This is a genomic window from Mycobacterium sp. IEC1808, assembly GCF_002101935.1.
In the GTDB taxonomy this organism is placed as follows: Bacteria; Actinomycetota; Actinomycetes; order Mycobacteriales; family Mycobacteriaceae; genus Mycobacterium.
The window spans coordinates 54,192-110,189 of record NZ_LQPV01000006.1; the positions used below are offsets into that span (position 1 = coordinate 54,192).

The window sequence follows — 55,998 nt, forward strand, 5'->3', positions numbered from 1 at the left end:
GACCGTCGCCGCATGCGGATAGACCTCGATGGCGCGCCGAGTGGCCGACGACCGCGGGTCCAGGTCGAGGCCCAGCGCCGCGGCGAGCCGTGCGGCGCGGGGTGCCTCGGCGAACTCCGGTCTGCCGGTGTTGCACGGGTGCGCGCCGGCCTCAAACCTGCGGAAATCGCGGTTGAGCGCCGCCTCGGCGGGCCGTTGGCCTCTTGCGTTGGTCACCACCAGCGGCGCGTCGAACGCCACCAGGCAATCACCCCGGGTGTGGGGCGCCAATGCGGCGAGCACGTCGGCGTCGTCGCGCGCGGCGCCGAGCTGCACGAGATGGCCGTCGGCGTCGACCACCGCGACGCCGGTCGGCTTGCGACCGCCCCAGGCCAGGTCGACGCCGGCGAAGTACATCCGCTTAGGGTATTGCCGCGCACACGAACCGTAAGCTGTGTGCTTGTGAGCATTCCGAACGTGCTGGCCACCCGGTACGCCAGCGCCGAGATGGTCGCGATCTGGTCGCCGGAGGCCAAGGTCGTCGCCGAGCGGCGGCTGTGGCTGGCCGTGCTGCGGGCCCAGGCCGAGCTCGGAGTCGACGTTCCGCCGGAGGCGATCGCCGACTACGAGCGGGTGCTCGACGACGTCGACCTGGCCTCGATCGCCAACCGCGAACGCGCGCTGCGCCACGACGTGAAGGCCCGCATCGAGGAATTCAACGCGCTGGCCGGCCACGAGCACGTACACAAGGGGATGACCAGCCGCGACCTCACCGAGAACGTCGAGCAGCTACAGATCCGGCGGTCACTGGAATTGGTTTTTTCCCATGGGGTTGCGGTTGCGGCGCGGCTCGCCGAGCGGGCGGTGACCTACCGCGACCTGGTGATGGCCGGACGCAGCCACAACGTCGCCGCGCAGGCCACCACGTTGGGCAAGCGGTTCGCCTCGGCGGCCCAGGAGACGCTGATCGCGTTGGGCCGGCTGGGGGAGCTGATCGACCGTTACCCGCTGCGCGGCATCAAGGGCCCGATGGGCACCGCGCAGGACATGCTCGACCTGCTCGGCGGGGACGCGGCCAAGCTGACCGAACTCGAGGGGCGCATCGCCGACTTTCTCGGCTTCGCAACGGTATTGACCAGCGTCGGGCAAATCTACCCGCGGTCACTGGACCACGACGTGCTCTCCGCGCTGGTGCAGCTCGGCGCCGGACCATCGTCGATGGCGCACACCATCCGGCTGATGGCCGGGCACGAACTCGTCACCGAGGGGTTCGTCGAAGGGCAGGTCGGCTCGTCGGCGATGCCGCACAAGATGAACACCCGCAGTTGCGAACGGGTCAACGGGTTGCAGGTGGTGCTGCGCGGCTACGCCTCGATGGCTGCCGAGCTGGCCGGCGCGCAGTGGAACGAGGGCGACGTGTTCTGCTCGGTGGTCCGCCGAGTTGCCTTGCCGGACAGCTTCTTTGCGATCGACGGGCAGATCGAGACATTCCTGACCGTGCTCGACGAGTTCGGCGCCTACCCGGCGGTGATCGCCCACGAGCTGGATCGCTACCTGCCGTTCCTGGCCACCACCAAGGTGCTCATGGCCGCGGTGCGCGCCGGCATGGGTCGCGAGGCGGCCCACCACGTGATCGGGGAACACGCGGTCGCGACGGCGCTGGCCATGCGGGAACGCGGCGCCGAGCCCGACCTACTGGACCGCTTGGCCGCCGACGAGCGGCTGCCCCTGGACCGCGCGGCGCTGGACGCCGCGCTGGCCGACAAGAAGGCGTTCACCGGTGCCGCCGGTGACCAGGTGGACGAGGTGGTCGCGGCGGTGGACGCGTTGGTCAGTCGCTACCCGGACGCGGCCAAATACACCCCGGGCGCAATCCTGTGACGCTCGCGGGCGCGCTCTCGGGGATCGACTTCACCGACCTCGACAACTTCGCCAGTGGGTTCCCGCACGAGCTGTTCGCCGTGCATCGGCGAGAGGCGCCGGTCTATTGGCACGAGCCGACCGACAACACCCCCGACGGCGAGGGCTTCTGGTCCGTCGCCACGTACGCGGAAACCCTTGAGGTGCTGAAGGACCCGGCCACGTACTCGTCGGTCACCGGTGGGCAACGGCCGTACGGGGGCACGCTGCTGCAGGACCTGGCCATCGCAGGCCAGGTGCTCAACATGATGGACGATCCGCGGCACACCCAGATCCGGCGGCTCGTCAGCTCCGGGCTGACGCCGCGCATGATCGGCCGCGTCGAGGACGACCTGCGCATCCGGGCGCGCCGGCTGCTCGACTCGGTGGGGCCGGGCGAACCGTTCGACTTCCTGGTCGACATCGCCGCCGAACTGCCAATGCAGATGATCTGCATCCTGCTGGGAGTGCCTGAATCCGAACGGCATTGGCTCTTTCAGGCGATCGAACCACAGTTCGACTTCGGCGGCTCGCGCAAGGCCGCCCTGTCGCAACTGTCCGAGGCGGAGGCCGGGTCACGGATGTACGCCTACGGCCAGGAGCTGATCGCGTCCAAGCGCGCCGAGCCGACCGACGACATGCTGTCGGTCGTCGCGAACGCCACCGTCGACGACGAGGACGCCCCGGCGCTTTCCGATCTCGAGCTGTACCTGTTCTTCAGCCTGCTGTTCAGCGCGGGCGCAGAGACGACACGTAACGCGGTCGCCGGCGGCCTGCTGGCGCTGGCCGAGCACCCGGAGCAATTGCGCGCGCTGCGTTCGGATTTCGGCCTGCTGCCGACGGCGGTCGAGGAGATGGTGCGGTGGACGTCGCCGTCGCCGTCGAAGCGGCGCACCGCCACCCGCGACGTCACGCTCGGCGGGCAGTACATCCGGGCGGGACAGAAGGTCCAGATCTGGGAGGGCTCGGCCAACCGCGACGCCGACGTGTTCGACCGCCCCGACGAATTTGACATCGGCCGGAAGCCGAACCCGCACTTGGGATTCGGCCAGGGGATCCATTATTGCCTGGGCGCCAATCTGGCCCGGCTGGAGCTGCGGGTCCTGTTCGAGGAACTGCTGACGCGCTTCGGCGGCGTGCGGGTCGCCCGGCCCGTCGAATGGACGCGCAGCAATCGGCACACCGGCATCCGGCACCTGGTTGTGGAGCTACGCGAGGAGCAGTGACGATCCGCCTCGCCGATGCCGAGCCGTCACCCGATGTGTTCGCCGCGGTGATGGCGACCGGGATCTTGTCGGTCGGTGCGCGCGATCACGGATACCGGTGGCCCAGCGACGCGCTCGGCGTCGTGGCCTCCGTTGTTCTGGCTGCCCTGGTTGCCCTCACGGTCGTCGCCGCCGCGCGCCGGAAGCTCCGCTGGGACCTCACGGACCCCGACGTCACCCTGAGGCTGTTCACCTTCGTGGCCGCGTGCGCGGTGATCGACGCACGGTTGTCGTCCAACGTGTGGGTGCTGCGGGTGCTCGGTGCGGTCGCGCTGTCGGCCTGGCTGGTGCTCATCGCGCTCAGCGCGCGGAACATGTTGGCGCCCAGCCGGACCGCGCTGCGTGATCACGCCCATGGCGCGTGGGAACTGGCCAGTGTCGGGACATCCGGTCTGGCGATCGTGATGGCTCAGCTGGCGCACCGCACCGGCCATCGCTGGTGGCTGACGGTTGCCCTGCCGATGTGGGCGGCGGCGATCTGCATCTACGGCCTGATGACCTGGCTGATCCTGTGGCGCACGATCGCCGAGCGCCAGGATCGTGACGGGTTCGAGCCGGACAGCTGGATCCTGATGGGCGGCTTGGCCGTCGCCACCCTGGCCGGCGACGACATCCACGCCGTGGCACCTCACGGGCTGGCCGGGCCGGTGCGGGTGGTCACCGTGGTGACATGGGTGGCCGCCACCCTGTGGATACCGCCGCTGATCTACTTCGGCCTGCGCCGGATCAACCGTCGACCCGATTCGCTGCGGTTCGCGGGTGTGTGGTGGGCGCTGGTGTTCCCGTTGGGCATGTACTCCGCCGCCAGCTACGCCATGGCAGGCGAAATCGGTCAACGTTGGCTGACCACGGTTTCGCTGGTCTTCTTCTGGGACGCGTTGGCGGCGTGGCTGATTGTGGTCCTCGCTGGGTTACTGCGCGTGTCACGGCCGGTGGGTGACCGCCCGTAAGCGCTAGATGCGGGAGTCCCTGGAAACACCCACCGCCGGACCGGCGCTCGGCGCATAGCGCGGTTAGCGGGCGCGCAGCGCGATTCCGGCCGACCGTAGTTCGAGCGCGGCCAGCGCCCGGATGGTGACCGGATCCTCGCGCCGCCATCCGCCGACCGGGTCCGCGCTGATCGCGGCCAGCTTGCGCGGCGCCCGGTTCGTCAGTGCCCGCAGCGCCAGCAGCTGTTCGCCGGCCGGGGTCGCCGCCAGGCCGCTGACGGTCCACTTGCGCCGGAAGAAGCGCAGCCGCAGTAACAGCCACGGGATGACCACGATGAGCAGCGGCACGGCGACGACGGCCAGCGCCGCCAGCACCGCGAGCCAACCCGCGGTGGTCTCCAGGCTGTGCCCGGCCGCCGCGATGTCGAGGGCGGCGGCGCTGGCCGACGCGAGTGGCTTGCTGACCGCATCGCCGAGCACCGGGATGTTGTGCGCGCCCTGGCCGGCCGACGCCAGGTTGCCCGCGACGCCGTTCGCGCCGATCTCGACCTGCCTGCCGGCCTCGGCGATGGTCGAGATGGCGTCGTAGACGGCCGTGCCGACGACCAGCCACAGCGCCGTCCACAGGAAGATGGCGAAGTCGCTGAACAGTTGGACGGCCAGCCGTCCGGGGGTGGTGGCATAGGGCAGAACCCGCGAGGGCAGCGATGTCATAGCGCAATACCAGCACAGGGCCGGGCGTTCGGCGCCCGATAGGCTGGCTCGATGCGCCCTGCACTGTCCGAGTACGAGCATCTCGCGAGCGGCAAGGTCCGCGAGATCTACCGCGTCGACGACGAGCACCTGCTGCTGGTGGCGAGCGACCGGATCTCCGCGTACGACTACGTCCTGGACAGCACGATCCCGGACAAGGGCCGCATCCTGACCGCGATGAGCGTCTTCTTCTTCGGACTCGTCGACGCACCCAACCATCTGGCCGGTCCGCCCGACGACCCGCGCATCCCCGACGAGGTGCTCGGCCGCGCGCTGGTGGTGCGACGGCTCGAGATGCTTCCGGTGGAATGCGTGGCCCGCGGGTACCTGACCGGCTCCGGGCTGCTGGACTACCAGGCGACCGGCAAGGTCTGCGGGATCGCGCTGCCGCCGGGCCTGGTGGAAGCCAGCAAGTTCGCCAACCCGCTGTTCACCCCGGCGACGAAGGCGGCGCTGGGCGACCACGACGAGAACATTTCGTTCGCCCGGGTGATCGAGCTGGTCGGTGGGGTGCGGGCCAACCAGCTGCGCGACCGCACCCTGCAGATCTACGTTCAGGCCGCCGACCACGCACTCATGAGGGGAATCATCATCGCCGACACCAAATTTGAATTCGGCACCGACGCGGGTGGCAACCTGCTGCTGGCCGACGAGATCTTCACGCCCGATTCCTCGCGGTACTGGCCGGCCCGCGATTACCGGCCCGGTGTGGTCCAGACCAGTTTCGACAAGCAGTTCGTCCGCAACTGGCTGACCGGCCCCGAGTCCGGTTGGGATCGCCACGGGTCGCAGCCCCCGCCACCGCTTCCCGACGACATCATCGACGCGACCCGAAGCCGTTACATCGAGGCTTACGAGCGCATTTCGGGTTTGAGCTTCGGCGACTGGATCGGCCCGGGCGCATGACGGGCGCCGCACTGGACGCGCTCACACCGCCCGTCGCGAAGCGGGTGGAAACCCGGCGGGAATTCCACGGTGACGTGTTCATCGATCCGTACGAGTGGTTGCGCGACAAGGCCGACCCCGAGGTCATCGGCTATCTGGAGGCCGAGAACGACTACGTCGATGCGATGACGGCTCACCTGGAACCGTTGCGGCAGAAGATCTTCGACGAGATCAAGTCGCGCACCAAGGAGACGGATCTGTCGGTGCCCACCCGGCAGGGCGACTGGTGGTACTACGCCCGGACCTTCGAGGGAAAGCAGTACCGCGTCCAATGCCGTTGCCCCGTCACCGACCCCGATGACTGGGACCCGCCGGTCCTCGACGAGAACACCGAAATCCCCGGCGAGCAGGTCCTACTCGACTCGAACGCCGAAGCCGAAGGCCATGAATTCTTCGCGTTGGGCGCCGCCACGGTCAGCCTGGACAGCAACCTGCTGGCGTACTCCGTCGATACCGTCGGCGACGAACGTTATACCCTGCGGTTCAGGGACTTACGCACGGGCGAGCAGTACCCCGACGAGATCGCCGACATCGCCGCGGGTGCCACCTGGGCGGCCGACAACCGCACGGTGTACTACCTGACCCTGGACCCGGCTCACCGCCCCGACAAGGTCTGGCGCTACCGGCTCGGCTCCGGCGAACCGTCGGAGCTGGTGTATCACGAAGCCGACGAACGGTATTGGCTGGGCGTCGGGCTCACCCGAAGCGAGAAGTACGTGTTCATCGCGGCGGGTTCGTCGATCACCTCGGAGATGCTGTATGCCGACGCCGCCGATCCGCGGGCAGCGTTCACCGTCGTGCTGCCGCGGCGCGAAGGCGTCGAGTACTCGGTCGAGCACGCGGTGGTCGGCGGGGAGGACCGGTTCCTGATCCTGCACAACGACGGTGCGGTGAACTTCACGCTCACCGAGGCGCCCGTCAGCGATCCGACACGCCAGCGCACCCTGATCCCGCACCGCGACGACGTCCGGCTCGACGGAATGGATGCCTTCGCCCGCCACCTCGTCGTCAGCTACCGCCGCGAGGCGTTGCCCCGGATTCAGTTGTGGCCCATCGGTTCCGACGGGCAATACGGTGAGCCTGAGGAAATCTCCTTCGACTCGGAGCTGATGTCGAGCGGTCTTGGCGGCAACCCCACCTGGGATTCGCCCAAGCTGCGGATCAGGGCGGGGTCGTTGATCACCCCGGCGCAGGTTTACGACATCGACCTCGCCACCGGTGAGCGCACGTTGCTGCGCGAGCAGCCCGTCCTCGGCGGCTACCGGCCCGCCGACTACGTGGAGCGGCGGGACTGGGCGCGCGCGGACGACGGGACCCGAATCCCGGTGTCGATCGTGCACCGCGCCGACGTCGAGTTTCCCGCGCCGGCACTGCTCTACGGTTACGGCGCCTACGAGATATGCACCGACCCAAGCTTTTCCATCGCCCGGCTGTCGTTGCTGGACCGGGGCATGGTGTTCGCCATCGCCCATGTCCGCGGCGGCGGTGAGATGGGCCGACTGTGGTACGAGCATGGCAAGCTGTTGGAGAAGAAGAACACCTTCACCGATTTTGTCGCGGTAGCAAGGCATTTGGTGGATTCGGGCCTGACCCGGCCGCAGCAGCTGGTCGCGCTGGGCGGTAGCGCGGGGGGCCTCTTGGTGGGTGCGGTGGCCAACCTGGCGCCGGACCTCTTCGCCGGCATCCTCGCACAGGTTCCCTTCGTCGACCCGCTCACCACCATCCTCGATCCCTCGTTGCCGCTGACCGTCACCGAATGGGACGAATGGGGAAACCCGTTGAGCGACAGCGATGTCTACGCGTACATGAAGTCGTATTCGCCCTACGAGAACGTCGAAGCCAGGCATTACCCGGCCATCCTGGCGATGACGTCGTTGAACGACACCCGGGTCTACTACGTCGAGCCCGCCAAGTGGGTCGCAGCGCTGCGGCACGCCAACACCGACGGAAATCCGATCCTGTTGAAGACCCAGATGAACGCGGGGCACGGCGGCGTCAGCGGTCGCTACAAGGCCTGGCAGGAAACCGCGTTCCAGTACGCGTGGCTGCTAGCCGCTGCCGACCGCGACCGCTACGGCGGCGGCCAGGAAAACGGCCTGGATCGCGGTGCGCAGGGGTAGCCGGGTCGTCATCGACTTGGGGGGATCGGGCATCCGGGAGGCGTAGACGTTGGCCGGGAACATGGCCAGCATCAGCACCAGGAGGCAGACGGCCGCCGCCACCCGGGTCACCGGAATGAGCAGGCCCACGGCCCCGAGCAGCTCCAGCAGTCCGGTGATGGTGACCAGGTAGCCCGGGGCGGGCAGGCGCGGCGGCACGATCGCGATGAGGTCGCGCCGCAGCGGCGGGGCGAAGTGTGAAAACCCGGTCAGCAGGAACATCGCCGCCAGCCCGACGGCGAGCGCGGCCGTCCAGCTGTTGACGTAGGGGACGCCGAGCCAGCCGATGCTCCGCGCGGCGATGGTGGCCACTAGCAGCGTGATCAACGGGGCCATTTCGATTCCAATCTAGACAATGACAAGATCCTAGCACCAGAAGGTAAACCGCTATCTAGTCACTGTCAAGTTCGATCGTTATGCTGGCCTGATGGCCCGTCCCAACTACCACCACGGCGACCTGCGCGCGGTGATCCTCGCCGAGGCCGCGCGCCAGGTGGCCGAGCGCGGCGCCGACGGGATCTCGTTGCGCGAGCTGGCTCGCGGCGCGGGCGTGTCGCACGCCGCCCCCGCGCACCACTTCACCGATCGGCGCGGGTTGTTCACCGCGCTGGCCACCGAGGGCTTCCGGCTGTTGGCCGAGACGCTGAGCCGCGCGCGGGGCCGCTTCACCGACGCCGCCCTCGCCTACGTGCGGTTCGCCCTCGAGCACCCCGGCCACTACCAGGTGATGTTCAACCGGTCGCTCCTGGACGCCGCGGACGCCGAACTGGCCGCCGCCGAGGCCGCCGCCGGGGCCGAGCTATCCCGCGGCGTCGCGACGTTGCGGGATCCCAACGCGCGGGCCGATCCCGCCGGCGCTGAGCTGGCGGCCTGGTCACTGGTGCACGGCTTTTCGACGCTGTGGCTCAACGACGCGGTCAACGCTGCCGTCAAACAGGCCGATCCGATGGACACCGTGCTGCGGATCGCAACCATGCTGTTCGACGGTTAGTCGAGGTCCTCGCCCGCCGTTACGATCGCGGGCTGCTTCGGCAGGAACATCGCCGGGATGACGGTCAGGCTCACCAGTACGACCGCGATCACGAATACCGTTGTGTACGCGTGGGAAAGGTCGTGCAGGACGCTGTCGGCGAAGCCGGGAGCGAGCGCGTTTGGGGGGATGGACGACGGGTCGACCGGTGTCCCGGTGGCGGCGGCTTTTTGTTGGAGGGCGGCGAGTTTGTTTGCCGCGGCGATATTCTCGCTGCGGTTGAACTGGTTGGTGATGATCATCGACATCAGCGCGGTTCCCATCGAGCCGCCGACCTGATGGCTGACGCTCATCAGCGTTGTGCCACGGGCGATCTGGTGCGGCGAGAGTGCCTGCACGGACGCCACCGACAACGGCATCATCGTGCAACCCATGCCCAGCCCCATGACCGCCAGGGCGACCAACAGCGTGGGCAGGTACGCCGCCTGCCGGGCCACACCGAAAGCGAAGGCCCCCAGGCCGGCGGTGATCAGCGCGATGCCGATCAGCACGATCTTGCCCGGGCCCTGCCTGTCCACCAGCGGCCCGGTCAGCCGCATGGTGAGCATGGCCCCCAGGCCCTGCGGGATCATGTGCACGCCGGCCTGCATCGGCGTCTGGTGCAACACCTGCTGGAAGTAGCTCGGGAGCAGCAGGCCCGCCCCGAAAAACGCGATGGCAAACAGCACCATCGTCACGTTCGCCTGGCTGATCACTTTGTTCTGGAACAACCGCAGGTCGATCAACGGGTGGTCGGTGCGGCGCCGCGCGTGGAGGACGAACGCGGCGATCAAAAGCAGGCCGACGGCCGCCGGTATCAGGACGCGGCGATCGGCCACCGTTCCGCAGCGCGGGACGGAGGACACCGCGAACAGGAACGTCGCCAGCCCGGGCGACAGCAGCAGTCCGCCGACGACATCGAACGTCTCCGAGCGGGTGGGGTGATCCCGGGGGAACACCAGACCCGCCAGAACCAGCGTCAAGAGCCCAATCGGCAGGTTGATCAAGAAGATCCACCTCCAGCTGGAGGTGTCGATGAGCCAGCCGCCCAGGATCGGCCCGCCGATCGGGGCGAGCAGCATGGGGATGCTCAGGATCGACATCAGGCGGCCGAGGCGAGCGGGGCCGGCCTCGCGGGTCATGATCACGAAGCCCAGCGGCATCAGCATGCCGCCGCCGATCCCCTGCACCACTCGAAACACGATGAGCTGCAGGATCGTTGACGCGACCGCGCACAGCAACGAGCCCAGCGCGAACGCCACCACCGATCCCATGAAAAGCCGTTTGGTGCCGAACCGGTCGGCGGCCCAGCCCGTCAACGGGATCACGGTCGCCAGCGCCAGCGTGTAGCCGGTCATCGTCCAGGCGACGATGGCCTGCGACGACCCGAATTGGTCGATGAAGGTGCGTTGCGCGACAGCGACGACGGTGACGTCCAGGATTGCCATCACGGTGGCCAGCAGGCACACCCCGGAGACCCGTAGCAGCCTGGCGTCCAGCTTGTCGGGGTAGACATGGGCGCCCGGATGCTGAGGCGGAGCGGTGGGCGGCGAGGTGTCGGCCGCTGCTGAACGGGCCTTGTCCATGGCGTTGCTTAGCATATCGAATCGATTGCTCCCGCCGACGGTGGGACGCGTTTGCTGTCGCGCGCCGTTCGGGCGCCCGGCCGCGCGCAGATTCGCTGTTTGCCGGCTTGCCCGGCCGAATTTCCGCCTGGGCCGATATACGCCTGCCGTCTGCGTGTCCTTCACCGTCCCGACACCTGGAATCGTCAAACTGCAGGTGTGTCTGGAAAATTGATCGTCTCGGTGTCCGGGATCGGTGAACGGACCCTGGGCGACGTCGAGGCGTTCTGCGCACAAATGGACGCCCGCAAGGTCCCGGTCTCGTTGCTGGTTGCTCCCCGGCTCAAGGGCGACTACCGGCTCGACCGCGACCCGCGCACCGTGGAGTGGCTGACCGCCCGTCGGGCCGGCGGCGACGCCATCGTGCTGCACGGCTACGACGACCCCGCAACCAAGAAGCGTCGCGGCGAATTCGCGGTTCTGCGCGCGCACGAGGCCAACCTGCGACTGATGGGCGCCGACCGGGTGCTCGAGCACCTCGGGCTGCGCACCCGCCTCTTCGCGGCACCGGGCTGGGTGGTGTCCCCGGGCGTGGTCAAGGCGTTGCCGCAGAACGGCTTTCGGCTGCTCGCCGATCTGCACGGGATCACCGACCTGGTCCGGCACAGCACGGTCCGCACCCGGGTGCTGGGCATCGGCGAGGGTTTCCTCACCGAGCCGTGGTGGTGCCGCATGGTCGTGCTGTCCGCCGAGCGCATCGCGCGCCGCGGCGGCATCGTGCGGGTCGCCGTCGCCGCGCACCAACTGCGCAAGCCGGGGCCGCTGCAGGCCATGCTGGACGCCGTTGACCTGGCCTCGATGCACGGCTGCACCCCGACCGTCTACAAGTGGCGGCCCCACAGCGCGGTCCTCGACGCCGCCTGACCGAGCGTCTGATTGGCCGTCCGCCGCGGGCATTACCCTGTTGCCACATGAGCGATTCTTCGGTCGCGGGGTTCGCTGCTGACGCGATCATCGTCGGTGCCGGTCTTTCGGGTCTGGTGGCCGCCTGCGAGTTGGTCGAGCGCGGCCTGCGAGTGCTGATCCTCGACCAAGAGAACAGCGCCAATCTGGGCGGGCAGGCCTTCTGGTCGTTCGGCGGCCTCTTTTTCGTCGACAGCCCGGAGCAGCGCCGGCTCGGCATCCGCGACAGCCACGAGTTGGCCCTCCAAGATTGGCTGGGCACAGCGGCGTTCGACCGGCCCGAGGACTACTGGCCACGCCAATGGGCGCACGCCTACGTCGATTTCGCGGCCGGGGAGAAACGCAGTTGGCTGCGCGCCCGGGGCCTCAAGATTTTTCCGTTGGTGGGTTGGGCCGAGCGCGGCGGTTACGGCGCGCAGGGACATGGCAATTCGGTTCCCCGCTTTCACATCACGTGGGGCACCGGGCCGGCGCTGGTCGAGATCTTCGCCCGCCGGTTGCGGGATCGCTCGTCGGTGCGCTTCGCGCATCGCCACCGGGTCGACGAGTTGATCGTTGAGTGTGACGCGGTGACCGGCGTCCGCGGCACCGTGCTGGAGCCCTCGGCCGAGGCGCGCGGCGTGGCGTCATCGCGAACCGCGGTGGGGCAGTTCGAGTTCCGGGCTTCAGCGGTGATCGTCACCAGCGGCGGCATCGGCGGCAACCACGAGCTGGTGCGCAAGAATTGGCCCAGGCGGATGGGCCGCGTGCCCGAGCAGTTGCTCAGCGGCGTGCCCGCGCACGTCGACGGCAGGATGATCGGCATCTCCCAGCGGGCCGGCGCGCGGGTCATCAACCCCGACCGGATGTGGCATTACACCGAGGGCATCACCAACTACGACCCGATCTGGCCGCTGCACGGCATCCGCATCATCCCGGGCCCGTCGTCGTTGTGGCTGGATGCGTCCGGCAAGCGGTTGCCGGTGCCCCTGTATCCCGGCTTCGACACCCTCGGCACGCTTGAGCACATCACCAAGTCCGGCCATGACTACACCTGGTTTGTGTTGAACGCCAAGATCATTGAGAAGGAGTTCGCGCTCTCCGGTCAGGAGCAGAACCCCGACCTGACCGGTCAGAGCGTGCGCGAGCTGGTGCGCAATCGGGCCAGCTCCGGGCCGCCGGCACCGGTGCAGGCCTTCATTGACCGGGGCGTGGACTTCGTCAGCGCGGACTCGCTTCGCGAGTTGGTGAGGGCGATGAACAAGCTGCCCGATGTGGAGCCCCTGGACTACGCCACGGTGGAGGCCGAGGTGACCGCCCGGGACCGCGAGGTGGCCAACCGGTTCAGCAAGGACGGCCAGATCACCGCGATCCGCGCGGCGCGCGGCTACCTGGGCGACCGGCTGGGCCGGGTGGTGGCGCCGCACCGGCTGACCGACCCCAAGGCCGGGCCGCTGATCGCCGTCAAGCTGCACATCCTGACCCGAAAGACGTTGGGCGGCATCGAGACCGACCTGGCCGGGCGGGTGCTGACCGCCGGCGGCACCCCGCTGAACGGTCTGTACGCGGCCGGGGAAGTGGCCGGCTTCGGCGGCGGCGGCGTGCACGGCTATCGGGCGCTGGAGGGCACGTTTCTGGGCGGCTGCATTTTCTCCGGGCGCGCCGCCGGCCGCGGCGCCGCCGACGACATCACCTAGTTCCGACTGCCGAACAGACGCAGAATCGCATCATCCGGCCTGAAATCGTGCGATTCTGCGTCTGCTCGCGGTTAGAAGGTGACCGCGCTTTCTTCGGGCAGCACCTGGAAGTCGGTGGTGGTCAGCTCGGTGAGCCGACCGTAGTAAATCCCCCGCGCGTCGGGGGCGATGATCCCCTGGTGGATCGGCACCGCTCGCGCCGGCGCCACCGCGCGCAGGTAGTCGACGGCCTCGGCGATCTTCATCCACGGGGCCGCCGCCGGAGCGGCCAGCACGTCCACCGGCTCGTCGGGCACGAACAGCGCGTCGCCGGGGTGCATCAGTCGCGCCGCGTGGCCGCCGTCGCCGATCAGAAACGAAATGTTCTCTATCACAGGGATTTCCGGGTGGATCACGGCGTGCTGGCCGCCGACGGCGCGGACGGTCAGCTCGCCGATCTGCAGCTCGTCGCCGACGTGCACCGCCCGGCAGGGCGGGCCCAGCTGCTCGGTGGTTTGCGGATCGGCGTAAAGCTCCGCGTCGGGGTTTCCCTCGAGCAGCGCGGGCAGCCGGCTGACGTCGACGTGGTCGGGGTGCTGGTGGGTGATCAGGATGGCGGACAGTCCGGTGATTCCCTCGAAGCCGTGCGCGAAGGAACCGGGATCAAAAAGCACACGCGTGTTGTCGAACTCGGCGAGTAGGCAGGAATGGCCGAAGTGCGTAAGTTGCATATCTACGATTGTGCCCTGACGGGGGTGATGCCGATGCGGGTAATCCTGGCGGCGATGCTGGCTGTCGGCGGCTTCGCGGTGGCTCTGATCGTGGTGGTACCCGCCCATGCGGAACCGGAGACCTGCCCGCCCGTGTGCGACCAGATCCCCAACGGCGCCTGGATTCAGCAGCGCGCGGTGCCGCTGGATTCGGTCTACCACTGGCCGATGCTGGCCGGTTCATCGGTTCCGTTGACGGGCACCGGCACGGCGAGGTTTCGCTTCGAGGACCTGTGTGCGTCGCCGGAGGCGCCGCAGGACGCCCGCGCCTCGGCGGTCGCGGCGCGCGCCACGATCACCCACCCGGACGGTCAATGGCAACTGCAGGCCGAAATCCTGCACTGGCGCGGCGACACCGCCCGCGGCGGCTCCATCGCGGCCGGGGTATTCAGCACCGCCGTCGCCGCCCTGCGCGGCTGCCAGCAACGTGTCCCGGCGCAGTCGCCGTCGATCACCAGCGACGAGCCGAACCGGATGGCCGCGGTGGTCAGCGGCCCGGTGATCATGCACACCTACCTGGTGGCCCACGTGGCCAGCAGCACGGTCAGCGAGCTCACGCTGTGGTCGCAGGGGCCGCCGCAGGTGTCCTGGCCAGCGATGGCGGACGACTCGGTGCTGAACTCCATGGTCGCGCCCCTGTGCGACGCCTATATCGCCTCGTGCCCGTGACCGCCCGCTAGCACCGCGCGCCGGTAGAGTTGGGTGCCGAGATGAACCCTGAGGAGGAGCGCCGGTGAGCCGGGTGGTCGTTCATGTGATGCCCAAAGCGGAGATTCTGGACCCGCAGGGTCAGGCAATTGTCGGTGCACTGGGTCGGCTCGGCCACCCGGGGATCTCGGATGTCCGGCAGGGCAAGAGATTTGAGCTCGAGGTCGACGAGTCCGTCGACGACGCCACGCTCGCCGAGATCGCCGAGTCGCTGTTGGCCAACACCGTGATCGAGGACTGGACGATCAGCCGGGAGACGCAGTGACGGCGCGGATCGGAGTCATCACCTTCCCCGGGACGCTTGACGACGTGGACGCCGCCCGGGCGGCGCGGCGCGTCGGCGCCGAGGCGATCGCGCTATGGCATGCCGACGCCGACCTGAAGGGGGTCGACGCCGTGGTGGTCCCCGGCGGCTTTTCCTATGGCGACTACTTGCGCGCCGGCGCGATCGCCAGATTCGCGCCGGTGATGGCCGAAGTGGTCGACGCCGCGGGGCGCGGGATGCCGGTGTTGGGGATCTGCAACGGTTTTCAGGTGATCTGCGAGGCCGGGCTGCTGCCGGGGGCGCTGACCCGCAACGCGGGCTTGCACTTCGTGTGCCGCGACGTGTGGCTGCGGGTGGCGTCGACCTCTACGGCGTGGACGTCGCGTTTCGAGCCCGACGCGGACCTGCTGGTGCCGCTGAAGTCGGGCGAGGGCCGCTATGTCGCCCCCTCGAACGTGCTGGACGAGTTGGAGGGCGAGGGTCGGGTGGTTTTCCGCTACCACGACAACCCCAACGGCTCGCAGCGTGACATCGCCGGCATCAGCTCCGCCAACGGTCGCGTGGTCGGGCTGATGCCGCATCCGGAGCACGCCATCGAGGCGCTGACCGGGCCCTCCGACGACGGCCTGGGCCTGTTCTATTCGGCGCTGGACGCCGTGCTGGCCGCTTAGGTGGAAATCCCTGCGGCACAGCGTAATTTGCAGAAGGCCGCGGTGAGCGCGTCGGTCGCTTCGTGTGGGTCGTCGAACGTCCGGTCGTCGGTGAGCACCGCGATGCCGAGCTGGTCGACGTAGCTCCACACGGTGATGTTGACGGGGGCGCCCGGCGACAGCACGCCGGTCGAGTAGATTTCGCTGACCGTCGCGCCCCCGAAGTGACCGCGCTCTCGCGGGCCCACGACGCTGGACACCGCGACGTTCATCATCTTGTTCGGTGCCTCGCGCTGGGCCAGCCAGCGGAACGCGGCCGGGGCCAGCGCGGTCGGTAGATAGGTCATCATCCGCCCGTAGAGTCGGGGGCCGAGGATTTCGTGGTCTTCCTTGGCGATTCGGGTCGCCAGCGCGACCAGCCGCGCCCGTTCGGCCGCGTCGGCGATGTGAACGGGCAGCGAAATGGACAGGCCACTGATCTCGTTGCCGGTGACCCGGTTCGACCTGTCGGTGGCGGTCGGCACGGACGCGATGATCGGCCGGTCGGCCGCGCCGTCGTAGGCCAACAACAGCTTCCGAAGCCCTCCGGCCGCCGTCGCCAGCACCATGTCGGTCATCGTGATGCCCAACGCCCTGGCGGTCGCCTTGACGTCGGGCAGCGGCAGCGTCGCGCTGGCGAACCGCCGCCGCGGCGACACGACGTGGTTGAGGAAGGTCGGCGGCGCGTCGAACGCGTCGGCCAGGTCGGGGTGATTCCCGCGCTCCCGGGACCGGCGGTGCACTCGCGCCAACCCCACGGCCGCGTCTTTGACCAGGCCCGGCAGCTTGGCGGCCTGGCGCGCGTGGTCGCGCGCGGCGGCCCGCAGCAGGTCGGACGTTGACGGCGTGATGCAGGCTTCGTCGTTGTCTCGCTCGTCGGTCGGCCCGTCCTCGAGGTCCATCGCGCGCGCCAGCAGGTTGACGGAGGCCACGCCGTCGGCCAGCGCGTGGTGGATCTTGCCGATCACCGCGAATCGGCCGCCGGCCAGGCCCTCGGCGAAGTGGAATTCCCACAGCGGACGGCTGCGATCCAGCGGCGTGGAGGCCACCTCGCCGATGACGCCGTCGAGCTCTCGGCGGCCGCCCGGCGCCGGCACCCGCACTCGCCGCAAGTGGTAGTCCAGGTCGACCTCGCAGTTCTCCTGCCACATGGGGTGATGCAGTTGCCACGGGATGTCGACGAGCTTGTAGCGCAACGGTTCTAGCAGATGCAGCCGGCGTCGCACGTGGCGCCGAAACGCCTCGAAGCCGAAGTCAGAATCGCAGCTGGAGGGGTCGAGGACCGCGACTTTCAGCGTGTGGGTGTGCAGGTTCGGCGTCTCGCTGTACAGCAGCATGGCGTCCATGCCGTTGAGTCTCTTCACACGCCCTGCCCCTGCCGACGCCTCAGCCGAGGATGGGGAATCGGCGTTCGGACGCCAGCCGTTTCAGCGCCGCCTCCATCACCGCGCGGACGTGAGCATCGACCTCGTCGACGTCGGGGTCGTCGCCGAAGCGCGCGGCGATGTCGATGGGTTCGAGCACCTCCGTGACGATCTTGGCCGGCAGCGGCAGGTTGGGCGGGAAGATCACGCTCAGGCCGAACGGGAAACCGAAGCTGACCGGCAATATGTTGATCCGGGCCTTGGTCAGTCGCAGCGTGCGCGCCAGCCAGTTGCCGCGGGTCAGGAACAGCTGCGTCTCCTGGGCGCCGATGGACACGGTGGGCACGATCGGCACGCCGGCTTCGATCGCCGTCCTGACGTAGCCGGTTCGGCCGTCGAAGTCGATGGTGTTCGCGCTGAAGGTGGACCGGTAGGAGTCGTAGTCCCCGCCCGGGAAGACCAGCACCACCGCACCCGAATGCAACGCCGCCGCGGCGTTTTCCCGCTTCGCCTCGATGACGCCGAGGCGGCGCAGCCAGCCGTCCAGGGGGCCCATGAACAGGCCGTAGTGCGCCAGGGTGTAGACGGGGCGGTCGTAGCCGAACTTGTCGTAGAAGGCGGGCGAGAAGATGAACACGTCCGGCGTGAACATGCCGCCCGAGTGGTTGGACACCACGAGCGCCCCACCGGTCGACGGGACGTTCTCGACGTTTCGCACCTCCGCGCGATACCACCGCTTGACCAGGGGGCCGAGGGTCTTAGCGACCTGTCGGGTGAACTCCGGGTCCCATTTCGCCGTCTCGTGATTCTGGGCCGCCGGCGGTTTGATGCCTGCCATTCGCAACGGATTGCCGATGTGACGCAGGCCCTAAACATCGGCGCGAGCGTAACGCCACCGCGAAATACCGCCCAGAATTTCGCCGTGGCGTTACGCTCGCCTCCCCTCAGCCGGCGTCACATAACAACGGAGGCGTCGTCGGCGGTAACTCGTCGACGGGCGCCAGCTGACCGAAGAGGTCGATCGCGTCCGCGATGGCGGCGTCGACGAAGGCGGCAAAGTCGTCGAAGGAGACGCCCTTGCGGATCCATTGCGACCTGCGCGCCACCACGCCGATGCGCTGCGGGTCGGACGAGCCGTGCACGACCGCGACGACGCCGCGGTCCTGCGCGTTCCACGTGTCGGCGAAGTGCACCAGCCAGGGACGCTCGGCAGCGGGAAAGAAGCACGCGGGCGTCACCCGGATGATCAGCACGTCGCCCTGCGTCGGGCAGGCCTCGAGGTGGACGTGCAGCCGCCGCGGGCGGGTGTTGGCGACATAGAAAAACTCGCCGTCGTGCCGGCCCCGGAAATACCGGCTGCCGCGGGTGCACAGGTACCGCTCGATCAGCTCTGCGCAGAGCGGTTCGTTCGTCATGAGTCGATACTGAGGCCGGTGGCTTGGCGGATCCTTTGTGCCGAGCTAGTGGGAAGCGAAGAAGTTGTTGAGAATTTGCTGAGCGACGGAATCCCGGCCGCCTACGTCGGATCCAGGTCGATCCGCACGGTCAGCAGGTCGGTGCCCAACGCGCGCACCATCCCGCTGTTGAATCGCGGCAGCGTTGCCAGGCGGGCGTGTGGGTCGTCGTCGGGCAGCAGCGTGGCGGACCCGGCCCGCCAGCGGCCACAGAGACGAATCCGAACCCTGTTGTTCGCCTTGATGTTTCGCACATAGTCGGACGCCTCGCCGTGGTCGGACACCAGCCAGAACGTGGCGCCGTCGAGTCGCCCGCCAATCGGCGTTCGTCGGGGTCGCCCGCTGTTGCGGCCGGTGGTCTCCAGCAGCACCTGGGTGGGGAGCCGCCGGGTGATGGGGTTGGCGATGCGTCGATGGAAGAAGCCGGTGCGGCGACGTTTGCGTTCGCCGGCTGGGGTGGTCATGGCGCAAGCATTGTCGAGACTAGCGGTCTCGTCAATGGGAACGCTAGCCTTCAGGCTGTGACGCCCCGACGGCCGCACACTGGTAACCGACGTAACGACGCGGCGGAGCGGGCGATCCTGCAGGCGGCGGCCGAGTTGCTTGCCGACGGCGGTGGGCCGATCAGTGTCGACGCCGTCGCCGAGCGGGCGGGCGTCGGCAAGCAGACCATCTATCGCTGGTGGCCTTCGAAGAGCGCGGTGCTGCTCGACGCGATGATCCACCAAGCGCGGCAGGTCGCGCCGGCCCCGGACAGCGGCGACCTGCACTCCGACCTACGTCTGTTTTTGCGCGCCACCTTCACCGCCGCGCCCGATAACCGCAGCCTGCTCCTCGGGGTGTTGCGGGAGGCGCTGGCCGATGACGCCACCATGGATCGGCTCGCGGCATTCACCGCGGCGAGGCGGGACGAGTTGGCGGGAATCCTCGCCCGCGCGCGAGCCCGCGGCCAGATCCCTACCGCCGAAGCGCAGGCGACCGTTGTCGATCAGGTGTTTGGATTACTCTGGTACAGAATGATTTTCGCTCACGAGGCGCTCGACGAGCGCGCCGCCGACCAGCTGGCGGCCGCGCTCGCGACGCAGCTGCGCGCGGATGAGGAGGGTTGAGGGTGGGCTTCGCGGTGGAACGCATCGACCATATCGTGTTGAACTGCAACGATATTGAGGCCACCGCGGCTTGGTATGAGCGGGTGCTGGGCATGAGGCGAGAGACGTTCGGGCCGTCGAAGCGAACCGCCTTGTCGTTCGGGAACCAGAAGATCAACCTTCGACCGGTCGGGGCGCTGGCCGACGATCCCGGCTGGGCGACCGGTACCGTCGAAGCGGCCGGCTCCGCGGACTTGTGCTTCGTCACACAGGCGACGCCGGACGATGTTCGCGCCCACCTCGCCGCCTGCGGGGTCGACATCGTCTCCGGGCCGGTGACCAAGACCGGTGCGTTGGGGCCGATGACCTCGCACTACTGCCGCGACGTCGACGGGAACCTCGTCGAAATCGCGGTCTACTGATCCTCGATCAGCGGATACAGCTCGGGCAGATTCACGACGATGGCCTCTTGGGTGCTGCGCGCGATCACAACCTCAGCGGGGGAGTCGGGGTCGGGGTTTTCCTCCCGGTGCGGAAGGTACGGCGGGATGAAGACGTAATCGCCGGGCGCGGTGCGATGCGGACCTCGTGGACGCCGTCGTGGAAGACGAACTCCGGGTTGCCGCTTCGGACGTAGATCGCGGTCTCCGATTCGCCGTGATGGTGGTTCGACGAGGCGGTCGCTGGTGACGCGTGCGTCTCACCCATCCACAGCTTCTCGGCGCCCACCGACTTGCCGGACAGGGCGGCGAACCGGCGCAGGCCCTCCGATTGTGCGGTGTCGGAACTGATGTCCGAGGCCTTGACGTGGTGCACGCGGTTGCGGGCAACCACCGCGGCCGCGTCGTCGAAGTCGGGGTGAAATCCGTCTGCAGTCGCCATGGGTCAATTATCGTCCGCGGCGTCCCGGTAGGCCTCGAGCAGCCTCAGCCACACTTCGCTGATCGTCGGGAAGCACGGCACGGCGTGCCACAACCGGTCGATGGGAACTTCGCCCGCGACGGCGATGGTCGCGGAGTGCAGCATCTCGGTGACCCCGGGTCCCACCAGCGTGACGCCGAGCAGGTGGCCGCGATCCGCATCGACCACCATCCGGGCTCGACCGGTGTAGCCGTCGGCGTAGAGCTTGGCCCCCATCACGGCGTCACCGATTTCCACGTCGACTGTCCGGGCGCGGTGTCCGGCTTCCTGGGCCTGCCGGGCGGTCAGGCCGACGGCGGCGGCTTCCGGGTCGGTGAAGAAGGCCTGCGGCACCGCGTAATGGTCGGCGGTGGTCGCGTGCACGCCCCATGGCGCGGTATCCAGCGGCCTTCCCGCCGCCCGGGCGCCGATGGCCGCACCGGCGATGCGTCCCTGGTATTTGCCTTGATGGGTTAGCAGGGCGCGGTGGTTGACGTCGCCCGCCGCGTAGAGCCAGCCGTCCTCGATGGCTCGCACCCGGCAGGTGTCGTCGACGTCGAGCCAGCTGCCCGGCGTCAGCCCCACCGTGTCCAGGCCGATGTCGCCGGTGAGCGGCGCCCGGCCGGTCGCGAAAAGCACCTCGTCGACTTCCAATTCGGATCCGTCGTCCAATTCGAGGACGACACGACCGCCATCGGGCCGGCGCAGCGCTCGGACCGACACCCCCATGCGCACGGCCACGCCCGCCTCGGCGAGTCCGCGGCCGATGAGCTCGCCCACGAAGGGCTCCATGCGCGGCAGCAGGCCCGAACCGCGAGCGAGGAGGGTCACCTGTGCGCCCAATCCCTGCCAGGCGGTGGCCATTTCGACGCCGACGCCGCCGGCGCCGACGACGGCGAGCCGCTCCGGGACATAGCTGCTGTCGGTGGCCTGACGGTTGGTCCATGGTCTGGCCTCGGCGATGCCGGGCAGGTCGGGCAACGCCGGCCGGCTGCCGGTGCAGACCACGACCGCGTGCCGCGCGGTCAGCACCGGCTGCTCGCCGGCGGGCGTACTGACGGCGACTCGTCGCGGGCCGTCCAACCGTCCATGCCCGCGTATCAGCGTGGCACCAATTCCAACCACCCAGTCGGCCTGGCCACTGTCGTCCCAGTCGCTGACGTAGCGATTGCGGCGGCCGAAGACCCCCGCGCTGCTGATCGAACCCTTGAGCGCCTCGCGTGCGCCGTCGACCCGTCGGGCGTCCGCGACGGCAATCACCGGGCGCAGCAACGCTTTACTGGGCACGCAGGCCCAATATGAACATTCGCCCCCGACGAGCTCGCGCTCGACCACCGCGACGCTGAGACCCGCCGCCCGCGCACGTTCCGCGGCGTTCTGACCGATCGGCCCGGCGCCGAGCACGATGACGTCATAGCCCTGTTCGACATCTGCTCCCATCCGTCAGCGCCTCCCCTCGATGAGTCGCTCGGCGAGCTCGCGGATGTCGCTCACGACGAGGTCCGGCTGCGGCAACCCGTCGACCGCCAGCGGTGGATTGCCGGGCCGGGTGATGAGAGCGGAGCTGTAGCCGACGCGTTGCGCGCCCAGGGTGTCCCACGCGTGCGCGGCCACCATCATGCAATCGGCGGGTGCCACCCCGAGCGTGTCGCACGCGTGCCGGTACACCGCCGGAGCGGGCTTGAAGGCGCGGCAGGCATCGACGCTCAACTGGTGCTCGAAGTACTCGGCGAGCCCCGAATTCTGCAGCGCCGTCGGCCCGTCCGGGTTGGGCGGTGAGTTGGTCAGGGTCACCAGGCGGAATCCGTTGTCGCGCAGGGCGGCGAGCCCCTCGGCCACGTCCGGGTGCGCCGGCATCGTCAGCAGGCCGGTCTTGAGGCGCTGCAGGTCGTCGTCCGTGATGGCTACGCCGTAGGCGTCGCCGAGCATGCGCAGCACGCCCTGGGCGAGGGTGGGGAAGTTCACGTAGTTCTCCGCCAGCGTGACGGTCATCGAATACATGATCAGCTGCGCGAACCACTCGCGCAGCACCCGCCCGTCGCCGAACTTCTCAGCGAAAAGCGGTGCCAGCGAATGGATATCGATGAGCGTCTCGTTCACGTCGAAGACGAGCACGGACGGCGTGGTAGTCGGCATGGCTAACCTTTGGCATCCCTCGGTGTGTGAATCTCCGGCCTCAGTCCATCACGACGACCACCTTGCCGCCAGCCTCTCCGGACTCCGCCACTCGGTGGGCCTCGTGAATCTGGTCGAACGAAAAGACGCGTGCCGGCGTTGCATCCAGTTTGCCCTCCGCCACCTGCCGTGCGATGTCACTCAGCGGCACGTCCGACACCGGGAAGCCGGGATTGCCAAAGACGGGGCTGGCGAAGAACGTGAAGTTCACACCGCTGGCCATCCGCGCGAGCGGGTTGAAATCGCCGATGGGCGCAAGTCCGCCGAGCCACCCGGCCAGACAGGCCGAACCGCCGCGGCGCAGCATGTCGAGCGAGTCCAGGATGGTGCTGTTGCCGACGAAATCGAGGACGGCGTCGATATTCTTGGCTTCGGCGATGTGGGCGGCAAGGTCGGTGCGCTCCAACTCGACGCGGACGGCTCCGATGTTCTCGAGCAAGGGAAAACGGTCGCGGCTGCGTGCGGTGGCAATGACGTTCGCACCGGTGGCCACCGCCATTTTCAGTGCCGCCTGCCCCAACGCGGACGTCGCACCGCGAATCACCAGCGTTTGTCCTGCGGTCAATTCGAGGTTACGGAATAGGCATGTCCAAGCGGTCGCGTAGGTTTCCGGGAGCGCGGCCAGCGCTGACCACGGCAGGCCGGACTCGATGAGGACGACGTTCGCCGCGCGGACGCGGGTGAACTCGGCATAGCTGCCGTTGATCGTGCGTCCCAGGCCGCCCATCAGGGCCGCCACCTTCGCGCCGACCGGGAACTCGCCTCCCGGGCACGAGTCGACGATGCCCACGCATTCGATGCCGCTGACTTCTGCGGCTTCCGCCCATTCCCCCCGGCGCATGTGGATCTCGGCGTGGTTGATGCCGAATCCCTTGACCTCGATTACCACTTCGCCGTCTCGGGGCAACGGCTTGGGGATGTCGGTGTACACGAGCCTGTCAAGGCCGCCGAATCCCGTCAGGATAATCGCCCGCATGGTGGCGCCGCCGGGCTGTTCTCGAACCACGGCGGGCGCGGTGGGCAGCTGGGGTGAAGAGATGACTGACATTGCTGCCTCTTCCTTAATCTGTTGGCGCCCTACGGATATGGCTATGCGGCGCCGAACCGAAGCGATCATCCCCGCCCGCAGCCAAGTTGAATGGGCTATCTAGCCCAATATTATGGGTTACTAGACCCAATCTGTCCAGAGGGGTCTGCGATAATCCGATCAGGATTTGGGTTTTCTGCGTGTCTTGCGGGGCGGCGGCGCGAAGGAACGCACATAGTCGATGGCGGCAAAGACGGCGGCGCGCATCGGCTCCGGATCGCCGGTGGCATAGGTCACCGTCGCACCACCCTGGTGTGCCACGACCAGCGACGTAGCCAGGTGTCGCGGGTCGGCGTCGGGGCGCAGGTCGCCGCGGCGCTGCATTGCCGTAAGCCCAGCCTGAAACAGTCCGATCCACACGTCGTAACCGGCGGCGAGGTCGTCGTGCACCTCGTCGTCGGCGTCGATCAGCTCACCGGCCAACGAGCCGTAGACGCACCCGCCGAGCCGGTAGACGGTGTCGATGTCGGCCGCGACGGCGTCGGCCCACGCCTGCAGGGCATCGAAACTGTCGAGCGCACCCAATGACGGTCGAGCGTGGAAGGCCCGCACGTCGTCGCGCCGCGCGGCGATGACGTGTCGGGTGAGGTCGCGCTTGTCGCTGAAGTAGTGCGAGATCTGCGACCCGCCCACCCCGGCGCGGCGCCGCACTTGTTCGATGCTGGTGTTGGCGACGCCGCGCTCGAACATCAGCCGCGCGGCGGCATCGATGATCCGCGCCCGGGTCGCAATTCCCTTGCGGGTCAACCGCGATGCGCTGTCGTCAGTCACGTCGCTGCCGTCCTGCGTCGGCCCCGGGCACGGCGGGCGGGCCGCGGTAGCCGTTCCGCGGCATCGGTGGCGAACGTGCGCAGATAGTTCACCGCGAAACGGACCGCGTCGGCGTGCGGCCACTCGGCCCGATAGGTGAAGGCCAGAGTGCCGCCGCCCTGATGAGCGCTGACGATGACCAGCGCTATTCGTCGAGGATCCGCATCCGCGACCAGGAGGCCGTCGTCCTTCATGTGCCGGACCGATTCCTCGAGGAGCTCGATCCACTGCCAATACCCTTCGCCCAGCGTCCCACGCGTCGCATCGTCCGACTTCGCCAGCTGTGCGGCCAGGGCGTGGTAGGTGGGCGTGCCGAAGTATCCGATGCGCCGCAGGTAGCGCATGTTGAGGTCGATCCACCGCTCGAAGTCGTCAAACGACCGCAGGCCCCCAAGCAGGGGCTGCCGGTGAAAGTCCAAAACCACGCCGATCTGGCGCTTGATGACCGCGCGGATCAGCGCGCCCTTGTCGGCAAAATAGTGCGCGAGCTGGGATCCGCTGACCGATGCCGCGCGGCGCACGTTCTCCATGCTCGCCGCGGACAGGCCCTCGGTGACGATGACGTGGGCGGCCGCTTCCACGATCCGGTCGCGGGTGGCCCGCCCTTTGGCGGTCAACCGTTGTTCATCCTGAACATCGGGATTTGCCATCGCGTCAGGCTAACCCGCGGCCGCCCCGAACTATGGGATATCCAACCCATTGCTGCGGCTATGGTGGCCGCGGGTCCGTCTAGGCGGCCAACGCCACCCTTGCCAGGAAGTTGCGGACCAGCTGCGCCACGTCGTCCAGTGCGGACTCGAGCAGGAAGTGCCCACCGTCGAGCAGGTGGATCTCGGCGTCGGGCAGGTCGTCGGCAAACGCCTCCGCGCCGGCCGGGCCGAAGATCTCATCACCTCGGCCCCATACCGCCAGCAGCGGCACCCGGGTCGCGCGGAAGTACTCGTGCAGGCGCGGATAGAGCGGCGCGTTGGTGGCGTAGTCGCGCAGCAGCTTCAGCTGCACCTCGTCGTTGCCGGGACGGGATATGAGCGCGTAATCGTGATGCCAGGATTCCGGGTCGACGAGCGTTTCGTCGGGAACGCCGGTGACGTACTGCCAGCGGGTGGCGTCCAGCGTGAGGAACTGCCGCACCGGGGCCTCGGTGTCGGGCGTGGGCTCAGTTTGATAGGCCCACAACACTTTCCAGAAGCTTTCGACGAATCCCGCGTCGTAGCCGTTGCCGTTCTGAGTGATGATCGCGGTGATGGCGGAGGGATCGCGCAGGGCCAGGCGCCAGCCGATCGGGGCCCCGTAGTCCTGCACATAGATGGCGTATCGGTCGATGCCGAGCGTGCGCAGCAGGCCCGCGGTCAGGTCGGTGAGCGAGTCAAATGTGTAGTCGAACTCCGCTACCGAGGGCGCGTCAGAGAGGCCGAAGCCCAGGTGGTCGGGCGCGATCACGTGGTAGCGATCGGCCAGCGCCGGGATCAGGCCGCGGAACATGTATGAGCTGGTGGGAAAGCCGTGCAACAAAACCAGAGCGGGAGCACCTGCATCGCCGGCCTCGCGGAAGAACAGCCGGTGACCGTCAACGGTGACGTAGCGATGATGAATAGTCACCATAGGTATTTCCTCCCGCATTTCTGGGTTATATAACCCAGTATGCACCAGAAGCGGTGGCTCGCAACAGCCTGGTCACGAGTTGCCCTGCGGGTCATGCAGGCATAGTGTGGGCCGATCATCCCAGACTGACCACGCTGCGGGCGGTGACACGGTGGGCACACTTGTTTCGGTCAATGTGGGCATGCCCAAGGACGTCCAATGGCGTGACCAAACGGTCTACACCGGCATATGGAAGGCGCCGGTCGAAGGGCCGGTCATGGTGCGCCGCCTCAACATCGACGGTGACGGTCAGGGCGACCTCGGCGGCCACGGCGGCGAGCAACGCGCGGTGATGGTTTATCAGGTTGAGTCGTATGACTTTTGGCGGACCTACCTCGGTCGTGACGACCTGGAAGCGGGTCAATTCGGGGAGAATTTCACGATCAGCGGGCTTCCCGACGACGAGGTCTGCATCGGTGATCGCTATCGCATCGGCGAGGCGGAATTCGAGGTCACCCAGCCGCGCGTCACCTGCTTCCGGGTCGGCATGCGCCTGAACCAACCGAAGATGCCCAATCTGCTTGTGTCCCAGCATCGCCCAGGCTTCTATTTCCGGGTGATCAGCGAGGGCAGGGTTTGCGCGGGCGATGCCATCGTGCGGACGCGGCGGGGCCGCCACGAGCTCAGCGTCGCCGACGTCGACGCGCTGTTGTATCTGCCCAACCGCGACATCGAGCTACTCCGGAAGGTCGTCGAGGTCCCGGCGCTCAGCCCCGGCTGGCAACAGTCCTTCCGTAAGATGCTGGCCGAGCCGGCCGGCGCGGAATCACAAGCCGCCGCCGAACCGGCGTGGGGCGGGTTTCGTCCGTTGCGGGTCAGCCAGATACGCAGGGAAAGCCCTGAGGTGCTGTCCATCCTCCTCGAGTCCGAGGACCATTCCCCGTTGCCACCTGCGTTGCCCGGCCAGTACCTGCCGGTGCGACTCGCCGGGGCGGGGGAGCCGGCGCCCCTGCGCAGCTACTCGCTTTCGGGTGATCCCGCCGAGGGCGTTTACCGGATCAGCGTCAAACGCGAAGATCATGGCCTGGTGAGCGCCTGGCTGCACACCCACATCCAGCCGGGCGCGGTGATAGACGCGGCCGCGCCACGCGGTGACTTCTATCTCATCGAGGAAGGCAATCCCGTCGTCCTCATTTCGGCGGGCATCGGTGCTACGCCCGTGCTGGCGATGCTGCATGCGCTGTCGGCCGCCGGCAGCGGCCGCGACATCTGGTGGGTCCACACCACCCGAAATCCCCAAACCCAGGCGTTCGCGGCCGAAGTCGCGGCCCTCGTTGAGTCCTTGCCCCACGCTCGGCAGCGGGTCTTCTACACCGAGACGCTGGGGCGTCTTAACCAAGACTCGATCGCTGCCCTGGGCGTCCCGTCCGATGCCACCGTTTACCTCTGCGGCCCAACGCAATTCATGGCCGACATGCGCGACCACCTCACTATCCTCGGCCTCGACCCCAACCGCGTTCACAGCGAACTGTTCGGTGCGCTACCGGCGATCAACCCCGGCGTCGTCGAGACCGGTGACCGCAGGCCGCCCCACCCGCCGGCCGGCACTCCGGGCACCGGACCGCCGGTCACGTTCTCGCGAAGCGGGCTGACCGTGAACTGGTCGCCCGATTATGCGAGCATCCTCGACCTCGCGGAAGCGTGCGACGTGCCGACCCGTTTCTCGTGCCGAAGCGGGGTGTGCCACGTGTGTGTTACCGGCATCGTCGCCGGGACCACCCGCTACGTCCAGAATCCGCTGGAGGCGCCCGGGCCCGAATCGGTGCTCATCTGCTCCGCGGTTCCCGATAGCGACGTTGTGCTCGACCTTTAGCGACGTCAACCTCAGGGCGTGCCCGTCACGGGGACCGCGCTAGGCCGGCGTCGCCTTGTCCCCGGGTGGAACCTCGACGTATGCGCACGACCGCGGGGTACGGGTCACTATGTCGGCGCAGAAACTCGTCGTGGCGTCAGCGTTGTTGGGCGCCCTGTTGTTGTTCTGCAGGGGTCCCGGGTAGACCTGGGCAACAACGAACCGGTACTGGCTTCGGCTTAGCTGTGTTTGGATTTCGGAATCAATTTGCCCGTTAGCGTCCGAGCCGATCGCAGCCCGATAGACGCGGTGGCCCGGCACCACCGGGCACACCAGCCCGCCGGCGGGCGGGCTCGCCGGTTCGCATTCACCGACCGGAGCCGGGGTCTTAACGCCGACAGCAATCACGTCGACGACGATGAAATTTCCGGGCCGCAGATTGTCGGCATCGAATTTCACTTTGGCAGTAGCGACCTCGGGGTCGGTCGCGGTGATGGTGAGCGCCAGCCTGGGTACGTCCGGGATGTCCAGCAAAACGTTGTATGACACCGCCAGTACGGCCGTTGCGAGGATCGTGGACGCCATCCCCAGCGCCACACAGGCGAGCGGGATGTGGCGGCCAAGCCATGAATCGCGTCGGCGCTCCGTGGCCAGGTACACGACCGCGGCGATGCTGCCGAACAGTAAGGCGCCAAGGATGAGGAAGATGGCCGCCTGCACCCATCCCGGATATGCCGCCGACAAACGCGGTGCCAGACCGACCAACGCCAACACGGCCGCAGGTACCGATGATCCGCCGAGAATCCAGGTCACCGTCTTCGGGATGTCGTCCATCGTGCTCCTCCGCTGCGATATGCGAGATATCAAACGACGCCGCAAAAATGGTAGGCGCATGTTGCGTCGGGGCGGTCGGAAATCTGCGCGCTCACGACCCCGGAAACGACGTCGTCCAGGCCTACGAGCCGACCCGCGACTCGATTAGCTTCGGCAACCCCTACGGGGCGAGGCAGACCGACGCTTCGGCGGTGTAGCACAAAAACGTCAGCGTCTCCTGCAGATACAGCTGCACGGTGTCGGCGTCGTGGCTGAGGTAGCCGATCGCGACGTCGGTGCCCAGCTGCAAATCGAAATCGCCGCCGCGGGTGGTCAACACAAAAGCGCCGTCGATGGCCGGTGCCCAGATGATGTCCCCGTCCACCAGACGATTCAGGTGCTCGCGGATGGGATAGCCGTGTTCGGTGGTCTCGCTGACCTTGGTGTAGACGTCGGCGGCCAGCAGCACCGAATACGGGCCGTCGACGCCGGCCAGCCGAAGCCCGGTCAACGCCTGGGAAATGGCGTCGGGCATGTCACGAGGGTCCTCGGGCAACTTCAACGTCGGGTTGGAGCTGCAGGTGCGGATGCCGTCGATCGACCCGGCCGCGTAGCCCTCGAAGATGGCGCGGTCCTCGACGAACGCCAGCTTCTTGGCCGCCTCTTTGACCGGATCCCAGTCGGAGTCGTTCGCGCCGCGCTCGACGTTGTCGATCTCATAGCGCGACAGGGTGAACGGAACGCGCAGGCGGACAAGGGGTTTGCTCTCTCGCAGGTGCGCCACCACCCCGTCGGTGGGCGCGTCGACATCGAGGAGCCGACCGGTGCTGACCGCCGCGGTGACCGGTCCGCCGGGCTCGCTGACGTCGACGACGCGCCGCCCCGCGATATGGCGCTTGAACGTGCGGGTGGCCTCCAATTCGATCTCCGCCCAGGCGACTTCAGTGACGGGTGCCAGGTCGCGGTAGAGGTTGTTCATCGAGAGGTTCCTTTCAGGCTGCCGATCGCGAGTGAACCGTCGTTGGAGGCTGGGGCGGCCGGCCGTGCCGTGGCCAGCGGTGCCGGGAGGGGCGGTGGGTCGTCGAGAAAGTCGACGGTGGGGGAGAAGAACAGCCCGCCGGTGACCGCGGTGGAGAAGTCCAGGATGCGGTCGGTGTTGCCGGGCGGGTCGCCGAGGAACATGTTTTCCAGCATCCGCTCGGTGACGGTCGGCGTCCGCGAGTACCCGATGAAGTAGGTGCCGTACTCGGCCTTGCCCAACTCGCCGAAAGGCATGTTGTGCCGGACGATCTTCAACTCGGTGCCGTCGTCGTCGGTGATCACGTTGAGGGCGATGTGGGCGTTGTCTGGCTTTTCGTCGTCGTCGAGTTCGATGTCTTCCAGCTTGGTCCGGCCGATTACCAGTTCCTGCTCGGTGACCGACAGCGAATTCCACGACGACATGTCGTGCACGTACTTCTGCACGTGCACGTAACAGGAGCCGGCGAAGTCGGGATCCTCATCGCCGATCGCGGTGGCGCTGACGGCGATTGGGCCGTCGGGATTTTCGGTGCCGTCGACGAAGCCCAGCAGGTCGCGGTTGTCGAAGTAGCGGAACCCGTGCACCTCGTCGACCACGGTGACCGCACCGGCCATCGACCGCAGGATGCGGTCGGCCAACTCGAAGCAGACGTCCAGGCTTTCGGCCCGGATGTGGAACAACAGGTCCCCGGGTGTGGCCGGGGCGGTGTGCCGCGGGCCTTTCAGAGCGATGAACGGATGCAGTTGGGCGGGACGCGGCCCGGAAAACAGGCGGTCCCACGCGTCGGAGCCGATCGAGGTGATCGCCGACAACCGTTTCGGCGGCTCACGGAAACCGATCGCGCGCACCAGCCCGGAGATTCCGGCCAGCGCGTCGTGCACCGTCGCCTCCCCGCCGGCGTCGATGGTGACCACGAGGAAGATCGCGGCCGGTGTCAGCGGCTGGAGAATGGGTTGGGGCTGAACCGGAGGCACCCTGCCGACCCTATCGTGGCGACGTAGAGGCCGACAGCCATGATGGTCACCATGCCGGCCAGCGCCGCAGGCCTCTGCGACTTCATCGACGCATCACCGTCGCCGTTTCACGCCTGCGCGACGGTGGCCGCTCGGCTGGTCGAGGCCGGCTACGCCGAACTCGGCGAAACCGACCGCTGGCCGGACCGACCGGGCCGCTACTTCGTGGTGCGGGCCGGCTCGCTCGTCGCCTGGAACTCCAGCGGACCCGATGGGCCGTTCCGGATCGTCGGCGCCCACACCGACAGCCCCAACCTGCGGGTGAAGCAGCGCCCCGACCGGCTGGTCGCCGGGTGGCGGGTGGTGGCGCTCGAGCCGTACGGCGGCGTGTGGTTGAACTCCTGGCTGGACCGGGACCTGGGCATCAGCGGGCGGCTATCGGTGCGGGACGGTGCCGGGTTCGGCCAGCGGCTGGTCCGGATCGACGACCCGATCCTGCGGGTGCCGCAGCTGGCCATCCACCTGGCCGAGGATCGCAAGTCGCTGACGCTGGACCCGCAGCGACACGTCAACGCGGTCTGGGGCGTTGGAGAGCAACGGGGTTCGTTCCTCGACTACGTCGCCGAGCGGGCCGGGGTGTCGGCGACGGATGTGCTGAGCGCCGACCTGATGACACACGACCTGACGCCGTCGACGGTGATCGGCGCCTTGGACAATGGGATTGCCAGCCTCATCAGCGCGCCCCGGCTGGACAACCAGGCCAGCTGCTACGCGGGAACGGAGGCGTTGGTCGCCGCCGAACCGAGCGACTTCGTGCCGGTGCTGGTGCTCTTCGATCACGAAGAGGTCGGATCGACCTCCGACCGCGGCGCGCAGTCCAACCTGCTCAGCACCGTCCTGGAGCGGATCGTGCTCGCGGCCGGCGGCACCCGCGACGACTTCCTGCGCCGGCTGCCCGCGTCGCTGCTGGCCTCGGCCGACATGGCCCACGCCACCCACCCCAACTACCCGGAGCGGCACGAGCCCGGTCACCTGATCGACGTCAACGCCGGACCGGTGCTCAAGGTGCACCCGAACCTGCGGTACGCCACCGACGGGCGCACCGCCGCGGCCTTCGAGCTCGCCTGCCGCCAGGCCGGGGTTCAGTTGCAGCGTTACGAGCACCGCGCCGACCTGCCGTGCGGTTCGACGATCGGGCCGCTGGCTTCCGCCCGCACCGGCATCCCGACCGTCGACGTCGGTGCCCCGCAGCTCGCGATGCACTCCGCGCGGGAATTGATGGGCGCGCACGACGTGGCGGCCTATTCGGCGGCACTGCAGGCGTTTCTGTCGCCCAGCTGACCTACGATCCGGCCATGGCGCTAAACGTGGAAATGGTGACGTTCGACTGCGGCGATCCGGCGGCGCTGGCCGGCTGGTGGGCCGAGCAGTTCGGCGGCAAGACGCACGTCATCCTCGCCGATGAGTTCACCGCGGTGACGTTCCCGGAGGGGCTGCGGCTCGGGTTTCAGAAGGTGCCCGATCCGACGCCGGGAAAGAACCGGGTGCACCTCGACCTGAGCGCGGTCGACGTCGACGGCGAAGTGGCGCGGCTGACGGCGGCCGGGGCCAGCGAGGTCGGCCAGCACCAATTCGGCGACACCTTCCGCTGGGTGGTGCTGGCCGACCCCGAGGGCAACGTCTTCTGCATCGTCAAGCAATAAGCCATTGGGTGTGCGCCCTGGGCGTTGCTTGTGAAGCCTGGGCGCAAAAATCGCCGGATTCCCGCCCAGGGTTCACACCGAAAGCCGTGAGCGCACACTCAGCCGCTCAGCCCTGGGTAAGGATCGGCGGGTCGTAGCGGATGACGTTCTCCACGACGATCCCGTCGCGAGTGCGCACCCGGTCGATCCCCCGGATCTGGAACGGCCCGTCCGGGCCGGTGCCCCGACCCACGTAGTGCAAGAACACCAGCTCCTCGCCCTCGGTGGCGCCGGGAACCGTCGCGCTGTCCACCACATCGAGCGTCAAATCCGGTGCAGCATCCAGCAATTCGCCGATCTTCGCCGTGTATGCCTCGATGCCGCGGACCGGCTCGGCGTCGCCCGGCCAGTAGCCGACGATGTCGTCGGCCAGGATGTCGAAGCCGCGCGACATGGTGGGCGCGGCCCAGTACGCGGCGAACACCTCGGCGCTGAACTTCGGGGCGGATTGGACGTCGGTCATCGTTCCTCCTTGACTCGGGCGCTCCCTGTCGAGCGCGTCATCTCAAGCCTGGGCGGGACGCGTGCGGCGGCACAATTACCTCCGAGGTCATCGCGACGGGTACGCCCGCGCGGTTACCGTGGCTTCGTGAGCCAGGCGACGGTTGGTGTGCTGTTGCGCGACTGGCGGGCGCGCCGACGGGTGAGCCAGCTCGACCTGTCGCTCAACGTGGGGGTGTCGGCGCGGCACCTGAGCTTCATCGAGACGGGACGCGCCCGGCCCAGCCCCGAGATGGTGCTCGCCCTCGCCGAGGGGCTCGACATTCCGCTGCGCGAACGCAACACGCTGCTGCTCGCCGCCGGGTTCGCCCCGCGCTACCAGTCGCGCCCGCTCGAGGACGGCGCGCTCTCCCCGGCGCGCGACGCGGTGCAGCGCCTGCTCGACGCCCACGACCCCTACCCGGGCATCGTCATCGACCGCTGCTGGAACATCGTCGGGGCCAACGCCGCGGCGTCCGCCCTGACCGCGGGTCTGCCCGACGACCTGCGCGGGCCGCCGGCCAACGTGTACCGGTTGTCCCTGCACCCCGACGGGCTGGCCGCGCGGACCCTGAACTTCCCCGAATGGGCCGGCTACCTGTTGCACCAGCTGCGGCGCACCATCGCGCTCACGGGCGACCCGGCATTACGGGCGATCGACGAGGAAGTGCGCGGATACCCGGGAGTCGCGTCGGCCGCCAGGGCGTGGAGCTCGCCCCAGGACAACGCGGCACTGCTCGTGCCGTTCGAACTCGATGCCGGTGGCGGACAACGGCTGTCGATGTTCACGACGCTGACGACCTTCGGGACCCCGCTCGACGTCACCCTCGCCGAGCTCGCCGTCGAGCTGTTCTATCCGGCCGACGCCGAAAGCGCCCGCCTGCTCCGCGGCGACTAGCTCTCTAGACTGTTCCCGTGACAACCGCGCGCACCCATGTCATCGACACCGTCGAACACGCCGCGACCACCCCTGACCAGCCGCAACCGTTTCACGAACTCGGCCTCAAAGACGACGAATATCAGCGGATCCGCGAGATCCTGGGCCGCCGGCCCACCGACACCGAGCTGGCGATGTACTCGGTGATGTGGAGCGAGCACTGCTCGTACAAATCGTCGAAGGTCCACCTGCGCTACTTCGGTGAGACCACCACCGACGAGATGCGCGCCGGCATGCTGGCCGGCATCGGCGAGAACGCCGGCGTCGTCGACATCGGCGACGGCTGGGCCGTCACCTTCAAGGTCGAGTCGCACAACCACCCGTCCTACGTGGAGCCCTACCAGGGCGCGGCCACCGGGGTGGGCGGCATCGTCCGCGACATCATGGCCATGGGCGCCCGCCCGGTCGCCGTGATGGATCAGCTCCGGTTCGGCGCCGCCGACGCGCCCGACACCCGCCGCGTGGTCGACGGCGTGGTCCGCGGCATCGGCGGCTACGGCAACTCGCTCGGCCTGCCCAACATCGGCGGCGAGACCGTGTTCGACTCGTGCTACGCGGGCAACCCGTTGGTCAACGCGATGTGCATCGGCGTACTGCGCCAGGAGGACCTGCATTTGGCGTTCGCGTCGGGGACGGGCAACAAGATCATCCTGTTCGGCGCGCGCACCGGGCTGGACGGCATCGGCGGGGTGTCGGTGCTGGCGTCGGACACGTTCGACGCCGAAAATTCGCGCAAGAAGCTGCCGTCGGTTCAGGTGGGCGACCCGTTCATGGAAAAGGTGCTCATCGAGTGTTGCCTCGAGCTATACGCGGGTGGGCTGGTGATCGGCATCCAGGACCTCGGCGGCGCCGGGTTATCCTGTGCCACCTCGGAATTGGCCTCGGCCGGGGACGGCGGGATGGCGATCCAGCTCGACAACGTCCCGCTGCGGGCCAAGGAGATGACGCCCGCCGAGATTCTGTGCAGCGAGTCGCAGGAGCGCATGTGCGCGGTGGTCGCGCCGGAGAATGTCGACGCCTTCATGGCGGTGTGCCGCAAGTGGGAGGTGCTGGCCACCGTCATCGGCGAGGTCACCGACGGCGACCGGTTGCGGATCACCTGGGGCGGTGAGACGGTCGTCGACGTGCCCCCGCGCACCGTGGCCCACGAGGGCCCGGTGTATCAGCGACCCGTCGCGCGCCCCGAATCGCAGGACGCCCTGAACGGGGACCGCTCGACGGGCCTGCCCCGGCCGGCCACCGGCGACGAGCTGCGCGCGACTTTGCTTGCGCTGCTTGGCAGTCCGCACCTGTGCAGCCGCGCGTTCATCACCGAGCAGTACGACCGTTACGTGCGCGGCAACACGGTGCTCGCCGAGCACGCCGACGGCGGCGTGCTGCGCGTCGACGAGTCGACCGGGCGGGGCATCGCGGTGTCCACCGACGCGTCGGGCCGCTACACGCTGCTGGATCCCTACGCCGGCGCCCAACTCGCGCTGGCCGAGGCGTACCGCAACGTCGCCGTCACGGGCGCGACCCCGGTGGCGGTGACGAACTGCCTGAACTTCGGTTCCCCCGAGGACCCCGGGGTGATGTGGCAGTTCTCGCAGGCCGTCCGCGGCCTCGCCGATGGCTGTGCGGCCCTTGGGATTCCGGTGACCGGCGGCAACGTCAGCTTCTACAACCAGACCGGGTCCGCGGCGATCCTGCCCACGCCCGTGGTCGGCGTGCTCGGCGTGATCGACGATGTGGCGCGGCGCATCCCGACCGGCCTGGGCGCCGAGCCCGGGGAAACCCTGCTGTTGCTGGGCGACACCCGCGACGAGTTCGACGGTTCGGTGTGGGCGCAGGTGACCGCCGACCACCTCGGTGGGTTGCCGCCCGCGGTGGACCTGGTGCGCGAGAAGCTGCTGGCCGAGGTGCTGACGTCGGCGTCGCGCGACGGGTTGGTGTCCGCGGCGCACGACCTCTCCGAAGGGGGCCTCGCCCAGGCCATCGTGGAATCCGCACTGGCCGGTGAAACCGGTTGCCGCATCGTGCTTCCCGACGACGCCGATCCGTTCGTGATGTTGTTCTCCGAATCGGCGGGCCGGGTTTTGGTCGCGGTCCCGCGCACCGAGGAAAGCCGGTTCCGGTCGATGTGCGAGGCGCGGGGCCTGCCCGCGACCCGCATCGGCGTCGTCGATCAGGCCTCGGACGCCGTCGAGGTCCAGGGCCTGTTCACGGTGTCGCTGGCGGAATTGCGGGAGACGTCCGAGGCGGTGCTGCCGCGATTCTTCGGGTAAGCCGGCTTCGGGCGCTGTCGTTGGCGGCCGCGCTAGTCGGCTGGAGCTTCGTCAGCCCGCGGCTGCCCTCGGCGTGGCGCGTCACCCTGCAGGCCGGCGTGGGTGCGTTGCTGGTGTTGGTGAGCGGTGCGCCGCTGGGCCTGCGCCCGGCGCGGCTGGGGCCGGGATTGCGGCTGGGCGCGGCCGCCGGGGCGGCGGCGGCGGGCGCGATCGCCGCGACGACCGCAGTGCCGATGGTGCGGGCCTCGATGGCGACCCGCGAACTGCCGATCTCCGCGCCGGTTTGGCTGCTGCTGAACATTCCCGTCGGCACCGTCTGGGCCGAGGAGGCCGCGTTCCGCACCGCGCTGGCCACCGTGGGCTCCCGCGCCTTCGGGCGGCGCGGCGGAAGGTTGTTGCAGGCCGGCGCTTTTGGGCTCTCACATATTCCGGACGCGCGGGCGACGGGTGCGCCGGTGGCCGCCACCGTGCTGGTGACCGGCATCGCAGGCTGGGCGTTCGGCTGGCTGGCCGACCGATCCGGCAGCCTCGCCGCGCCGATGCTGACCCACCTGGCCATCAACGAGGCCGGTGCGATCGCCGCGCTGACCGTGCGACACGCGAGCCCGGCGTCATAGCCCACGGGTCGCGAGCCAGCCGTCGATTCTCTCGGCGACCGCCGGCCAGCCAGGCTCGAGCATCATGTTGTGGCCCATGCCCGGGAAGAACTCAGCTTCGGTGCGGTACGCGCGTGCTGTCTTCCGTATTTCGTCTTGGCTGAAGCACGCGTCAAGTTCCGCTCCCAGGACAAGCAGCGGTGTGGTTACTCGCTCAGGCTTAGGGCGGCTGAGTATCAGCAAATCCAACGTTTGCCGCCCGGTGTATTCCTCGTCGAGCAGCGCCGCGTAGCGCGCAACGACTGTCTCGGGAGTGCTTGCGGAATAGAAATTTTCGCGCGCCGCGCGTGGCGTGTTTAGTGCGCACAGTGACGTGCCCGTGACTAAGGCTCGTGCGGACCGCAGCGGATGCCTTCTCATGATGCGAAATAGGGCGCGGCTAGCGCCGTTCAAGGGCATTGACGCGAGGAGGACTCCCGCCGGAGCGCTGTGCCTCTCAAGAAACTTCTGCACCAGTAGGCCTCCCATCGAGTGGCCGATGACCACTGGATCGGCGGGGAGCCCATTTGCGACCGCCGCGACATCGCTCACCCAGTCGGCGACCGAACATGTCCGGGGCTTGTGCTTGTAGCTGTTCCCGTGGTTGCGGAGGCTGAGAGCAAGCGCCCGATAGCCTTTATCGGCAAAGAAGCCCAGGAAATTCTCGTTCCAGCACCAGGCCGCGTGCCAGGATCCATGGACAAAGAGCAGCGGCACGGGATGAGATTTGCTGCCCGCCCCCTTGTTCGATCACTTCGAGCATCTAAAACCTCTTCCATCGGTTGCGACGTTCGCTGGCTCGTGTCGGACCCTCGGGAGCGGCGTAATCGGCGGATTCAATCAATTCAGCTGGTGTCATTGATGAATGAAGTGATGGCCTCGGTGATAGCCTCGCTGCGCTCCAATGTCAGCCCGTGCCCGCCGGCCATCAATTTCAGAACCGCAGTCGGAATACGTTGAGCAGCCTCCGCGGAGTGCGCCTGGTCGACGAAGTTGTCCTCGGTGCCGGCGATGAACAGCGCGGGCGCATAGATGGACGTGAGCTCGTGCTCCACGTCGATGGTGTATGCGAGCACGATCTGCTCGCGCGTGCCGGCCGCGAGATTCGACCCGAGCTGTGTGGCCAACGTGTCCAGTGCGTCGTCCGAGAGGCTCGTCAACGTCGCCTCGGTGAGGCCGAATATCAGGAGTAGTCGCCCAATGGTGGTGCTGTCGGCAGCGAGGACTGCTTCAAATACCTGCTCCCGCAGGCGAAGACTGGGGCGCGCCTTGGCGTATCCGCACACGGACACCAGATGCGTGACCCGGTCGGGATACATCGCTGCGACCTTCATCGCGATCGGAGCCCCCAACGACGCGCCGGCAACTGCGAACCGGCGAACCCCAATGCGCGACACGAGACGGACGATCTGTTCGGCTACGGTGGCCGCCTCGATCGGTGCTGCGGGTAGTGGACTTTCACCCGACCCCGGGAGGTAGGGCAGCACGACGGTGAAGGACTTCGCCAATATGTCCACACACGAGCCCCACGTGCCGCGCGGCGTACTGCTGGTTCCGTGGATCAGTACCAGGGCAGGACCCGAGCCCACGACGTCATGACAGAGATCATTCACGTTTTCGACCCTTGGCAGCTGCTCCACTGGACGCTTTCCTGGACCCGAATCCGCTGCGGCACGAACGGGTGTGATCCCGTGTCTACACTGGCGCATCAGCGATTTCCGCCAGCTTGTCGAGCGCGTGCAGGGTGTCCGTCTCGGGCAACGTCGGCAACAGGAAAGCGGCCTCGCCCACGCCCGCAGCCGCGTAGTCGACCAACACATTGCGATCTGCCGGGGCGCCGAACATGGTGATGGCAACGTCATTTCTGCCGTTGTCGGCCAGCCACCGACGCCCCTCGGCGACCTCATCGGCCGGCATCGGGGGAGCCAGCCAGCCATCGCCCAACTCGCGCAGCCGATGCAGGGCAGCCCGGCTGCCCCCGCCTATATAGATTGGCGGATGCGGCCGCTGTACTGGCTTGGGCCACGAGTGTATCGGCGCGAAATCAACGAAGGTGCCGTGAAATTCGGCGACGTCATTCATCCAGATCTGTTTCAGCGCGTGAATCTGTTCGGTCATCTTCTCGCCGCGGGTGGCGGGGTCCACGCCGCAATGCTGCATTTCCCGTCGGTTCCAGCCCACACCGACGCCCAGCCTGAAGCGGCCGCCGGATACGAGATCAAGGCTGGCCACCTCCTTCGCCGTGTAGAACACGTCGCGCTGGGCTAGCAGGATCACGCCGGTCATCAGCTTCAATGTGTGCGTAGCCGCGGCCGCGGCGGTCAGAGCGACGAAGGGGTCCAGCGTCCGGTAATACTCACGTTGGGGCGCGCTTGCCCCCGCGAACGGTTCCTCATACTCGACAGGCATATGGGAGTGTTCGGTAACGATCAAGGTGTCGAACCCTCGCTCCTCGACGGCGGCGGCGAGCGCACCGGGAGCAATGCCTTCGTCCGTGACGAAGGTCGCTATGGCATGTCTCATCTCGGGCCGAACAACCTGGTAGGCGCATCGCTTTGGTGCGATTTCTTTTGAGCCACAGAAGCTCCTATTCGTATCGGCGGGTGGCTTCTCGTCGTAAGCATTGCCGTCGGTCCTCCTGGGATGGTTGTGTGTGCGTGAGCTCTTCAGTCGCCGTGATACGGGTCGCTAGCACCTCGACGCGTCCCGAAGCCTCTCCCGCACGTTGTGCAGGAAACCAGGGGTGGGCGTGTGTCCGCAGCACACCATGCGTAGTCGGCCGCCATAGGTGATGACTCCGATTACTTGCTCGCGTTCTATCTGCGCCAAGACGATCGGGCCCCAAATGGCCCGCGGCCGGACCGGTCCGGATTCGGTGAGATGCTGGACACCCAAATTCGTGATCAGCAGTTCGAACGGCAATGTGGTGCAAAAGAACCGTTCGGCCGCGTCGCAGCCTGCGTCCGTGGGTAATCGTTGCTCAACGAGCTCAGTTCCCATGAGCACGCCGGCGTCGGATTTCGCAAAGTTCAACTGGCCGTTGACTGCACGCGCTTGTGTCCAGAAGTCGGCGCCTTCGGCCGGTGCCATCCCGGTGCATGCGCTGCCAATCCGTAAGCAGCAGTCTGGGCCCTGGCCGAGGAGCTCCCGGATGTTGATCGGACTGTAAGTACGGACATAACGCTCGCCGGATTCGAGGGCGCGGACGTGTGACGCCGCCGTCACGATCGCACCGTGAACCGTCGCGCGCTCTTCACGACAGCGCCTGATCAAGCATGTCGTATCGTCGTCGCTCATCTCGACGCTTTGCAGGTGCGGCGGGGTGGACTCGAATGGGCGAACGGATACCGGCACGGCCAGGCGCGGATCGCCCTGCTGCATTGACATCTCAACCTGAGGTGGGGAGTCGAGCGTGCGGCGCGCAAGATCTTCCTGCGACATGGGCAGCGCCAGGGGCGGCGGCGTCGCACCGTTGATCGCCGCGAGCACATCGTCGAGCACCAACACAGATGAAATGCCATCCGCGATCGAGTGATCGAAGGTCAACAGCAGCGTCGAAGAGTTGTCGTGGTCAACGAGCGTGGCACGCATCAGCGGTGCCGCCATGCGGCTGAAGCGCCGCGCAAGCTCTTCAGCCGCAATCGACTGCCAGTCCAACCCTCGGTGGACCGTCAGATCGATCGGCGCCACATGGTCGGCCTGGTAAAAGCCCAGACCCAGCTCGGGGTCGTCGTGAACGTGGGCCGACAGCAATGGGTGCCGGCGCTGTACGGCGTCGAGCGCCTTGCGCACGTGATCGGCACGAAGGGTTCTGTCAAATTCGGCGACCAGCAAGAAATGCGTGGGGTTGCGTTCGGTGTACCGCCAGAAGAAGCGTTCTAGCGGGCCGAGTGAACGCAGATACGTCACGGGCCGAGCCGGGCGGGTGCTGACTTCCATTCGGCTGTCTCCTTATTGGCGCTAGGCGCTCGGGGCAAGCGGGGACGCGATACCGGACGCCCAATGACCTGCCAGCCGATCGCACCGGATGACGGGCCTTGCGTCGCACTCGCTTCAAGGCAGCGTCGTTACTGCCATCTCGATAATTCCCGTTGGCACGCGGGGGTGGTTGCGTGCGCGCGCAGATCGGTTGACTATGCGCGAATAATGTCACGCAGTCCTGCGGCGTCTGCGCGGCGTGCGTGGCCCGCTTCGGGAGCGGCCGCTGCTATTGCGATTCGCCGGGCGATGGAGCCAGCGTGCTTGTTCGGTACTCCCGGGGAGAGAGGCCGTAGGTGGCTTTGAAAAGGTGGGAGAAATGCACCGCGTCGAATAGCCCCCAGCTTGCGGCGATTTCACGCACCGTGCGTCGCAGCAGGGCTGGGTTGGCAAGGTCGCGGCGGCAGTGCTCCAGGCGGCGAGTGCGGATCCAGCCGGTAGGCGTCTGATCCTGCAGTTCGAACAGCTTTTGCAAGGTGCGTGGAGAAATATGCTGTGCTGCAGCGATATTGGCGATACTAAGGTCGGGATCATGCAGGCGGTGCTCAATATAAGCCTTGACGCGAAGCAGGAGGCTGGTCTTTTCATCGCCGAAGTCGGTTCCGCCCGCGGCCGCCAGCTGCTCGGACAACGACGCACTCAGCAGGCTCAACATTGCGTCGGCCAAATGCCATCCGCTGCCGGGGATGCCCGTTTCGAGCTGTCTGGCAACGCCGGCCAGGTACTGCGTCAGTAAGGCCCCCAAGCCGTCACGCCCGCTCATTGGATGAGTTGTCAACTGCCGCACCTGGTTCGGGGACAGCCGCAGCATGTCGCGCGAGACCAGAAGTGTTTGCATGTGAGACGCAGGGCCGCTGCTGATCGTGTACGGACAGGTGGTGTCGTACAGCATCAGGTCGCCGGGGGCGACTGTGACCTCTCGGCCTGCCTGCGACACCATGCAGCCCCCGCGTCGCTGCACCCCGATCTTGAGGTACTCGGCCGCACTGCCCCTGGCGATGAGCTTGGTAGTACGACGGGCAACAAATGCATCGCGCGTCCACACGTCCAGTAGTTGGACGACTCCTAGCTTCGCCGAGCGCGTTCGAGACTGAAAGCTGCCGACGTCGTCGGTTGATAACTGCATCGGCACCAACTGTTCCGATATGACATGCAAAAAAGGGTCAACCTGTGCTGCGCCGGCGAAGCAGTGCACTTCCGACCTGCTGCCGATGCCGTTGCCGTCGGGGAAGTCTGATCGTTTTGGACCACCGTCGCTGAGCTCGTGTGCCCCCTTACGTTCCATGTCAGTCCGACGCTCAGCCACGCACAACCCTTCGTCCCGTACACCGTCCAACCGACATCACGATTCAACGCGCCAAGCCGTTCAGGCGTGCAACCCTGAGGTATGCCCGCCCGTCAAAGCGCAGACCCGGCCCAGGCCCGGCAGGCGGTGCTGGCCGTGCTGGACTGGCTGCGCGACGAGTCCCGCCCGGCGCCCGACCGCAACGCCCTGGCTACCGCGGTGCGTCTCACCGCACGGACTCTCGCCGCGGTGGCGCCGGGCGCCAGCGTCGAGGTCCGGATCCCGCCGTTCGCCGCGGTCCAGTGCATCGCCGGGCCGCGGCACAACCGCGGCACGCCGCCGAACGTGGTCGAGACCGATCCGCGGACCTGGCTGCGGCTGGCGACCGGCCTTTTGCCGCTGGACGAGGCGAAAGCCTCCGGGTCAGTGACGCTGTCCGGCTCGCGGGCGGGTGAAATTGGCCACTGGTTACCGCTGTTCGGTGTCAGCTGAATACAACCCTGAACTGCAGGTTTAGAGTTGTGAATCAGGAATTTCGCCGCCCAACACGCCCGTCGGATTCGTCGGGGAGCCGGTGCTGCCCGTAGACTCCTACACGTCACCAATCGTTCGCCAGGGAGCCGCCGAACCGTGACCGTCGCTGGAGTGGATGCATCCGAGCAGGACTTGAACTCCCCCCGTGAAGAGTGCGGTGTCTTCGGGGTCTGGGCCCCGGGCGAGGACGTCGCCAAACTCACCTATTACGGCCTGTACGCCCTGCAGCATCGCGGGCAGGAAGCCGCGGGGATCGCCGTCGCCGACGGATCCCAGGTGCTGGTGTTCAAGGACCTCGGCCTGGTCAGCCAGGTGTTCGACGAGCAGACGCTGGCGGCGATGCAGGGTCACGTCGCCATCGGGCACTGCCGCTACTCCACCACGGGCGACACCACGTGGGAAAACGCCCAGCCGGTTTTCCGCAACACCGCGGCCGGCACCGGGGTTGCGTTGGGGCACAACGGAAATCTGGTCAACACCGCTGAACTTGCCGCGCGCGCCCGCGACGAGGGCTTGATGGGCACCCGATACCCCGCCCCGGCGACGACGGACTCCGACATCCTGGGCGCGCTGCTGGCCCACGGCGCCGCCGACTCCACGCTGGAACAGGCGGCGCTGGAGCTGCTGCCGACCGTGCGCGGGGCGTTCTGCCTGACGTTCATGGACGAAAACACGCTGTATGCGTGCCGCGATCCCTATGGCGTGCGGCCGCTTTCGCTCGGACGCCTCGACCGCGGCTGGGTGGTGGCGTCGGAAACGGCCGCCCTCGACATCGTCGGCGCCTCGTTCGTCCGCGACATCGAGCCTGGCGAGCTGCTGGCCATCGACGCCGACGGCGTGCGCTCCACCCGGTTCGCCAACCCCGAGCCCAAGGGCTGCGTCTTCGAATACGTCTACCTCGCGCGCCCCGACAGCACGATCGCCGGCCGCTCGGTGCACGCCACCCGGGTCGACATCGGCCGCCGGCTGGCGCGCGAATGCCCGGTCGAGGCCGACCTGGTGATCGGCGTGCCGGAGTCGGGCACCCCGGCCGCCGTCGGGTACGCCCAGGAATCCGGCATTCCGTACGGACAGGGCCTGATGAAGAACGCCTACGTCGGGCGCACGTTCATCCAGCCGTCGCAGACCATCCGCCAGCTCGGCATCCGGCTGAAGCTCAACCCACTCAAAGAGGTGATCCGCGGCAAGCGGCTCATCGTCGTCGACGATTCGATCGTGCGGGGGAACACCCAGCGGGCGCTGTTGCGCATGCTGCGCGAGGCCGGCGCTCTCGAGGTGCACGTGCGCATCGCGTCGCCGCCGGTGAAGTGGCCGTGCTTCTACGGCATCGACTTCCCGTCGCCGGCCGAGTTGATCGCCAACGCCGTGCAAGACAAAGAGGAGATGCTCGAGGCGGTACGGCACGCCATCGGCGCCGACACGCTGGGCTACATCTCACTGCGAGGCCTGGTCGCGGCCTCCGAGCAGCCGGCGTCGCGGCTGTGCACCGCTTGCTTCGACGGCAAGTACCCGATCGAACTGCCCGAGGAATCCGCGCTGGGCAAAAACGTCATCGAGCACATGCTCGCCAACGCCGCGCGCGGAGCCGCGCTCGATGATCTGGCACCCGATGAAGTGCCGATCGTGCGCTGAGCCGGTGCTTCAAAGACGCTTGATTCCGGCGCGAAGCGCCGCCCGGTAGCCTTTATCGCGATGACGGATCCCGGAAAAAGTCCCGGACGAAACCCGGGCAGCCAGGGCATCACCTACGCGGCGGCCGGGGTGGACATTGAAGCCGGTGAGCGCGCCGTCGCGTTGTTCAAGCCGTTGGCCACCAAGGCCACCCGACCGGAGGTGCGCGGCGGGCTGGGCGGGTTCGCCGGGCTGTTCGCCCTACGCGGCGACTACCGCGAGCCGGTCCTGGCGGCCTCAACGGACGGCGTAGGCACCAAACTGGCGGTCGCCCAGGCGATGGACAAACACGACACCGTCGGCCTCGACCTGGTCGCCATGGTGGTCGACGATCTCGTCGTGTGCGGCGCCGAACCGCTTTTCCTGCAGGACTACATCGCCGTCGGCCGGACGGTCCCGGAACGCCTCAGCGCGATCGTCAGCGGCATCGCCGAGGGCTGCGTGCGCGCGGGCTGCGCGCTGCTGGGCGGCGAAACCGCCGAACATCCCGGCCTGATGGAACCCGACCACTACGACATCTCGGCCACCGGCATCGGAGTCGTCGAGGCCGACGACGTCCTCGGCGCCGACCGCGTCAAACCCGGCGACGTCATCATCGCGATGGGCTCCTCCGGCCTGCACTCCAACGGCTACTCGCTGGCGCGCAGCGTCCTGCTCGAGATCGACCGGATGAACCTGGCCGGCTACGTCGAGGAGTTCGGCCGCACCCTCGGTGAAGAGCTGCTGGAACCGACCCGGATCTATGCCAAAGACTGCCTGGCACTGACCGCCGAGACCCATGTCCGGACGTTCTGCCACGTCACGGGCGGCGGGCTGGCCGGCAACCTGCAACGCGTGATCCCGCCCGGGCTGGTCGCCGAGGTCGACCGCGGCACCTGGACGCCCGCGCCGGTGTTCGCGATGATCGCCCAGCGCGGCCGGGTGGCCCGCGAGGAGATGGAGAAGACGTTCAACATGGGCGTCGGCATGATCGCGGTCGTCGCTCCCGAAGACCAAGACCGGGCCCTGGCCATCCTGACCGCGCGGCATCTGAACTGCTGGGTGCTGGGCACCGTCGGCAAAGGCGGAAAAGACGGCCCGCGGGCCACACTGGTCGGGCAACACCCGCGGTTCTGAAAGAAACTGTGCCGACGCTCAGCGCATCGGCACAGTGGTGGCGAGAGGTTCAGCGACGCCAGTCGTCGGGGTCGTCCCAAGATTCGTCTTGGCCGTCGTCGCCGGGTTCCTCGGCGGTCGTGCCAGACAGCTCCTGTTGTAGCCGCTGGAAATCGGTCTGCGGAGAACTGTATTTGAGTTCTCGTGCAACCTTGGTCTGCTTTGCCTTAGCCCGGCCGCGGCCCATGGGGGAACCCCCTCGCGCAATAACGGAGCGGCCTAACGAGTAGGCGGCTCCGATCTCTTGGTGTCGTTATTGTCCTGCCGACAGTTTACCGTGCCTCACGGTCGGGTGTCGGTGACCCCTGTCCGCTGTGGCGGACCTCATCGAGGATTATCCCGCACCGCCCCGCAACCGTTCAACGGCTCGCCGTCCCGCGCCGACGTGTTCGGTGGCGGGCAGGGAATCGGCGTCGATTGCCGCGGCGACGTCGGCCTGCGGGCCGGTCGTCAGTTGCGTGTCCGCGGGCAGGCCGCGCTTGACGAGTGCCAGTGCCACCGGCCCGAGGTCGACGTGCTCGACCACGGTTCCGAGCCGTCCGACGGCGCGACCGCCGGCGAGCACCGAGTCCCCGGTGGAGGGTCGCTCCACCGAGCCGTCCAGGTGCAACAACACCAGCATCCGCGGCGGTTTGCCCAGGTTGTGCACCCGCGCGACGGTCTCCTGCCCGCGATAGCAGCCCTTGTCCAGGTGTACGGCCCCCTCGCCGGGACCGCCGATCCACCCCACCTCGTGCGGGATCGTGCGCTCGTCGGTGTCGACACCGAGGCGCGGCCGCAGTGCCGCCACCCGGTGGGCCTCGTAGGCCCATATCCCGGCCGCGCGCACGCCGGCCCGCGTCAGGCGGTCGTGCCAGTCGGCGGCATCGCCGCGCGGAACCAGCACGTCCAATTCGATCTGGCCTGCCGGGGCGCCCGGCATCCGTCGCGCGAAGCCGCCGCCGGGGAGCGGAACGGCGGTCGGCTCGTCGGGCAAGGCGTCCACGCCCAGCGCGTCGAGCACCGCCGGGTCGGCCAGCCGCGGGCCCAGCAGCGATAACACGGCCAGATTCGCGCCGCTCGGGGTGACCTCGGACCAAAACACCATCTTGCGCAGGTATTCCAGCAGCGGCTCACCCCGCCACGGTTCGGTGTCGAGGTAGGTCGTGCCGCCCAGCTCGGTCTGAATCCAGTGGTCCTCGACGCGGCCTTGGCCGTCGAGGCTGAGGTTTTGCGTGCTGGCGCCCTCGGGGAGTTCGCTGACGTGCTGGCTGGAGATGGTGTGCAGCCAGGTCTGCCGGTCTTTGCCGGTCAGGGTGAGGACCGCGCGGTGCGAGCGGTCGACCAACACCGCGTCGGCCTCGGCCGCCCGCTGCTCGCCCAGCGGATCGCCGTAATGCCAGACCGCGCCGGCGTCGGGTCCGGGATCGGGTGCGGGGACGGCATTCACCCCTCAAACTCTACGGGCCCTCGCGGCTACGCTTACCCTTCATGGCCGACCAGACGGGTGTGATCCTCACGGTGGACGGCGAGGCGCACCCGCCGGAGGCGCCGCTGCTGCACGCCGACGACCTGGCCGCGGTTCGCGGCGACGGAATCTTCGAGACGCTGCTGGTGCGCGACGGCCGTGCCTGCCTGGTGGGCTCCCATCTGCAGCGCCTGACCCAGTCCGCCAAGATGATGGACCTGCCTGAGCCGGACCTCGCCGCCTGGCGCAATGCCATCGACGAGGCGGCGCGCCGGTGGGCCGCGGGCACCTCCGACGAAGGTGCGATGCGCCTGATCTACACGCGCGGCCGCGAGGGCGGATCGGCTCCGACGGCCTACGTGATGGTCAACCCGGTCCCGGAGCGAGTGACCGCGGTTCGCCGCGACGGGCTCTCCGCGGTCACGCTGGACCGCGGGCTGCCGGCCCATGGCGCCGACGCCATGCCGTGGCTGCTGGCCGGGGCTAAAACCCTGTCGTACGCCGTCAACATGGCCGCCCTTCGCCACGCCGCCCGCCAGGACGCCGGCGACGTCATCTTCGTCAGCTCCGACGGCTACATCCTGGAGGGGCCACGCTCGACGGTCGTGATCGCCGAACCGGGAGCGGACGGGAACCCGTGCCTGCTGACACCGCCGCCCTGGTATCCGATCCTGCGCGGCACCACGCAACAGGCCCTCTTCGAGGTCGCCCGGGCCAAGGGCTACGACTGCGACTACCGCGCGCTGCGGGTCGCGGATCTGCATGCCGCCCAAGGCATTTGGCTGGTATCCAGCATGACCCTGGCGGCCCGGGTGCACACGCTCGACGGCCGGCGATTGCTCCGATCCCCGATCGCCACCCAATTCGCCGAGCTGGTCGACGCCGCGATCGTCAGCGATCGCTGAGCGCTGAATTCGGTTGTCGGCTCGCAAGATACCCGGTACGGTCGGCCGTACACAGGGAAGGAGGTGGTCCGCGAAATTGATAGCTTCATGGACATGTGAGGTGGCTACGAGTTAGCTGAATTGGCTCGGAAGAGCCGGCGCATGCTGGCGAAATCCCCGTAGCCACCCGGCCCCCGAGTTTCCGGTCTGTCCAACCAGGAACTTTGCTCGGGGGCCGCTCCATGTCCGGGTCGCGCTACTGCGCCACCCTGCTACCGATCTGCTCGGCGATCCGGCCGGCTTGACCGGTCTCGGCGTCGGGCCCGCACACCAGCACGTCGATCACCACATCGGATACGGCGCGCAGCGCATGGTGGCAGATCCTGCCGTCCGTTTTCGTTCGCCCCTGTGCGATCCGGGGCGGGGCGCCCGTGAGATCGTCGAACTTCCAGGCTTCGGTCCGCTCGTTGTAGTTCAGCGTGATCGTTTGTCCCGCGCAGGCCTTCCACTTGTCCGCGGACGCCTGCACGAACGCGCTGGCCTGACCGGGCGACGGAAATGCGACCACGGATTCGAAGACCCGGTGCGTCGGCTCGTCCGCGGCCGTGTGCACGGCCTGGCCGGCGACCGCGATGTAACCGCTTCCTCGGTAGGCGGCTTCGGCGATGGGTTCGTAGGCGCCCAGGCAGTCCGGGATGGATATGGTCCACCTCGGATTGCGCATCCCGCTGGTCTTGTCGGAGACCACCATGTTGGGGTCGGCGACGACGGCGCCCACATCGGGCGGACCCAGCAGGAAGGAGTCCACTTTTGTGGAATTCGCGGTGGCATTGGAGTTCGCCGCCGGCGCGTTGGGGGCGGCGGTGGGATTGGGATTCGCCGCCGGCTTGGCGGCCGGTTTGCTTTTGCCGCCCTGGCTGAACAGCACGACGGCCACCGCGATCACGGCGATGACGGCCACGGCCGCGCCGCCGAGGATCAGCAACCTCTTGTTCGGGCCGCCCTCCTTGGCTGCCCCGGCGTCGACAGCGGGCCGGCTGGCCGGCGCGGGCGCCGCGCTCGCCGGCGCCGTCTCGTCGACGGCCGTCGCCGCCGATGCGCCCGCGGGCGAACCGTCCCTCGCCTCGATTTCGGCCAGCACGTTGTCGATTTCGGTTCGGGTGCGGTAGGTGACATCGTGTCGCAGGCGGAGCATGCGCAGCAATTGGGCGATGTCGCCGCGCGCGCTGGGATCGTCGCCGTCCTCGTCGAACCCCTGTCGGAGTTCGACCAACAGTTGAAGCTGCTGCTGCGGGCTGAGTTCCTTTTCGGCCAGCGTGTTACCCAACCGGGTTATATAGCCGAACGGCACCGGGGGCTCTTCGGGCAGCGGGTCGGGCAACGGCTGGGGTTTGGCCTGCAGCGAGTGCACCGCGGTGACGAGCTGGATGCCGGCGTCGACGGTGGGCTCCCGATAGTCGATGATCTGCAACGCGGCGAGGGGATTCACCCGCATGCTGTCGATGTCGCCGATCCGGACGGGAAGGATCGGCCGATTGAGGGCCTGCGCGTAGCGCAGCTCGGACTGACTGGGCTTGGACTGCAGCCAGTTGTTCGACAGCGCAACGACGAATATGTCGCAGGAGCGGATCTGCTCGAGGATCTTGTTCCACCACGAGTCGCCGCCGCCCAGTTCCTGGTCGAACCAAACCTGTTGTTGGGCGCGCCTGAGGGCGGTCGTCAGGGCGTCTACCGTCGACCTGTCCTGGCTCGAATAGCTGATGAACAGCGCCATCGCTGTCTCCTACGGTAAGGCGGAGCGGACGAATTGGGCGAAAGCGTGCATGCAGCTGTTTCACATGCGCCGATACCGTATCAGTGTTGAGCCCTATCGGGATGCGCAAATATTCACTGTCATTCTTGCGCTAACGCGCGACGGCCTATCCGCGGCCGCCGCCGCCGCCGTCGTCGTCCTCGGGCGGATGGAATTCGGTATAGCGGCGCGCGAATTCGTCACCGGGGACGGGCCATTGCTCGCCGCCGGCTCCCCGCACGACCCAGTCACCCTCCGCCGCCGCGGTCAGGCCTTCCAGGGTGTTGACGGTCTCGCCCGGACGCGCGGGGCGCGCTTGGACGGTTCCCTTCCTGTGCCATCGCCCGTCGTCGGCCGGCTCATAGGTGTCGCGGAAGATGTCGTCGCGCACCGACCACACCTTGCCGTCCTCGTGCACCGCCCAATCGCCGGCGTCGGCAAGCATCGTGTGTCCCGACTCCGACGTCCAGGTCCACGGCGCGCTGCGCTGTTCGGCGGCGACCGTTCCCACCCGAGTGAAGGTCTGCCACAGCGGACGCGACCGATAGCCGAGCTGGCGCAGGCTCCACAGGGTGGCCGCCAAGCTGCGCACCGCGGCGTTGAGCAGCTCGGGTTTGGTTTCGACCACGGACCAATCGACAAGCTTGTCGTGGATCTTGCGCGAGTCGTCGCGCGTCGCACCGTACTTCCATCCATTGCGGCGGTAATAGCGACACCAGTCCTCGTGTTCGGCTTTTGCCATGCCGATCGCCGAGTGGTGGTCGAAGCCCATCAGCGCAAGTTGTTGCAGCGGCGGTGAATCGGCCATGTCGTGCCCGGACAGCTGGGCCGGCGGCGTGCCCCACGTGTTCCACGTGTGTCCCGCGATCTGTTCGACCATCCACAGCGCGTTGCGCACCTGGCGCCGGTTCGAACCGCGGTAAAAGTCGCTGAGTTCGGACCACGACATCGCCGCGGGGGAGCGCGGCCCCGCGGGATCGAGCGTGGCGACGTACCGCTCGTGAATCAGCCTGGCGGCCCGCTCCCACGCGTCCTGGACTAGGCCCTCGCGCGTGTCCAGTGCCAGGGAGTAGGACTGCAGCGAGCCGACGACCTGGATCGCGTCGTCGGCGATGCTGGTGTTGAGGTCCGAGGCGTAGACGGGCATTTCGGGGAAGCGGGCCGCCAGTCGGGTGCCGATCATCGCGGGAAGGGTGTCGACCAGAATCACCGCGGTGCCGGTGGGTTCGGCATCGCCGACCAAGCGCAGCACCGTCGGCACCGTCGGCGCCTCCGTCACCGCATCGATATTGGGTCCCTCCGAAAGGAATCCGGCTTGCTGACGGTAGAACTCGTGATCCCGCACGTACTCTTCGGCGTCTCGCTCGACGAGGGTGAGCGCGGGCAGCGGCGCGGCGTCGGGCGGGGTGTAGAAGTCGCGTTCCAGGGCGCGGCGGGTCAGGTCGGCGCACAGGGCGAGCGTCAACTGCGAAGTGCCGCAGACGAATACGCGCTTGGTCCGCCCCGTTGCGATGATGCTGTCGAGAAGCCTGCCGGCGGTCACCTCGTACTTGCCGACAACGTCGGCGGCCCAGCGGGTATCCGATCCGCCGAATTGCTGGGCGCGCCACGCCTTGGCCAGCCATGGGTCGTCGATGCGCACGATGAGGGGCAACCGCTGCTTGTGGTCCAGCTCGGCGAGCCGGCGACTGATCAGGTCCAGCCACAACAGGTTGACCGCGGGGTCGCGCCCCATCAGATAGAGCCGGCCGAGGTGCCGCCACAGCCGCAGTGATACCAGGGTCGCCGGGTTGTTGAAGTCCACCAGCACCACCCGGGCGCCCTGCCTGCGGGCCCGCTGGACGCGGTCGTCACCGGCGCCGGTAATGACCACCAACGTGCTGCGCCGGTCCAACGTGCGCGCGACGGCGCTGATCATCGATTGGCTGTCGTCGTCCACGCCCACGATGGCGGTGACGTGATCGGCGAGGTTGGCCCGCAACCGGTCCACCTGGGACCGGAAGACCCCGACCACGACGCCGCCCAGGCCGGTGAAGATCGCCGCGAGCGCCACGATCCTCGCCAGTTCCAGACCGACCGGGGTGGGGTTCGGACAGGTGCGCCCACCCACCGAAAAGTCGCTGGTGCTGCCCTTGACCAGCTGGGCCGTGGCCATCAGTGGGGTGAAGAACGCCGGATGATTGGCGTCATGGCATCCCCAATAGGAGGCCAGGCCGAGGACGGCGCCCATGGTGATGAGGGCGGCGATCACCGTGAACGAGACGCCCACCAGGCGGTGGCTGCCGCCCTTGCGGAAGATCAGCACACAGGCCGCGACCAGCACGGCGATGACGATGGCAAGCGTTGGCATCGACCCCGGGCGGCCGAACCACCCGAGCCACGGCGGCAGCGCGTCGATGATCGAGGGCACCAGCGCCAGCACCGCCAGATACCCGACCAGCAACAGGCCGATGGACGACACCACCCAGCGGGCTACCTGCCGGCGTGTACGCACGGGCCGAGGTTATCTCGGCGGCGGCGCTCCGAGGCGGCTATCCAGCGAACCGCGACAGCCGCGCCGAAAGATGGGGCACCAGGCCGCCGTCGGCGTCCACCCGCTCCTCGACGTAGGCCAGGTCGCCGCCTTCGACGATGCCGTAGAGCCGCTTGGCGCCACCGACCAGCAGTCCCGACCGGCTGCGGGCCAGCGCGTCGGTCACCAGCTCCCACGACGACTGCGTGCGGGGCCGCCCGTAGAACAACTCGATGTACCCGGCCGAATGGGCCAACAACAACTCGATCGCCTGCGACTCGGTGGGATCGTCGTCGGGATCGCTGACGAAGCGCCAGAAGCCCGTCTCGCGCAGGCCCGGTTCGCGGTACCCACCCGCCTCGTCGAGCCGCCAGGACCGGGCTTCCCAATTGAGATAGTCGCCGCCGTCGTGCGAGACCACGATCTGCTGGCCGAACCGGTAATCCCCGTCGGGCCCGCGGCCCTCGCCCTCGCCGCGCCACACCCCGACCAGCGGCAGCAGCGCCAGCAGCGCGTCGTTGAGGTTAGCCCCTTCGCGCAGGTTCGCAGTGTCGGCGGGCACCGGCAGGTCGTCGAAGCCGGGGATGTTGCGGGCCGCGGTCAGCTTGGCGCGTTCGGCGGCGGCCGCGACGGCGCGGTCGCCCGAGCCGCCGGAAACGACTGGGCCGTCAGGATCTTCGGACGTCACGACTCGTCAGTGATGAGCCGGTAGAGGGTGTACAGCGCGAACCATGAGATGACCACGACTGCGACGACCAGCATGATCTCGAAGAAGAGCACCACGGGGACGAGTCTATTCGTCCCGCGGATCCCCGGGGCCGGCCGGTCCGTCAGGCGATCTTGACGTCGACCTCGTGAATGCCGGCACCCGACGGTGCGACCACGGCGTCGCCGTTGCCGACAGGGGACAGCGCACGCAGCGTCCATGACCCCGGTGCCGCGAAGAACCGGAAGTCACCGGTGGCCGACGCGACCACCTCGGCCGTGAACTCGTCCGAGGAGTCCAGCAGTCGGACGAATGCGCCACCCACCGCCTGACCGTCGCCGTCCACGACCCGTCCGGTGATGACCGTTTCCTTCTCCAGATCGACGCTGGCGGGCAACGTCAGTCCTTGCTTCGGTCCAGAGCACATATCAGCTTCCCAACTCGATCGGGGCACCCACCAGGGAGCCGTATTCCGTCCAACTGCCGTCGTAGTTCTTGACGTTTTTATGGCCGAGTAATTCCCGCAGCACGAACCAGGTGTGCGACGAGCGTTCCCCGATTCGGCAGTACGCAATGGTTTCCTTCGTTCCATCCAGGCCGGCGTCGGCGTACAGCTTGGCCAGCTCCTCGTCGGACTTGAAGGTGCCGTCCTCGTTGGCGGCCTTGCTCCACGGGACGTTGATCGCTCCCGGGACGTGGCCCGGCCGCTGGCTTTGCTCCTGGGGCAGGTGCGCCGGCGCGAGGATCTTGCCCGAGAACTCGTCGGGGGAGCGCACGTCGACGAGGTTCTTGACGTTGATGGCCGCGATGACCTCGTCGCGGAAGGCCCGGATGGTGTTGTCCGGCGGGGCCGCGGTGTACGACGTCGCCGGCCGGTTGACCAGGTCGGTGGACAGCGGGCGCCGGTCGAGCTCCCACTTCTTGCGGCCGCCATCAAGCAGCTTGACCTTCTCGTGGCCGTAGAGCTTGAAATACCAGTAGGCGTAGGCGGCGAACCAGTTGTTGTTACCGCCGTAGAGGATCACGGTGTCGTCGTTGTCGATGCCGCGGTCGGACAGCAGCTTCGAGAATTGCTGCGCGTCGACGAAGTCACGTTTGACCGGGTCCTGCAAATCGGTGCGCCAGTCCAGCCTGACCGCTCCCGGGATGTGGCCGGTGTCGTACGCGCTGGTGTCCTCGTCCACTTCCACGAAGACGACGTTCTCGGCGTCGAGATTGCTCTGGGCCCAGTCTGCGGAGACCAGGACGTCGGAGCGTGCCATGGATGGATTCCTTTCGGTTGCTGCTGATGAATGGGGCTAGGAGGGGGTCGGTCGCAGGCGCGCGACCAGCGGGTAGAGCTGGCAGCCCAGGCAGATGCCGAAGGCGGCGTTCAGGAATGCGGCAACCAGCGCGAACGCGGTGGCTATGACCCCGACCAGGAAGGCGCCGGCGGCGAATCCCGCCGCCCCGACGACCGCGAAAATCAAGCCGACGAGCTGGGCGAACTTCAGTGGCGCGACCGGTTCGCGTTCGGTGACCGGCCCCAGCCGGGGCGCAACGACGGTGGCGAACACCCGCCCATAGGGATGCCGGCGGGGGCCGCCGACGGCGCCGATCGCAAAGACCACGGCCTGCGCCGCCAGAATGACCGCGGCCGCCAGGGGGCTGGCGGCCGAAACGGCGAGGGCGACGACCAAGACCGCGGTGGTGACCCAGGCCGCGAACCTGGGTCCGCGGACGTCCACGCGGTCCGGCTCGACGGCGGTCTTGTTGCTCGGCACGGGATTACTCCTAGAAATCTTGTTGCGCGGAAAGGGGGAGGCGCGCCTTGGGAAGCCTGGGTAGGGGGCTCCGAAGCTGCTCCGAGTGCGCGCGGGGCGCTGCTACTCAGCAGCTACAGCAACAACAACAACCCGCGATGCGGCACAGATCGGCTGTGCGACGCATGGTGAGCATGGGCTCGAGGCGGGCTGACACGTCGGCAAGCTTACCCAATGACGCCGCGCTCAAGCCAACAGCGGCTGCAGCACCGAGCGCAGGTCGGCGGCCTTCGGGACCCCGGAGGCCCGGTATCGCTGTTGCCCATTGGCGTCGAAGATCAGCGTGGTGGGCAGGGACAGCACCGAAAACCGCCGGGCCGTCGCCGGATCGGCGTCCAGGTCGATCTCGAGATGGGCCACGTCGTCCATGTCCTCGCAGAGCTGGTGCACCACGCGACGGACCCGATCGCAGGGCCCGCACCACGCGGCGCTGAAATGCACGATGGTGGGCCCGCTGCGGGAAAGGCCCAGGTCCGCGGTGTCGGGCTCGGCGCTTTGCGAGGCGACCTCACGGACGTGTCCCGAGCGGCGCGTAAGCAACCATCCGGCGAGGCTTGCCACCAGGAGGGCCGCCACGAGCGCGACGATCACGGTCATCATGACTGCTTAAACCCGTCGAGCGTCAGGGTTACTCCCTGGGTGACTCCTTCGATGATGATGTCCGAGCCGCGAGCGCCCTCCGAGGTCGGCGCCACGCCGAAGGGCAGCCGCTGATTGGGCAGCCTGGTGCTAAAGGCGCGCAGGACGGCGTCGCGCTTGGCGTCCGGAACGGATTGGTTGGCGGTGTCGGGCCCGGTGAGGACGCCGGTGGGGGCGACCACCAGCGTCGCGGGGTCGTCGGGGGCGATGGACAGGTCGACCGAGACGCTGACCCGATGATCGAAGTCGGCCGATTTGGGGGTGCCGCTGAACACCAGGCCGTGGCTGTCGGAGATGCCCGAGGCGGTGACCCCCCCGGTGGCGGTGTTGGTTTCGTTGGGCGGCGCCTCGACCATCAGGTCGGTGATGCCCATGTAGCGGCCCAGGTGGATCGAGTCGACGATGATGCGGCTCTCCAGTCTGCCCACCGGCAGCTTCGCCTCGGGCCTGATCAGCCAGGACGCATAGCTCAGGTCGACCGAATACATGGTGGCCTCGAGGGTGGCCTTGCCTACCATCGCGTGATCGATCGCGTTGGCCTTAATTTCCACCTGGCTGTAGTGCCGCCGCAGCGCCTGCGGGATGAACGGAAAAGCCACGATGGCGACGAATGGGTCGGACCCCAGATTCGCCACCTTGCGCACGCTGGTGGACAGCCGGTATTCGGCGTAGATGCTGGTTCCGTAGTCGACGCCGACTGCGCCGATCACGATTACGGCCACGGCGACGCCCGCCGCCCCGAGGCCGATCAGCACCTTGCGCATGCGCACATTGTCTCGTAATACCATGGCCGCCGTGCCGCGGACCGTCCGGTGGCGGGCCTCACAGTGGCTCACACCCTGCACCGAAATGGCAGGTGGCAAGTTATCGTTAGATGACCTGGC

At 67.9% G+C, this 55,998-nt stretch carries 57 protein-coding genes and 1 pseudogene (1 of these 58 cut by a window edge); 23 read left to right on the top strand and 35 right to left on the bottom strand.

The window, feature by feature from the left end; genetic code table 11:
• Window positions 1-396, bottom strand: the 5' portion of a protein-coding gene (locus AWB92_RS03685; RefSeq protein WP_085184122.1) for a DUF429 domain-containing protein. It extends 333 nt beyond the left edge of the window; 396 of the gene's 729 nt are visible here — the first part of the coding sequence; the start codon lies at window positions 394-396; its stop codon lies off the left edge, out of view.
• Window positions 397-441: 45 nt separating this feature from the next.
• On the opposite strand from AWB92_RS03685, the gene purB reads away from it, so the two are divergent.
• Genes purB through AWB92_RS03700 form a run of 3 tightly spaced genes read left to right on the top strand, consistent with a single transcriptional unit; the run spans window position 442 to window position 4,093 of the window.
• Complete coding sequence (purB, locus tag AWB92_RS03690) at window positions 442-1,860, top strand: adenylosuccinate lyase (RefSeq protein WP_085184123.1); 1,419 nt, start codon at window positions 442-444, stop codon at window positions 1,858-1,860.
• Window positions 1,857-3,104 (top strand): cytochrome P450, encoded by a 1,248-nt coding sequence (locus AWB92_RS03695; protein WP_085184124.1) that lies wholly within the window; start codon window positions 1,857-1,859, stop codon window positions 3,102-3,104. Before purB ends, AWB92_RS03695 begins: the two co-directional genes overlap by 4 nt.
• Window positions 3,101-4,093 carry a tellurite resistance/C4-dicarboxylate transporter family protein gene (locus AWB92_RS03700; protein ID WP_085184125.1) on the top strand — a complete coding sequence of 331 codons (993 nt, stop codon included), beginning with the start codon at window positions 3,101-3,103 and terminating at the stop codon, window positions 4,091-4,093. Before AWB92_RS03695 ends, AWB92_RS03700 begins: the two co-directional genes overlap by 4 nt.
• A gap of 63 nt (window positions 4,094-4,156) precedes the next feature.
• On the opposite strand, the gene AWB92_RS03705 is transcribed toward AWB92_RS03700, so the two are convergent.
• Window positions 4,157-4,777, bottom strand: a complete 621-nt coding sequence (locus AWB92_RS03705; RefSeq protein ID WP_142281939.1) for a hypothetical protein — start codon at window positions 4,775-4,777, stop codon at window positions 4,157-4,159.
• Between the two features lie 60 nt (window positions 4,778-4,837).
• Between AWB92_RS03705 and AWB92_RS03710 the strand changes: the two genes are divergently transcribed.
• Together AWB92_RS03710 and AWB92_RS03715 are read left to right on the top strand one after the other, a co-directional pair.
• Window positions 4,838-5,731 (top strand): phosphoribosylaminoimidazolesuccinocarboxamide synthase, encoded by an 894-nt coding sequence (locus tag AWB92_RS03710; RefSeq protein WP_085184127.1) that lies wholly within the window; start codon window positions 4,838-4,840, stop codon window positions 5,729-5,731.
• Window positions 5,728-7,890: a S9 family peptidase gene (locus AWB92_RS03715; RefSeq protein WP_085184128.1), complete on the top strand. Its 2,163-nt coding sequence runs from the start codon at window positions 5,728-5,730 to the stop codon at window positions 7,888-7,890. The genes AWB92_RS03710 and AWB92_RS03715 overlap by 4 nt, the downstream gene beginning before the upstream one ends.
• Here AWB92_RS03715 and AWB92_RS03720 read toward each other — a convergent pair.
• Window positions 7,819-8,265: a DoxX family protein gene (locus AWB92_RS03720; protein ID WP_085184129.1), complete on the bottom strand. Its 447-nt coding sequence runs from the start codon at window positions 8,263-8,265 to the stop codon at window positions 7,819-7,821. The two genes, AWB92_RS03715 and AWB92_RS03720, sit on opposite strands and share 72 nt — an antisense overlap.
• A gap of 91 nt (window positions 8,266-8,356) precedes the next feature.
• Here AWB92_RS03720 and AWB92_RS03725 point away from each other — a divergent pair, with 91 nt between their 5' ends.
• A complete protein-coding gene (locus AWB92_RS03725) occupies window positions 8,357-8,920 on the top strand; it encodes a TetR/AcrR family transcriptional regulator (protein ID WP_085184130.1) in 564 nt (187 codons plus the stop codon).
• On the opposite strand, the gene AWB92_RS03730 is transcribed toward AWB92_RS03725, so the two are convergent.
• Window positions 8,917-10,524, bottom strand: coding sequence for a DHA2 family efflux MFS transporter permease subunit (locus AWB92_RS03730; RefSeq protein ID WP_085184131.1), 1,608 nt, complete (start codon window positions 10,522-10,524; stop codon window positions 8,917-8,919). The two genes, AWB92_RS03725 and AWB92_RS03730, sit on opposite strands and share 4 nt — an antisense overlap.
• Window positions 10,525-10,722: 198 nt before the next feature.
• Here AWB92_RS03730 and AWB92_RS03735 point away from each other — a divergent pair, with 198 nt between their 5' ends.
• Complete coding sequence (locus AWB92_RS03735) at window positions 10,723-11,427, top strand: DUF2334 domain-containing protein (protein WP_066937118.1); 705 nt, start codon at window positions 10,723-10,725, stop codon at window positions 11,425-11,427.
• Window positions 11,428-11,474: 47 nt separating this feature from the next.
• Window positions 11,475-13,142, top strand: a complete 1,668-nt coding sequence (locus AWB92_RS03740) for an FAD-binding dehydrogenase (RefSeq protein ID WP_085184132.1) — start codon at window positions 11,475-11,477, stop codon at window positions 13,140-13,142.
• A gap of 71 nt (window positions 13,143-13,213) precedes the next feature.
• On the opposite strand, the gene AWB92_RS03745 is transcribed toward AWB92_RS03740, so the two are convergent.
• Entirely contained in the window at window positions 13,214-13,852 is a 639-nt protein-coding gene (locus AWB92_RS03745) for an MBL fold metallo-hydrolase (RefSeq protein ID WP_085184133.1), read from the bottom strand.
• Between AWB92_RS03745 and AWB92_RS03750 the strand changes: the two genes are divergently transcribed.
• The 3 genes from AWB92_RS03750 to purQ all read left to right on the top strand — a co-directional run bounded on the left by AWB92_RS03750 (window position 13,829) and on the right by purQ (window position 15,535).
• A complete protein-coding gene (locus AWB92_RS03750; protein WP_085184348.1) occupies window positions 13,829-14,560 on the top strand; it encodes an ATPase in 732 nt (243 codons plus the stop codon). The genes AWB92_RS03745 and AWB92_RS03750 overlap by 24 nt on opposite strands.
• Before the next feature lie 64 nt (window positions 14,561-14,624).
• Window positions 14,625-14,864: a phosphoribosylformylglycinamidine synthase subunit PurS gene (purS, locus tag AWB92_RS03755; RefSeq protein ID WP_068113959.1), complete on the top strand. Its 240-nt coding sequence runs from the start codon at window positions 14,625-14,627 to the stop codon at window positions 14,862-14,864.
• On the top strand, window positions 14,861-15,535 hold the full coding sequence (gene purQ, locus AWB92_RS03760; protein ID WP_085184134.1) for a phosphoribosylformylglycinamidine synthase subunit PurQ: 675 nt from the start codon (window positions 14,861-14,863) through the stop codon (window positions 15,533-15,535). The genes purS and purQ overlap by 4 nt, the downstream gene beginning before the upstream one ends.
• Here purQ and AWB92_RS03765 read toward each other — a convergent pair.
• The 4 genes from AWB92_RS03765 to AWB92_RS03780 all read right to left on the bottom strand — a co-directional run bounded on the left by AWB92_RS03765 (window position 15,532) and on the right by AWB92_RS03780 (window position 18,835).
• Window positions 15,532-16,917, bottom strand: coding sequence for a wax ester/triacylglycerol synthase family O-acyltransferase (locus AWB92_RS03765; RefSeq protein WP_173817344.1), 1,386 nt, complete (start codon window positions 16,915-16,917; stop codon window positions 15,532-15,534). The two genes, purQ and AWB92_RS03765, sit on opposite strands and share 4 nt — an antisense overlap.
• Window positions 16,918-16,939: 22 nt before the next feature.
• Window positions 16,940-17,755 carry a lysophospholipid acyltransferase family protein gene (locus tag AWB92_RS03770; RefSeq protein WP_085184136.1) on the bottom strand — a complete coding sequence of 272 codons (816 nt, stop codon included), beginning with the start codon at window positions 17,753-17,755 and terminating at the stop codon, window positions 16,940-16,942.
• Between the two features lie 106 nt (window positions 17,756-17,861).
• Window positions 17,862-18,332, bottom strand: coding sequence for a YbjN domain-containing protein (locus AWB92_RS03775; protein WP_085184137.1), 471 nt, complete (start codon window positions 18,330-18,332; stop codon window positions 17,862-17,864).
• A 101-nt stretch (window positions 18,333-18,433) separates the two neighbouring features.
• On the bottom strand, window positions 18,434-18,835 hold the full coding sequence (locus tag AWB92_RS03780) for a nitroreductase/quinone reductase family protein (RefSeq protein ID WP_085184138.1): 402 nt from the start codon (window positions 18,833-18,835) through the stop codon (window positions 18,434-18,436).
• A gap of 57 nt (window positions 18,836-18,892) precedes the next feature.
• Here AWB92_RS03780 and AWB92_RS03785 point away from each other — a divergent pair, with 57 nt between their 5' ends.
• Both AWB92_RS03785 and AWB92_RS03790 read left to right on the top strand, forming a co-directional pair.
• Complete coding sequence (locus AWB92_RS03785) at window positions 18,893-19,480, top strand: TetR/AcrR family transcriptional regulator (protein WP_142281927.1); 588 nt, start codon at window positions 18,893-18,895, stop codon at window positions 19,478-19,480.
• Between the two features lie 2 nt (window positions 19,481-19,482).
• On the top strand, window positions 19,483-19,881 hold the full coding sequence (locus AWB92_RS03790) for a VOC family protein (protein ID WP_085184140.1): 399 nt from the start codon (window positions 19,483-19,485) through the stop codon (window positions 19,879-19,881).
• Here the strand turns inward: AWB92_RS03790 and AWB92_RS03795 are convergent.
• The 7 genes and pseudogenes from AWB92_RS03795 to AWB92_RS03825 all read right to left on the bottom strand — a co-directional run bounded on the left by AWB92_RS03795 (window position 19,875) and on the right by AWB92_RS03825 (window position 26,033).
• Window positions 19,875-20,341, bottom strand: a pseudogene (locus AWB92_RS03795) (cupin domain-containing protein). The gene AWB92_RS03790 and the pseudogene AWB92_RS03795 sit on opposite strands and share 7 nt — an antisense overlap.
• 3 nt (window positions 20,342-20,344) lie before the next feature.
• Window positions 20,345-21,799: an NAD(P)/FAD-dependent oxidoreductase gene (locus tag AWB92_RS03800; protein ID WP_085184141.1), complete on the bottom strand. Its 1,455-nt coding sequence runs from the start codon at window positions 21,797-21,799 to the stop codon at window positions 20,345-20,347.
• Window positions 21,800-21,802: 3 nt separating this feature from the next.
• Window positions 21,803-22,495 (bottom strand): haloacid dehalogenase type II, encoded by a 693-nt coding sequence (locus AWB92_RS03805; RefSeq protein WP_085184142.1) that lies wholly within the window; start codon window positions 22,493-22,495, stop codon window positions 21,803-21,805.
• A 40-nt stretch (window positions 22,496-22,535) separates the two neighbouring features.
• Window positions 22,536-23,582, bottom strand: coding sequence for a zinc-binding dehydrogenase (locus AWB92_RS03810; RefSeq protein ID WP_085184143.1), 1,047 nt, complete (start codon window positions 23,580-23,582; stop codon window positions 22,536-22,538).
• A 159-nt stretch (window positions 23,583-23,741) separates the two neighbouring features.
• Complete coding sequence (locus AWB92_RS30310; RefSeq protein WP_241523354.1) at window positions 23,742-24,392, bottom strand: TetR/AcrR family transcriptional regulator; 651 nt, start codon at window positions 24,390-24,392, stop codon at window positions 23,742-23,744.
• Window positions 24,389-25,081 carry a helix-turn-helix domain-containing protein gene (locus tag AWB92_RS30315; protein ID WP_085184144.1) on the bottom strand — a complete coding sequence of 231 codons (693 nt, stop codon included), beginning with the start codon at window positions 25,079-25,081 and terminating at the stop codon, window positions 24,389-24,391. Before AWB92_RS30315 ends, AWB92_RS30310 begins: the two co-directional genes overlap by 4 nt.
• Before the next feature lie 79 nt (window positions 25,082-25,160).
• Entirely contained in the window at window positions 25,161-26,033 is an 873-nt protein-coding gene (locus tag AWB92_RS03825; RefSeq protein ID WP_085184145.1) for an alpha/beta hydrolase, read from the bottom strand.
• A gap of 151 nt (window positions 26,034-26,184) precedes the next feature.
• On the opposite strand from AWB92_RS03825, the gene AWB92_RS03830 reads away from it, so the two are divergent.
• Entirely contained in the window at window positions 26,185-27,885 is a 1,701-nt protein-coding gene (locus AWB92_RS03830; RefSeq protein ID WP_085184146.1) for an MOSC and FAD-binding oxidoreductase domain-containing protein, read from the top strand.
• A gap of 39 nt (window positions 27,886-27,924) precedes the next feature.
• Here AWB92_RS03830 and AWB92_RS03835 read toward each other — a convergent pair whose 3' ends face one another.
• The 3 genes from AWB92_RS03835 to AWB92_RS03845 form a co-directional block, all read right to left on the bottom strand.
• Window positions 27,925-28,698 carry a hypothetical protein gene (locus AWB92_RS03835; protein WP_085184147.1) on the bottom strand — a complete coding sequence of 258 codons (774 nt, stop codon included), beginning with the start codon at window positions 28,696-28,698 and terminating at the stop codon, window positions 27,925-27,927.
• Window positions 28,699-28,858: 160 nt separating this feature from the next.
• The gene (locus tag AWB92_RS03840) at window positions 28,859-29,656 is read right to left on the bottom strand and encodes a family 1 encapsulin nanocompartment shell protein (RefSeq protein ID WP_085184148.1); all 798 of its coding nucleotides are present in this window, start codon (window positions 29,654-29,656) and stop codon (window positions 28,859-28,861) included.
• Window positions 29,653-30,672 (bottom strand): Dyp-type peroxidase, encoded by a 1,020-nt coding sequence (locus tag AWB92_RS03845; RefSeq protein ID WP_085184149.1) that lies wholly within the window; start codon window positions 30,670-30,672, stop codon window positions 29,653-29,655. The genes AWB92_RS03840 and AWB92_RS03845 overlap by 4 nt, the downstream gene beginning before the upstream one ends.
• Window positions 30,673-30,723: 51 nt before the next feature.
• Between AWB92_RS03845 and AWB92_RS03850 the strand changes: the two genes are divergently transcribed.
• Window positions 30,724-31,992, top strand: coding sequence for a M18 family aminopeptidase (locus tag AWB92_RS03850; RefSeq protein WP_173817345.1), 1,269 nt, complete (start codon window positions 30,724-30,726; stop codon window positions 31,990-31,992).
• A gap of 14 nt (window positions 31,993-32,006) precedes the next feature.
• On the top strand, window positions 32,007-32,354 hold the full coding sequence (locus tag AWB92_RS03855; RefSeq protein WP_085184151.1) for a VOC family protein: 348 nt from the start codon (window positions 32,007-32,009) through the stop codon (window positions 32,352-32,354).
• 106 nt (window positions 32,355-32,460) lie between these two features.
• On the opposite strand, the gene AWB92_RS03860 is transcribed toward AWB92_RS03855, so the two are convergent.
• A complete protein-coding gene (locus AWB92_RS03860) occupies window positions 32,461-32,856 on the bottom strand; it encodes a nuclear transport factor 2 family protein (protein WP_085184152.1) in 396 nt (131 codons plus the stop codon).
• 126 nt (window positions 32,857-32,982) lie between these two features.
• Between AWB92_RS03860 and AWB92_RS03865 the strand changes: the two genes are divergently transcribed.
• The 3 genes from AWB92_RS03865 to AWB92_RS03875 are packed head-to-tail and all read left to right on the top strand — an operon-like array spanning window position 32,983 to window position 36,691.
• Window positions 32,983-33,771 carry a helix-turn-helix transcriptional regulator gene (locus tag AWB92_RS03865; RefSeq protein ID WP_085184153.1) on the top strand — a complete coding sequence of 263 codons (789 nt, stop codon included), beginning with the start codon at window positions 32,983-32,985 and terminating at the stop codon, window positions 33,769-33,771.
• A 17-nt stretch (window positions 33,772-33,788) separates the two neighbouring features.
• Window positions 33,789-36,074, top strand: a complete 2,286-nt coding sequence (gene purL / locus AWB92_RS03870) for a phosphoribosylformylglycinamidine synthase subunit PurL (RefSeq protein ID WP_085184154.1) — start codon at window positions 33,789-33,791, stop codon at window positions 36,072-36,074.
• The gene (locus AWB92_RS03875) at window positions 36,062-36,691 is read left to right on the top strand and encodes a CPBP family intramembrane glutamic endopeptidase (protein ID WP_241523363.1); all 630 of its coding nucleotides are present in this window, start codon (window positions 36,062-36,064) and stop codon (window positions 36,689-36,691) included. Before purL ends, AWB92_RS03875 begins: the two co-directional genes overlap by 13 nt.
• On the opposite strand, the gene AWB92_RS03880 is transcribed toward AWB92_RS03875, so the two are convergent.
• The 5 genes from AWB92_RS03880 to AWB92_RS03900 form a co-directional block, all read right to left on the bottom strand.
• Window positions 36,686-37,426 carry an alpha/beta hydrolase gene (locus tag AWB92_RS03880; RefSeq protein ID WP_085184156.1) on the bottom strand — a complete coding sequence of 247 codons (741 nt, stop codon included), beginning with the start codon at window positions 37,424-37,426 and terminating at the stop codon, window positions 36,686-36,688. The genes AWB92_RS03875 and AWB92_RS03880 overlap by 6 nt on opposite strands.
• Window positions 37,427-37,554: 128 nt before the next feature.
• On the bottom strand, window positions 37,555-38,349 hold the full coding sequence (locus tag AWB92_RS03885) for an alpha/beta hydrolase (RefSeq protein ID WP_158090353.1): 795 nt from the start codon (window positions 38,347-38,349) through the stop codon (window positions 37,555-37,557).
• Between the two features lie 55 nt (window positions 38,350-38,404).
• Window positions 38,405-39,232 (bottom strand): LLM class F420-dependent oxidoreductase, encoded by an 828-nt coding sequence (locus AWB92_RS03890; protein WP_085184158.1) that lies wholly within the window; start codon window positions 39,230-39,232, stop codon window positions 38,405-38,407.
• 165 nt (window positions 39,233-39,397) lie between these two features.
• Window positions 39,398-40,648 carry a hypothetical protein gene (locus tag AWB92_RS03895; protein WP_085184159.1) on the bottom strand — a complete coding sequence of 417 codons (1,251 nt, stop codon included), beginning with the start codon at window positions 40,646-40,648 and terminating at the stop codon, window positions 39,398-39,400.
• 268 nt (window positions 40,649-40,916) lie between these two features.
• Window positions 40,917-41,993, bottom strand: a complete 1,077-nt coding sequence (locus tag AWB92_RS03900) for a helix-turn-helix domain-containing protein (RefSeq protein WP_142281929.1) — start codon at window positions 41,991-41,993, stop codon at window positions 40,917-40,919.
• 81 nt (window positions 41,994-42,074) lie between these two features.
• Between AWB92_RS03900 and AWB92_RS03905 the strand changes: the two genes are divergently transcribed.
• The 3 genes from AWB92_RS03905 to purM all read left to right on the top strand — a co-directional run bounded on the left by AWB92_RS03905 (window position 42,075) and on the right by purM (window position 45,293).
• A complete protein-coding gene (locus AWB92_RS03905; protein WP_085184161.1) occupies window positions 42,075-42,464 on the top strand; it encodes a sterol carrier family protein in 390 nt (129 codons plus the stop codon).
• 138 nt (window positions 42,465-42,602) lie between these two features.
• On the top strand, window positions 42,603-44,138 hold the full coding sequence (gene purF / locus AWB92_RS03910; RefSeq protein WP_085184162.1) for an amidophosphoribosyltransferase: 1,536 nt from the start codon (window positions 42,603-42,605) through the stop codon (window positions 44,136-44,138).
• A gap of 60 nt (window positions 44,139-44,198) precedes the next feature.
• Complete coding sequence (gene purM / locus AWB92_RS03915) at window positions 44,199-45,293, top strand: phosphoribosylformylglycinamidine cyclo-ligase (protein WP_068179261.1); 1,095 nt, start codon at window positions 44,199-44,201, stop codon at window positions 45,291-45,293.
• Between the two features lie 49 nt (window positions 45,294-45,342).
• Here the strand turns inward: purM and AWB92_RS03920 are convergent, their stop codons facing one another.
• Window positions 45,343-45,519, bottom strand: a complete 177-nt coding sequence (locus AWB92_RS03920) for a DUF3073 domain-containing protein (protein ID WP_081665113.1) — start codon at window positions 45,517-45,519, stop codon at window positions 45,343-45,345.
• Between the two features lie 147 nt (window positions 45,520-45,666).
• Entirely contained in the window at window positions 45,667-46,761 is a 1,095-nt protein-coding gene (locus tag AWB92_RS03925) for a folate-binding protein YgfZ (RefSeq protein WP_085184163.1), read from the bottom strand.
• Between the two features lie 59 nt (window positions 46,762-46,820).
• On the opposite strand from AWB92_RS03925, the gene AWB92_RS03930 reads away from it, so the two are divergent.
• Entirely contained in the window at window positions 46,821-47,684 is an 864-nt protein-coding gene (locus AWB92_RS03930; protein ID WP_142281940.1) for an aminodeoxychorismate lyase, read from the top strand.
• Between the two features lie 235 nt (window positions 47,685-47,919).
• Here AWB92_RS03930 and AWB92_RS03935 read toward each other — a convergent pair whose 3' ends face one another.
• The 8 genes from AWB92_RS03935 to lmeA all read right to left on the bottom strand — a co-directional run bounded on the left by AWB92_RS03935 (window position 47,920) and on the right by lmeA (window position 55,884).
• Window positions 47,920-49,437 carry a sensor domain-containing protein gene (locus AWB92_RS03935; protein ID WP_085184165.1) on the bottom strand — a complete coding sequence of 506 codons (1,518 nt, stop codon included), beginning with the start codon at window positions 49,435-49,437 and terminating at the stop codon, window positions 47,920-47,922.
• 145 nt (window positions 49,438-49,582) lie between these two features.
• Entirely contained in the window at window positions 49,583-51,949 is a 2,367-nt protein-coding gene (locus tag AWB92_RS03940) for a RyR domain-containing protein (protein ID WP_085184166.1), read from the bottom strand.
• A 37-nt stretch (window positions 51,950-51,986) separates the two neighbouring features.
• Window positions 51,987-52,655, bottom strand: coding sequence for an FABP family protein (locus AWB92_RS03945; protein WP_068111113.1), 669 nt, complete (start codon window positions 52,653-52,655; stop codon window positions 51,987-51,989).
• A 142-nt stretch (window positions 52,656-52,797) separates the two neighbouring features.
• Window positions 52,798-53,100, bottom strand: coding sequence for a DUF1416 domain-containing protein (locus AWB92_RS03950; protein WP_068133665.1), 303 nt, complete (start codon window positions 53,098-53,100; stop codon window positions 52,798-52,800).
• Between the two features lies 1 nt (window position 53,101).
• Window positions 53,102-53,935, bottom strand: a complete 834-nt coding sequence (locus AWB92_RS03955; protein ID WP_085184167.1) for a sulfurtransferase — start codon at window positions 53,933-53,935, stop codon at window positions 53,102-53,104.
• Between the two features lie 36 nt (window positions 53,936-53,971).
• Window positions 53,972-54,436, bottom strand: coding sequence for a DUF4395 domain-containing protein (locus AWB92_RS03960; protein ID WP_085184168.1), 465 nt, complete (start codon window positions 54,434-54,436; stop codon window positions 53,972-53,974).
• A gap of 225 nt (window positions 54,437-54,661) precedes the next feature.
• Window positions 54,662-55,075 (bottom strand): thioredoxin family protein, encoded by a 414-nt coding sequence (locus tag AWB92_RS03965; RefSeq protein WP_085184169.1) that lies wholly within the window; start codon window positions 55,073-55,075, stop codon window positions 54,662-54,664.
• Window positions 55,072-55,884 carry a mannan chain length control protein LmeA gene (lmeA, locus tag AWB92_RS03970; protein WP_085184170.1) on the bottom strand — a complete coding sequence of 271 codons (813 nt, stop codon included), beginning with the start codon at window positions 55,882-55,884 and terminating at the stop codon, window positions 55,072-55,074. The genes AWB92_RS03965 and lmeA overlap by 4 nt, the downstream gene beginning before the upstream one ends.
• Window positions 55,885-55,998 lie beyond the last annotated feature (114 nt).

What these genes read in the sequence shown, in the direction of transcription:
- AWB92_RS03710 (WP_085184127.1), top strand. Translation starts at nt 4,838, where the DNA reads ATGCGCCCTGCACTGTCCGAGTACGAGCATCTCGCGAGCGGCAAGGTC.
- AWB92_RS03715 (WP_085184128.1), top strand. Translation starts at nt 5,728, where the DNA reads ATGACGGGCGCCGCACTGGACGCGCTCACACCGCCCGTCGCGAAGCGG.
- AWB92_RS03720 (WP_085184129.1), bottom strand. Translation starts at nt 8,265, where the DNA reads ATGGCCCCGTTGATCACGCTGCTAGTGGCCACCATCGCCGCGCGGAGC.
- AWB92_RS03725 (WP_085184130.1), top strand. Translation starts at nt 8,357, where the DNA reads ATGGCCCGTCCCAACTACCACCACGGCGACCTGCGCGCGGTGATCCTC.
- AWB92_RS03730 (WP_085184131.1), bottom strand. Translation starts at nt 10,524, where the DNA reads ATGGACAAGGCCCGTTCAGCAGCGGCCGACACCTCGCCGCCCACCGCT.
- AWB92_RS03740 (WP_085184132.1), top strand. Translation starts at nt 11,475, where the DNA reads ATGAGCGATTCTTCGGTCGCGGGGTTCGCTGCTGACGCGATCATCGTC.
- AWB92_RS03750 (WP_085184348.1), top strand. Translation starts at nt 13,829, where the DNA reads ATGGCCGAAGTGCGTAAGTTGCATATCTACGATTGTGCCCTGACGGGG.
- AWB92_RS03745 (WP_085184133.1), bottom strand. Translation starts at nt 13,852, where the DNA reads ATGCAACTTACGCACTTCGGCCATTCCTGCCTACTCGCCGAGTTCGAC.
- AWB92_RS03770 (WP_085184136.1), bottom strand. Translation starts at nt 17,755, where the DNA reads ATGGCAGGCATCAAACCGCCGGCGGCCCAGAATCACGAGACGGCGAAA.
- AWB92_RS03775 (WP_085184137.1), bottom strand. Translation starts at nt 18,332, where the DNA reads ATGACGAACGAACCGCTCTGCGCAGAGCTGATCGAGCGGTACCTGTGC.
- AWB92_RS03780 (WP_085184138.1), bottom strand. Translation starts at nt 18,835, where the DNA reads ATGACCACCCCAGCCGGCGAACGCAAACGTCGCCGCACCGGCTTCTTC.
- AWB92_RS03800 (WP_085184141.1), bottom strand. Translation starts at nt 21,799, where the DNA reads ATGGGAGCAGATGTCGAACAGGGCTATGACGTCATCGTGCTCGGCGCC.
- AWB92_RS03805 (WP_085184142.1), bottom strand. Translation starts at nt 22,495, where the DNA reads ATGCCGACTACCACGCCGTCCGTGCTCGTCTTCGACGTGAACGAGACG.
- AWB92_RS03810 (WP_085184143.1), bottom strand. Translation starts at nt 23,582, where the DNA reads ATGTCAGTCATCTCTTCACCCCAGCTGCCCACCGCGCCCGCCGTGGTT.
- AWB92_RS30315 (WP_085184144.1), bottom strand. Translation starts at nt 25,081, where the DNA reads ATGGCAAATCCCGATGTTCAGGATGAACAACGGTTGACCGCCAAAGGG.
- AWB92_RS03825 (WP_085184145.1), bottom strand. Translation starts at nt 26,033, where the DNA reads ATGGTGACTATTCATCATCGCTACGTCACCGTTGACGGTCACCGGCTG.
- AWB92_RS03835 (WP_085184147.1), bottom strand. Translation starts at nt 28,698, where the DNA reads ATGGACGACATCCCGAAGACGGTGACCTGGATTCTCGGCGGATCATCG.
- AWB92_RS03840 (WP_085184148.1), bottom strand. Translation starts at nt 29,656, where the DNA reads ATGAACAACCTCTACCGCGACCTGGCACCCGTCACTGAAGTCGCCTGG.
- AWB92_RS03850 (WP_173817345.1), top strand. Translation starts at nt 30,724, where the DNA reads ATGCCGGCCAGCGCCGCAGGCCTCTGCGACTTCATCGACGCATCACCG.
- AWB92_RS03855 (WP_085184151.1), top strand. Translation starts at nt 32,007, where the DNA reads ATGGCGCTAAACGTGGAAATGGTGACGTTCGACTGCGGCGATCCGGCG.
- AWB92_RS03860 (WP_085184152.1), bottom strand. Translation starts at nt 32,856, where the DNA reads ATGACCGACGTCCAATCCGCCCCGAAGTTCAGCGCCGAGGTGTTCGCC.
- AWB92_RS03890 (WP_085184158.1), bottom strand. Translation starts at nt 39,232, where the DNA reads ATGAGACATGCCATAGCGACCTTCGTCACGGACGAAGGCATTGCTCCC.
- AWB92_RS03895 (WP_085184159.1), bottom strand. Translation starts at nt 40,648, where the DNA reads ATGGAAGTCAGCACCCGCCCGGCTCGGCCCGTGACGTATCTGCGTTCA.
- AWB92_RS03905 (WP_085184161.1), top strand. Translation starts at nt 42,075, where the DNA reads ATGCCCGCCCGTCAAAGCGCAGACCCGGCCCAGGCCCGGCAGGCGGTG.
- purM (WP_068179261.1), top strand. Translation starts at nt 44,199, where the DNA reads ATGACGGATCCCGGAAAAAGTCCCGGACGAAACCCGGGCAGCCAGGGC.
- AWB92_RS03920 (WP_081665113.1), bottom strand. Translation starts at nt 45,519, where the DNA reads ATGGGCCGCGGCCGGGCTAAGGCAAAGCAGACCAAGGTTGCACGAGAA.
- AWB92_RS03935 (WP_085184165.1), bottom strand. Translation starts at nt 49,437, where the DNA reads ATGGCGCTGTTCATCAGCTATTCGAGCCAGGACAGGTCGACGGTAGAC.
- AWB92_RS03950 (WP_068133665.1), bottom strand. Translation starts at nt 53,100, where the DNA reads ATGTGCTCTGGACCGAAGCAAGGACTGACGTTGCCCGCCAGCGTCGAT.
- AWB92_RS03955 (WP_085184167.1), bottom strand. Translation starts at nt 53,935, where the DNA reads ATGGCACGCTCCGACGTCCTGGTCTCCGCAGACTGGGCCCAGAGCAAT.
- AWB92_RS03965 (WP_085184169.1), bottom strand. Translation starts at nt 55,075, where the DNA reads ATGATGACCGTGATCGTCGCGCTCGTGGCGGCCCTCCTGGTGGCAAGC.